Origin of the sequence: Bacillus vallismortis (assembly GCF_004116955.1) — a bacterium.
Taxonomy (GTDB): domain Bacteria; phylum Bacillota; class Bacilli; order Bacillales; family Bacillaceae; genus Bacillus; species Bacillus vallismortis.
In genome coordinates, this window is record NZ_CP026362.1 from 2,783,187 (window position 1) to 2,840,857 (window position 57,671).

Here is a 57,671-nt window from a genome sequence, read left to right on the forward strand (position 1 = left end):
GATAATGATTTTTCTAAGTATTGAACGATATCCGGTTCTGACAGGCTGACACCGAGCATTTTTCCTGCCGGCGACATACTGATTAACTCTCCGCGTTTATATGCGGCTGCGGCCCCTTCTTCAAAGGAAAACATCCCTGCCGCACAGGCCGCCGTAAACTCCCCGAATCCCCGCCCGATAAAGCGGTCTGGTGTTATGCCGATGTGCTGTAAGAAACGGACTGCGGCGTATTCCATGCTGAACGACAACGCATGGATCAATCCCAGATTTCCCTCTTCCCGGTACGTTTCTGGAGCAGAAATACATGCTTTAAAGAAGCTGAGTACATCCTGCTGAAAAGCATTTTGCACCTTTTCAAGGCAAGCATCGACTTCTTTTTTGAACATGTTTTCCGTGCGGTACAGCTGCGCATATCTGCTAAAGCCCTCTTGAACGTCTCCCGCAAATACAAACATGGTGCTGCTTGGAACAACCGCCGATTCGGTGATTTGTTTTTTATGGCCATGATCAGCAAGCTGATCTAGCAGATCCTTTTGATGTGAAGCAACAAAGGAGATTCTGTACTGGAATTGCTTTCTGCCAAGCTGTAACGTACGAGCTATGGCTGACAGCGGCGCTTCCGGGTTCCGGCGAAGAAAATCAGCCAATTGATCCATTGAACGGGTAAGCTCCTGTCTTGTTCTCGCAGAAAGAACAACGAGCTCAGGACCGCCGGCTGGCATTTCGTCAGGAAGAGATGGAGTTTCTTCAAGGACAACGTGCGCATTAGCGCCGCCGATTCCAAAGGCGCTCACACCCGCTCTTCTCGGCCCTTGCAGAGATTCCCATTCAGTCAGCTCTGTATTGACAAAAAACGGCGTGTTCTTAAACTTGATGCGCGGGTTCGATTTTTGATAGTGAAAAGCGGGCGGCAGCATTTTATGATGGAGCATCATAACGGTTTTTATTAATCCCGCTACCCCGGAGGCAGCGTCCAGATGCCCAATGTTCGCTTTGACAGAACCAATTCGGCAATATGCTTTTTTATCTGTATTGAAAGCACGGGTCAGCGCCTCAATTTCAATCGGATCTCCGACAGGCGTTCCTGTCCCATGGGCCTCAACATAACCAATGCTTTCCGGTTCCGTTTCCGCCATCTCCATAGCTGTGGCAATGACATTCGCCTGGCCTTCAGCACTAGGAGCCGTATACCCTGCCTTATTGTTTCCATCATTATTAATTGCAGAGCCCTTGATGACCGCATAAATCACATCACCGTCAGCTTGTGCGTCTTTCAATCGCTTTAACGCCACCACTCCGGCTCCTTCACCAAAAATGGTTCCATTCGCCTTTTCATCAAACGGACGGCAATGACCATCTGCTGAATAGATCATTCCTTCCTGATAAACGTACCCAGATATATGCGGCAGGCTCAGGGTAACACCTCCCGCTAATGCTAGGTCACATTCTCCTCCAATCAAGCCCTGGCACGCCATATGTATCGCGACAAGAGAAGTCGAGCAAGCGGTTTGAACTGATACACTCGGCCCTTTCAAATTAAGTTTATAAGCGATTCGTGACGCAAACGACGAATCATTTAAATGCATGATTTGAAAAGCGTCTTCGTTCTTATGAAGAGAAGACATATGACGGCCCATCCAGGACAAATTGCTGGAAGCACCAGCATACAGCCCGATCAGCCCGTTAAACCGTTCAGCGTCACAGCCCGCATGCTCTAAGGCTTCCCAGGTACATTCATGCATGAGTCTGATTTGCGGATCCATCAAGGCAGCTTCTCTCGGTGAATAGCCGAAAAACTCCGCGTCGAAGTCAGAAACCTCATCAATGATCGGTTTCGCTTTTACATATGCCTCTTGACGAAGCAGCGTCTCATCCACTCCTGCTTCTTTTAGTTCTTCATCGGTAAATCGAGTGACCGATTCTATTCCTTTTGAAATGTTGTTCCAATACTCATCAATGTTTGCCGCGCCTGGAAACTTGCCCGCCATACCGACTACCGCTATTTCCAGTCCTGTTTCTGTCCATTGTTTCTCAGCCATGGAAATCAGCCTCCCATCTATTTTCGTCTCATTCGCTGTTTTCGGCGGTTTTTCCCTTCATTTATGGCTTTTTGGCGATCTGGCTCTATTCCTTTTATGTGTAAGTCATCGCCGCTTTGCTGTGCTTTGACGGCTTGGGTTAACGCTGCAACCGTCGAATGGGCATACATCATCACAACCGGGATATCCACGCCGAGCTCGTTTTTGATTCTCCCGCTCACCTGAAGCAGATCAAGTGAAGAGGCTCCTAATTCAAAGAAATTCATATTTACATCTGTCTCAGAATGAAAATAATCCTTAAAAATATTCATTAACCTTTCCTCAAGTGTGTCCAAGTGGTCTTTGGTCAGCACATGCGCTGCGGTTTGTCTGTCCTTTTTCACATAGCTGTCTTTTATTCGTTTGTTTACGTTCTCCAGCGAAATCAGGACTTGCGGGTAGCGCAGCTGCAAAGCTCTCATAAACGCTTTCGCACCTTGAGCTGGCAGGATTCCTTGGTATTGCTCTGGCTTGTCCGCTATCTTCGAAAGAATGGCTGCCGTTTCTGATTCATATGCCATCCCTACTTGTTCCCAACGGTCCCAGTTCACCGTCACCATGTTTTCGCCTTCTTTTCGGCATGCGTGAGCATAGCTGTCCAAGAATGCGTTTGATGCAGCGTAGCCGACTTGGCCCCCCGCTCCTAAAAATGAAACAAGAGAGGAACAAATGAAGAAGAAGTCCAGCTGTTTGTTTCTAAGCGCTTTTCTTAACAGAGCGGTTCCTGTTATTTTGGCTTTCGCCATCTGCCTCTCATCGTCTGGTGTCCTTGCGTGAATTACTTTGCCATCAGGAATTCCTGCTGCATGAATAACGCCATGAATGGCTTGTCCGAAACGAGATTCTGCCGTTTGCAAGGCTTTTTGAAGCTCTGCCTCGTCTGAAATATCCGCCTGTAATACCAGCACCTCGGCTCCAACCTTCTCGAGCTCTTCCACAGCTTTGAGTTTTTTTGCTGTATCGTCATTTGCTCTCAGTTTATCAGGCAGTCCAGTCCGGCTTAGCAGCACAAGCTTTGCTTGAACTGTTTCAGCTAAATGAGATGCAAGAGATAATCCGATCCCGCCAAGGCCTCCTGTAATGATATAAACTCCTTTATGCCTGAGATTGCCGGCCATATTCTCATCTTGCTTGCCCGGCTGCTTCGCCTGCCGAATCCATCTGCTGTTTCCGCGATAAGCCACAATAGGCTGATCATCCTCTTTTTTAAGTTCATAAGAAATCATTTCAGGCCAGCTTGATTGACCGAGTCGCGGGTCCGGACAAAGATCAACAGCTTTACAGCTGATCTGCTTATACTCTTGCGGAATGGTCAAACAGACTCCGGTCAGCGCAGCCTGATGAGGCTGAAGATCTTCCATTCCCGTCACATCGTGAGCTTGATTGGTCACCACGGTCATGCTGAATCTATTGTTACTCTCTGTTCCAAGTAAACGGATAAGATCAAGGAGAGGAAGATAACCGGCTATTGTGTGCTCTGCAATATCTCCATCACGACAATCACAGTCTCTCCGCCACATCCAGATGATTTCATCAGGGATAAACCCCCTTGCATTCAGTTCATCCAGCAGCTTCCGAAAGTGGGCCGTATCACGATGGTTTGCCGTAAACGTGTTTCTGTCTATTTCCGCAAAGTCATCACCCGGCAGGACAGACACGGCTTCCGCCTGCTGTTTTAGGAGATATTGGCTGACATCATTGTTTTCTTCAAAGACAAGTATCCTCTCTCCTTGATGAGTGAATGTCTCATTGACTGGTTCCATCCGTTCCCAGAACGGAACGGAAAACCACTTATCAAAAGGAAGCTGTTTTTCACTTGAAGCAACGTTTAATTTCAATTCGTTTTTGATCTTTTCTTCCATGCCGCCCTGAGATGTTTGCGGATCGGGAAATACTTGATGTTCAAAAGGATAAGTCGGAAGCGGGACCCTTTCGTATGAGCCCCCCTGGCGAAAGTGCTCCCAGCTAATGTTTACACCATGCGTCCAAAGCCTGCCGATGCGGTTTAACAGATAGACACGATCAGATGATACTTCCTTTGGATGCCTGATCATGTTTACCGCAGCATGTTGCTCCGTCATAAAACCCTCATGTTTTCTCACAAACTGCGTCAACGTGTTTCCTGGCCCGATCTCAACAAATACAACATTGCCCATTTGTAAAAGTGTATTCAAACCTGAATGAAAATCAACCTTTTCCATGATTTGCGAAGCCCAGTATTTCGGATCTGCGGCCTGCTCTGCTTGTATCCAATCGCCTGTCACATTTGAAATAAACGGAAGGCCAGGTGCTTGGAATTCAATATTTTGCAAAATATCAGAAAAACGAGATGCCGCCGGCTTCATCATGCTTGAATGAAACGCATGGGACGTTTTCAGGTGCTGAATTGCCACACCTTTCGCCTGAAGGCGCGCGGCAAAAGCATTGATTGGATCCATAAGACCTGATACAACCGATAAATCAGAGCTGTTTGAAGCCGACAGCTCAACCCCCTCTGTCAATTCCATTTCTGTCTCTCTGCTAGACAGTCTGACGCTCAACATTTCTCCCTCCGGCATCTCCTGCATCAATCGGCCTCTCATCGCAACCATATGAAGCGCGTCTTCCAATGAACAAATGCCTGACAGACAGGCTGCCGTTAATTCCCCTATGCTGTGGCCAATCATGTATTGCGGTTTTAAACCTTTCTTGATCAAGAAGGACGCCAGCGCATATTCAAAAGAAAATAAAATAGGCTGCGTATATGAGGTTTCATGGATAAGCTGTTCAGCTTCTTTGCTTTCTGCTTCATTAGCCGGAAACATGATGCTTCTAATATTGAGTCCTTCCTCAGCTTGCAGAATGGTAAAACAGCGCTCCAGCTCCTCTTGGAATACGGGCTCCATCTCATACAGTTGCTTCCCCATATTGACGTATTGAGAGCCTTGCCCGGAAAACATAAAGACAACTGCCGGCTTCTCCAGCGCTATTGAAGAATTTGCCATATTGCTTGTTATCCCTAAAGGACCAGCCGTAAATGCCTGACGATACTGAAAATGCCTGCGGCCCTCTTGCAGTGTATATGAAACGTCTTGGAGCAGTACCTCTTCATTCTCTTTTATAAATTGCTTTACCTGATCCGCGGCCTTCATTGCAGCTTTTTCAGATTGGGCAGAAATAATCATAAGGCAGTCTTCATGATCCTCTTGATGACGTCTTTCCTTCATCGGAGGCTCCTCCATGACAACATGAACATTCGTGCCGCCGATCCCAAAGGAACTGACACCCGCTCGAAACACCCGGTCAGATGCTGCCCATTGTTTGGCTGATGTGCTGACATAAAAAGGGCTGTTTTCAAAATCAATTTTAGGATTGGGCTTTTTGTAATGAAGGCTTGGCGGCAAGGTTCTCGCTTTGAGACTCAGCGCCGTTTTAATAAACCCCGCAATTCCCGCGGCGGAATCCAAGTGACCGATATTTGTTTTAACAGAGCCTATCGCGCAGAATTGCTTCTTTTCTGTTTGAAACGCTTGTTTAAGCGCCTCTATTTCAACTGGATCACCTAACGAGGTGCCCGTGCCATGCGCTTCGACATAAGAAATACTTTCGGACTCTACACGGCTGATGTTCAGTGCTTTTCTAATGACATCTGCCTGCCCTTCGATACTAGGCGCGGTGTAACCGACTTTGCGGCTGCCGTCATTGTTATATGCTGATCCTTTAATGACAGCGTAAATATGATCTTGATCCTTCAGCGCCTGCTTTAAAGTTTTCAGCACTACAACACCGCAGCCTTCACCCCCGACTGTCCCTTTTGCTTCCGCATCAAATGCGCGGCAGTGGCCGTCCGGCGACATAATCATCCCTTCTTGATACATATAGCCCTTTTTATGGGGACAAGTCACCGTTACTCCTCCGGCCAGCGCCATTTTGCAGTCGCCGGTAAGCAAAGCTCTGGATGCGAGATGCACAGCGGTCAGAGAAGATGAACAGGCTGTATCCACTGCGATACTCGGCCCTTTCAAATTTAATTTGTAAGAAATTTGTGTATTCATAAAATCTTTGTCCGTCAACTGAACAGCAGCAAACTGCTCAGAAGAACTGCTGCTTCTCAGCAGCATTGAACTTGCCTGCCAGTACAAATTCGCAGAAGCAGCGCCGAATAAGCCGATAGGCTGTGAATAAGTTTCGGGACTGTAGCCGGCGTTTTCAAGAGATTCCCACGCGACTTCATGAAACATGCGCACTTGCGGGTCCATTACCTCAGCTTCGCGCTGTGAGTAGCCGAAAAACGCTGCGTCAAAGTGGTCATGCCGGTCTACTTTCCCTTTAGCCCTGACATAATTCTTATGATCGAGCTGTTCTTTAGGCACACCGGCTTCCATAAGCTCTTCTTTTGAGAAAAATGTAATGGATTCCGTGCCCGTTTTGATATTCTCCCAAAACTCTTCAATATTTTTCGCACCGGGGAAACGGCAAGCCATTCCGATAACCGCTATTTCTAAGCCTGTTGTTTTACTCATCAGAAATCCCGCCTAACAGTTGTGCGACATTTTCTAAATCTTCCGCTGCCTCTTCCCCACTCTTGGCATTTGCGTGAGAACTCTCAGACTCCGTTTGCCGGCTGAGCTGGGCAGCTATTGCCGATACGGATGTATATTGAAACAGCTGAACAACAGACAGCTCTTGCCCAAACTGCTCTTTCAATTTGTTCGATAATTCTACGATGTGAAATGAGTTTCCTCCGATATCAAAAAAGTTATCCTCCATGCTAATATCAGATTCAGATATATTCAAAATGCCAGCAAAAATGGAAACCAGCTTTTTCTCAGTTTCATTATGCGGTTTTATGACCTGCTCGTCAGATTCAGGCTCTTCCATAGGATCTGGGAGCGCTTTTAGATCAAGCTTCCCTGACAGGTTCATTGGAAATGAGGTTACACGGATGAATCGTCTCGGAATCATATAACCCGGCAGCTTTTCTCCTATAAACCCTCTCATTTTTCGGGTTTTCAGTTTTTGATCGGATATGAGATACGCCACAAGAAACTGATCATCTGATTCCTTTTGAACTGGAATAATCACCGCGTCATGAATGATTTGTCCCGACTCCCGGTATTCAAGCAAGGCTTTTCTAATCTCATCAAGCTCTACTCTGAACCCTCTTATTTTTACTTGATCATCATACCTGCCAAAAAATTCGATTAAGCCGTCAGAACGCCATCTCGCCAAGTCGCCGGTATGATAAAGCTTCCCGGCAGGAATATGCTGTGGTTCTGTAAATTTTTCTGCCGTCAGCTCTGGCTGACAGATATATCCTCTTGCCACCCCGTCTCCGGCAATGCACAGTTCTCCGTATACGCCAACGGGCACAGGCTGTCCGCAATGATCCAAAATATAAATCTGTTCATTCGGCATCGGCCTGCCGACCGGTACGACAGGTTCATTCCAAGAATCAGGTATGGTAAAAGCCGCTGACTGTACAGTACATTCCGTCGGACCGTAATTATTTGTCATCACCGGCTTATCAGCACGAAACGTTTGTAAATATTGCTGAACCAATTGGGGCGGCAATATTTCGCCGCCAGCCATTATTAACTTCAATTCGTCAACGTGATGCGGTTCTTTCTCAGCGGCTTTTATCATTAGGCGCAAATGAGAAGGTGTCGCATCTGAAATATGAATGCGGTTCTCCTCATAAAAAGTCCACAGCTGCTTTCCATCCATCCTTGCATGATCCGGTGCAATATATAAGGTGTGTCCAAGAAGCACTGCAGGAAATATCGTTTGCACGGATGCGTCAAAAATATGTGAAGCAAGCATGCCGATGCGGAGATGCTCTTGTGAAAATGGCTGAAAATGAAGGCTGTCTATGCCATATACTAAATTGATGACTTGACGATGCTCCACCATCACGCCTTTCGGTTTTCCTGTTGTCCCTGATGTATACAGCACATAAGCGAGATTTTCAGGAGACGGCAGACACCCATGCTCCACCGCTCCTTCAAATTTCGTCATTTCCTCTATCAATAAGCTTTTTTGATCCTCAGCAGAAATGTCATGATCCTTGTTCGTGATCACAAACCGCGAACCGCTGTTTTTCAGCATATAATCCATCCGCTCGGACGGCATATTTACATCTATCGGCAAATAAGGACATCCTGCTTTTAATATGCCTAATATGCCAATAACCATTTCTGCTGAGCGATGAACCATCAGCCCCACAGGCTCCTCATGACGAACACCTTCTTTTATCAAAAAAGCAGCAACCCGGTCTGACAATTCATCAGCCTCACCGTATGTGAAGCTGACATCTCCGTACACAATTGCAGGCTGATTAGGTTTGAGAGCTGCCTGTTCTTTGAAGAGATCGACAATCGATTTTTCTTTCGGATAGGGCTGATTTGTGTGATTAAATGTCGTGATGATTCTCTCTCTCTCCTCATGAGAAAGTAACTGCAGCTCGGAGACCAGAGTCTCAGGCGCCGACAAAGCCCGGTCCGCCAGCATGCAAAAATGGCCGGCTATCCGTTTAGCAGTATCGAATGTGTAATGCTTCAAATTCCAGCTCAACTTTCCAGTCAATGTCCCTTCATCACGCTGAATGGAAATAAGTATATTCGTGTCCAGCGCTTTCAAAGAGGACGGCTGCTGAAGATCATTCATAGCAAGGGAAATGCCGAAGCGGGGCTCCCCTTTTTTATGCAAAGGATGAAGCTCGTCCAATAGTATTTTCACAGGATAATTTTGATGGGCATACACTTCTTGAAAAGCTTGTTTCACATGCTCTAGACAGTCTCTGAAACTCATAGAAGGATTGATTTTCACCAGCAGCGGAAGAAGATCATTGATCACCGGCTGTGTTTCCCGCTGTCTCAACACAGGGGCCGACGCCATGATATCCGTTCTTCCGCTGTACCTGTGCAGCAATGTGACTGCCGCAGTCATAAAAATGATAAACATACGCAAATCTGAAGCTCCGGATGCCTTTAAGATGGCGTTTTCCAGCTGAGCCGGGAATGAAAAAGTCAATGAAGCTTCTTCATCGTTTTGATCAAGAAGCTGTGAATCATAAGGAAACCGGCAGTCCGACGGGATTTGAGATAATAGAGAAGTCCAATATTGCCGCTCCTTCACTTTTTCAAGAGCTGCGGTTTTCAATTGAAAGACATCGGTTTGGTTCATTGTTATTCACCTATTTCTGCTAGATTTTCAGATCGTCTAGTTCCAGCAACGATACCTTTTCTAAATCATTGATGCCTGAAGTCAGGTCAATATCCTTGAGAGCGGTTTGCTTACAATCAATCACGGCTGACAGCACCTTTTTAATCCCTTTCGCAACGCTTTCAATGGTTTCTCTTGTAAACAGCTCAGTACTGTATTCAATGACAGAAGATAAACCGTTTTCGTCTTCAGAAGCGATCCAAAGCAAATCAAACCTGGAAACCGCTGTTTCATATTCATAGTCGGTTAGTGTGATCCCGTCTACCTCTAAAGCAGGCTGGCTTAGATTCTGCAGAGCAAAAACGGTATCAAAAATATGATTCCTATTTAACGTCCTATCTAACTTCAGATCTTGAACCATATGTTCATACTGATAATCTTGATGATCAAAGTCATCAATCACCAGCTGCTTGACATGGTGCAGAAATTGAGTGAACGTCATTTCTTTTTTCGGATAAAACCGAAGCGGAAGCATATTAACGAATATACCGATGATCCGCTGCAGTTCCTCCTGTCTTCTCCCCGCGACCGGAACGCCGACTACAATGTCGGACTGTCCAGTGAGCTTGTGCAGCAGGATTTGATAGATTGATAAAAGTCCCATAAACAGCGTGGCATCTTCATCGGCCATAATGGATTTAAACGCCTCAAGCTCTTTTTTGCTTATATCAAAACGATAATGGGCGCCGGCAAAGCTTTTGACATCAGGTCTCTGGTAATCAGCCGGCAGCTGAAGCTCACGGAAGCCGTCAAGCCGTTTCAGCCAATAAGTTTTCACCTCATTCAGATCTTCAGACAGAAGCATCTGATTCTGCCATTCTGAGAAATCTTTATATTGCAGTTCAAGCGGCGCAAGCTCTTTGCCGTCATACAGATCCATAAATTCGCTGACCAAGATATCCTGAGATAAACCGTCAGAAATAATATGGTGCATATCCAGCATCAGAATATACTCGTTTTCAGAGTTCTTAATAACACCGGCTCTCATCAGGGGAGCCTGATCAAGCTGGAACGGCTTTAAAAAGCTGCTGATGACTTCTTGTTCTTTTTGGTTTTGCCCTTCCTGGCCTGCCACATTTGATAGGTCAAAAAAGTCTGCATGAAATTCCGCATGCTCAGCTATGCACTGCATAGGAACACCGTCTATTGCTTTAAAGGATGTTCTTAAACTCTCATGACGATTCATCAATTGCCGGAACACATTCTCAAGCCTTTGCATATCAAGCTTTCCTGCAATCCGGCCGGCGGTGAACTCATTGTAGCCAGTGCTTGTTTGATCTAACTGCTGAACAAGATAAAGCCGTTTTTGCGCTGAGGATAACGGATAATAATCCCGTTTTTCAGCTTTTTCTATCTTTCTGTACATCTTCTTGTCGGCTTGGCTGATAAATTCGGCCATCTGCCTGATCGTCGGAATGTTAAAGAAATCCGGCAGCGCAATTTCCACATTGAATGCTTGATGAATAATGGAAATGAAAGTAATCGCCTTTAACGAATCCCCGCCCATCTCAAAGAAATCATCGTCTATGCCGATTTGATCAATCTTGAAAAATGACTGCCAATGAACAAGGAGTTCTTTCTCCATATCAGTTACTGGTTCAACATATTCAGCGGTAAGTTCTGGCCGCCCGTACAGCGAAATGTCCTCTTGCTCCTCACCGTTAGGCTGCTGCAGACGATTCACATATTTTTGTATCCTCTCCTGCAGATTCGTGGCAGACACTGCAATCTGATCCATATGATCAAATGTGAAAATTTTCTCGAAAACCTCTCTGCCCTCATGCGCACGAATCAGGGTATTTTCTAAATCGCCTCCGACTGGAATATCCGGTTTTTTGCCGTCTTCAAATTCCCAGCCGTCTAAATTTAGGGCTGTCCACTGAACAGGATGCTGCGCATTATGTTTATATACAAAGGCATCAACAAACTGGTTAACCGCAGTATAGGCGGTAAATCCAAGTCCTCCCAATATCGGAGACAAGGACGAAATCAAAAAGCAGAAATCAAGCGGTCGATCGGCCAACACTTTTTCTAATACCGCAACGCCCGTCATTTTTGCTTGAAAGTGAGCATTCGAAAAACTTTTATCCGTTTGTTCCATCATCCTGAATGATTGTTCGCCTGTTATTCCAGCTGCATAAATTACACCATGAATGGAGCCGTACTTACGTTCAGCCACATGAACCAGTTCAGACATATCCGCTTCACAGCTTGCATCCGCAGCAACAGCAGTGACTTCTGCGCCTGTTGTTTCTATCTCATATATTGACTTAATTTTTTTAACGGTTGGATCATCCTCAGCATGCGTGCTGATTAATGACTCCCATTCACTCCGCGGCGGTAGGCCGGAACGGCTTGTCAGAATCAGTTTTCCTTTTGTTTTCTCAGCAATGGTTTTTGCAGCATGTAAACCGATGAAGCCCAGCCCGCCAATCAGAATATATACGCCTCCGGGACGAAGGTGCCCTTGCGATGATTCTGCAGGCACTGCTTTGTGAATAAAACTCCTGATGTACCTTTTATTATCTCTGTAAACCGTTAAGAGATTGCCTGATTCGGTCATCAGCTCTGATCTGATGAGTCCCAGCAGCTTGTCTTCTTTCCAGGAATCTTCTTTCTGCCTGTCTATATCAATCACTCGATAGCGAAGGAACGGTGTTTCCTGAGATATGACCATACTTGGCCCCAGATGTACGGCTTTCTCTGGATACAGCATGTCTTCTCCGCCAAGCTGATACGTAAGGGACGATAACACAAAGATCGAAATGTCCTGCTTTGTTTCTTTCTTTTTCAATGCTTGGCCTAAGTAAAGCAAAGAGTAATAGGATTCGTTTTGCATCTGCTCAATCCACTCGGCAGCAGCGGTTTCATTCTTCTCTGCCAGCCCCCAGAGGTGCAAAATCCGGCTGTACTGAATCTTTTCCTTCTCCAACACTTCAAAAAGACGGCAGTAATCTTCCGCAGAGTCTGGGCGGAGTGTGTACACTCCTTTTTCAACCTGCTGAAAGTTATGCCCTTTTTTAACGATGACACAAGAACCGCAGGTGGATTGCATCCCCTGAATAAGCTTATGGGAAAAATCTCCACCCTCCATGAAGACAAGCAAATGTTGTTCCGTCGCTTCAATCTCGCGGGCAATCGGCAGGATTTCTTTTTCCCATTGCGGCAGGTAAAACCACTCCTGAAGCGGAAGCTTTCCTCCTGAATGTTTATTGCCTTTTCCGTTGGCAGTATGCTTCCGTTTGTGCCAGAAGGATTCCTTTTCAAAAGGATATTGAGGCATAGTAATCTTTTCAGGGTGTCTGCCCTCGTGCAGCCCGCGCCAATCAATGTCCGCGCCATACATCCACAGCGCGCCAATTCTACCGAGTAAAAATTGGACATCTGACATACTCTGTCTGCTGTGTTTTAACACATTGAAAGCATGCTGGCGCAGCTCATCGTTAATCGATCTCTTCACCAGCACACTTAAATCTTGTCCCGGGCCGATCTCGATAAAAATAGCATCTTCCTGCTTCGTTAACACGGCAATACCTTCGGCAAAGCGAACAGTCTCAGTCATGTGCCGCTTCCAATAGTTATAGTCTGCAGCTTCTTCATGCGCTATCCAGTCTCCCGTTAAATTCGAAAAGAAAGGAACACCCGGTTTTTGATAAGAAATGCGCTTAGCCGTATTTCCAAATCGTTCAGCGGCGGAAGCCATGACGTGCGAGTGAGCAGCAATTGAACCTTTTACTCTCATACAGAGCACTTTTTTGGCTTTTAACTGTTCTTCAAATGCGGAAATGTCAGACTCAAGCCCCGACACAATACAAGAAGCGTCATTAACAACAGCCAATGAAATGCAATCAGGGAGAATCGCTTTCAATTCTTCCTCTGGCATTGGCACGCTTAGCATGACGCCTGACGGCGCTTCGTGCATCGCTTGTCCTCGTAAGCTGATTAGCTTGATGGCATCACTTAGTGTAAACACTCCCGATACCGCGGCAGCCGTTAATTCACCGAAGCTGTAGCCGATCATAGCCCATGGCCGCAGCCCCCACTTCATCAGCAAAAGTGACAGCGCATATTCCAGCATAAAAATAGCCGGCTGGGCATATTTCGTCTCTTGAAGTTTTATCGCGGCAGAGTCTTCATCCTGCTGGTTAGGGTATAGAATATCCTCAAGCCTCTCACCGGTTGCTTCATAGAATTCTTGAAAACAGTGATCCATCTTCTCTTTGAAAAACGGCTCCTCCGTGTACAAATCCCTGCCCATGTTCACATATTGACTGCCTTGGCCCGAGAACATGAAGATCAATTTTTTCTCTTTTTTTTCCTGAATCCGCGACATTCGGCTGAGTCCTCTGTCCTTCTTCTCGGAAAGCAGGCGTATGACATCCTGTCTGTCCTTTGCCACAAACATTTGCCTATAATCAAAGTGCTGTCTTCCGGCCTGCAGCGTATAAGCGGCGTCTGCTGCATGAAGCTCAGAGTTCCTTTCCATGTGTTCGAGCAAAAGGTCTTTCGTTTTTTCTAAAGCATTCATCGTTTTTGCTGAAAGAGGAAACAGCTGATACGAACGCGTATGTTTTTCACGTTCATTGACAGGCGCTTCCTCCAGAACCACATGAGCATTGGTGCCGCCCATACCGAATGAGCTCACGCCTGCTCGTCTTGGGGTATTTGTTCTCTTCCACACTCGGAGCTTGTCATTCACTAGGAAAGGACTGTTTTCAAAATCAATATTCGGATTCGCTTCTTTAAAATGAAGACTAGGCACAAGTTGTTGATGCTGCAGAGAAAGAACTGTTTTAATGAGACCCGCCGCTCCGGCAGCAGCATCAAGGTGTCCGATATTCGTTTTTACGGAACCAATCCGGCAAAACGCGGTCTTATTTGTTTGAAACGCTTTCGTTAAGGCTTCAATTTCAATTGGATCTCCGAGAGCTGTGCCTGTCCCGTGGGTTTCCACATAGCTGATGGTTTCCGGTTCAATCCCCGCATCGGCAATCGCATCTCTTATAACCTCTGTCTGGCCTTCCACACTCGGCGCATTGAAGCCTACCTTTTGGTCACCATCATTGTTGACCGCAGATCCTTTTACAACCGCATAGATTCTATCGCCGTCAGCCAAAGCGCGGCTCAACGATTTCACTGCGACAAATCCGACACCATCGCCTCCAACAGTGCCTTTCGCGTCTTTATCAAAGGCCCGGCAATGGCCGTCTGGCGATTTCACCATATTCTCTTGATAGATGTAGCCTGACTTAACCGGATGGAGAATGGACACGCCGCCTGCGAGAGCCATATCAGATTCTCCATTCAGCACTGATTTGCAAGCCAAATGCAGCGCGACTAAGGAGGTTGAACAAGCTGTCTGCAGGGTAATGGCTGGACCTTTTAAATTAAGTTTATGAGCAACCCTCGTGCTGATCGTATAGGTATCATTTAAAGAGCCGATTTCAAACAGCTCTGACATCCTGCCGTCTAATGAGTCGGCGAAATGCTGGAGCCATTGAAAATTTGAGGTTGTCCCTGTAAACAAACCGATTTTCCCTTCATATTCAGCTGAAACACACCCCGCATCCTCCAGTGTTTTCCATACATACTCATGAAGAAGACGGATTTGCGGGTCCATGACCTCTGCCTGTCCCGGTGAATAGCCGAAGAAGGAGGCATCAAATAAATCGGGGCCGTCGATGATACCTTTCGCCCTTACATAATCAGTTCTCGTAAATGTTTGTTCATCAATGCCTGCCGCAAACAGCTCTTCATCAGTGAAAAAAGAGATGGATTCCTTGCCATTTTGCAGGTTATGCCAAAATTCATCTATGTTTTTAGCTCCGGGGAAACGCCCGGCCATCCCGATGATGGCGATGCTGTCATCTGAAGGATCCTTCCGCTTTGATATGAATGGTGTTTTCTTTTTTGATTGCTCTTCATCATGACCTGATAAGAATTCAGCGAGCATCTGAACTGTTGGACGGCGGAACATCTCAACCATCGGAATACTTTTTCCCGTTTCCTTAGAAAGCTGCTGATTGACTTGGATCAAGTGCAGAGAAGTGCCGCCGATTTCAAAAAATTTATCCTGAACATCGATGCTGTCTTGACCAAGTACACGTTTCCAAATCTCCAGCACCATCTTTTCTGTTTCAGAAGCTGGTGCTGCCTCAAGTGCCTTTCGTTTTGTCTCTCCAGCAAGCTCCGGCAATGCTTTTTTATCCAGTTTTCCATTGGCCGTCAGCGGCATCTCATCCATCACGATAAATCGGGATGGAATCATATATTCCGGCAAATGACGACGTAAGTATTCACGCAGCTGCTTTTCATCAATCGTCTCATCAGTGAAAAGATAAGCAGCCAGGCACGGTGTCTGGGACGCGTCCTTCTTCACGACAGCCGCCGCCCCTTTTATACGTCCGTAACGGCAGAGCCAGTGTTCAATCTCCCCGCTCTCAATCCGATAGCCCCTAAGTTTGATTTGGTCATCGTTTCTGCCCAAAAACTGAATGGTTCCATCCGGTAAAAAGCGGGCTGCGTCTCCTGTTTTATACATTTTTTCTCCGGGTTTAAAAGGATGAGCCACAAAGCGCTCTGCCGTCAGTTCCTTCCGGTCTAAGTAGCCTTCTGCCACTCCTTTTCCGGCAATATATAGTTCTCCCGCTGCTCCCTGGGGCAGAAGGTTCATATGTGAATCAAGAATGTATATATCAGTATGTGCTGCAGGCCGGCCGATCGGCACATACAGATCTTTATCCCTTTCAGATGAGTAGCGGTGAATCATGCAGCCGACTACCGTTTCCGTCGGGCCATATTCATTAAAAATTTCAATTTTCCCATCGAAGTTCTCTTCAACTTTCGCCGCCAAGGAGGTTTCTAATTGCTCTCCCCCCAGTATCAGGCACTTCATCACACTGTCCTGAAACGGCATCCCGGAAATGAAATGCAGATGGGACGGCGTTAACTTCATAACGTGGGCTCGATTATCTTTCAGAATTTGTTCCACAAGAAGCTGCTTGTTTTTATCCTGGTACACAATAATTGCGTTTCCGGTTATAAGCGGGGTAAAGATAGAAGTTACTGTTAAATCAAAAGATAAAGACGTATAAAGGGCAAAATCTCTATTATCACCTCTTACATATTGCTCGGCAGCCCAGGAAATATAATTTTCAAGACCAAGATGCTTAACAAGCACCCCTTTTGGCCTGCCTGTTGTTCCAGAGGTATATATGCAATACGCAATATCCTGCGGACCGTAATGTTTCACCAGATTGCTGTCGTTTCCTTGATAAAGGCTCTGATCGGTAATATCTATTTTCACACCATCGTACGAGTAAAGCAGCCCCTCAATATCCTCTGTCAGCAGCAGATTTACCCCGCTGTCCTGAAGAAGATATTCAATTCTTTCCGGAGGATAATCGGGGTCAACCGGAACATAAGCTCCGCCCGCTTTTAATACAGCGAGACAAGCGATCACCATTTCAATTGAATGTTCTGTTAAAATACCGACTCTTTGTGCAGGTTTGACTCCCTGACTTTCTAAAAAACGGGCGAGCTGATTCACTTTTTTATTTAATTGATCATAGGTCAGGGATTCTGAGCGAAACTCCACAGCAAGAGCGTCCGGCGTCTTTTCTGTCTGCCGTTCAAACAAATCAATAACAGTTTGATGTTCGTTGCCGGTCAGACCTTTATAATTGCAAAACTCTTCAAGCTGATAATGCACCTCATCTTCGGAAAGCATATTCAAGCGATGCACAGATCTGTCTGCCGGATACTCAATCACTTCCGATAACAGATTGAGAAAATGATCCCCCAGCTGCTTCACTTGAAGATCAGACATGACACCAGGATTGTATATAAATGAAAAATGGATATGTTCATCAAAAGCTTGTACACTCAATGTCAAATCAAACTCAGTTTGCTCAAACATGTCATATTGTTCAATTGAAAGAGGAAGACTGTTTGACTTAAGCATCTGATCAAGCGGATAATTTTCAATCACGACAATCGTGTCAAATAATGACTGCTCAGCCGTCAGCCCCGCATAAGTTTTTAAATCAGACAGCGGTGTATGCTCATATTCACTTCTTTTGGCAATCTGCTCATGCGCAAGCTGAATCACATCTAAAGGCGTGGACTGAGGCGCAAAACGAAGACGAAGCGGAATGGTATTAATAAACAGCCCCGTCATTTGTTCTATTCCGGGTACATCGGCGCTTCTTCCTGACACGGTTGTTCCGAACACCACTTCTTCTTGATCAGAATATTTCTTTAGCAGCAGACCCCAGACACTATATAGAATTGAAGAAAGCGTAACTCGCCGTTCAGCAGCGAGTGAGCGCAGAGCTTTTCCTGCTGAAACCGGAAGTTGTATTTCATGTTTAGAAAAAATAGCATTTCGCTTCCCTGGTCTTTCTGTATTTGGGAGCAATTGTACAGGTTCCCAGTCTTTCAATAACCCTTTCCAAAATGACGCCTGGCTGTCTTTTGTTTCACGCTGCTGTTCCTGCTGCCATTTCACAAATGCTTGATATGACGGTTTTTGAGAAATAACAGGTGTTTGACCCATGGATAATGCTTGATATGACTCCATCCACTCTTTGAGGACAATCCCCATGCTCCAGCCGTCCATCAAGATATGATGAAAGCTGATCATCATCCAGACCCCGTTTTCATCTATTTGATAAAGCGTGACACGAAAAGGTACTTCTTGAAGCTGAAACGGCTCTTTCCGATCATGCGCCGCAAGCTTCTCCTTCAGCTTTTCCTGGGAAATGCCTTTCTCGAACGAGATACTCTGATAACGGATATCTATTTTATGTTGCTTTAATATAACTTGAATGGGCTTAGCTGTTTCCTTCCACCTAAACACCGTCCGCAGCATTTCATTTTGCTGAACCGTTTGCTGCCATGCTTTTTCAAAAAGATCGCGGGCGGCAGGTTCGCTCTCTAGTTTTATCAGCATTTGTTCAAAATAAGCATTACCTTCCGGCTCCATTAAATGATGAAAAAGCAGGCCTTCCTGAATGGTTGTCAGTCCGAGAATGTTGGCTATGTTATTTTTATCTATTTTTTTCATTTGCTCACTCACTGAATCCTCTCCATCCTCTGCCTATATATGTTTGACGAAATATCGTCTCAATCCATAATTCGCTATAACTTGCTGCTGAATTTGAGATGTCCCTTCAATGATCTCCAATACTTTGGCTTCTCTGTACAGGCGGGCAGCTGAATGATCTCTGCTGAAGCCGCTTCCTCCATGGATCTGCACATTTGAATTGGTAATCTCAACAGCAACCTTTGAAGTGAAATATTTCGCGATAGACGTTTCCGTCACGGCCTCTGGATCTTGTTTCATCCGCATTTCGCCGGCTTTCATACATAACGAGCGGGCTGCATGCAGCTGTGTTACGGCATCACCGATCATTCCTTTAATCATTTGATGTTTGTAGAGCTTCTCTCCGAATTGGCTTCTCTTCCGTGAGTATGTTACTAAAGAATCGACGGCTTCCTGTGCAATCGCCAATCCGGCCCATGCCACACTGTATCTGCCATGATCCAAAGCCAAATTAACGATGTAACTAAAACCGCCCCCGATTGGCCCTAATATCTGGTCTTCAGAAACCTCTACGCTGTCAAACTCTATTTCCGCAAGATAAGAAGCTCTATTGGCCATCATGCCTTCCATTTTTTTTACCGTTACGCCGCTCTGGCGGCTGTCTACAATAAAGGCTGTAACCACTTCTCCATCACGGGCTATAACCAGAAAAAAGTCAGCAATGGCGCCAAAGGAAATCCATTTTTTTCTGCCGCTGATGACATAGCAGCTTCCGTTTTTTGTATACGATGTTTCAATGTGGTTTGCGTCTGAACCAATGTTTGGTTCAGACAATGCAAACGCTCCGATTTTCTCTCCTTTTCCGATGGGGACAAGCCATTCTTCTTTTTGGCGCTCAGTACCGTACCGCAGCAGAGATTCACCGACTAACGAATTCACAGTCAAAAGGGTTCGAATATTACAGCACGCTTTACCTGCTTGTTCAGTAAACAAACCGTACTCGACAGGGTTCAATCCCAGTCCGTGATAGACCTCCGGAATACCCGCAGCAAAATAAGATTTGCTCCCTAACTCTTTTATTAATTCTGCCGGGATGCATTCCTTCTCATCAAACTCGCCTGCAAAAGGTCTGATTTTTTCGTCACAATACCCCCGGAAATCTTGAATGATGTCGGCTTTCACCTCAGCTGTTTTCATTAGCAAGCGCTCCGTTCTGTTTCTTTTCAATTAGGCTGACGATTCGGTTTACTGTGCTAAAGTTAGCAATATCTAAATCTTCGTTATCAAGTTGGAACCCAAAGTTTTGCTCAAGAAATGTGACAAGCTTCATCGCAAATAAAGAATTCACAAATCCCATTTCAAAAATGTGATCATCATTGGTTAATTCGATTTCATCGTCAAAGACCACCAAATTTTGTTCAATATATTCTCTAATTTGTTCATGAAGATTCATCTATTTGCTCTCCCCGCTATTTAGATTAATTTCAGCTTCTTGCAACAGGTGATTGGCTGAATTCCGTTTTGACCTCGACATACGCAGGATACGGCTGAATCCGGCTCAGGTCATTTTCAAATAAAATGAAGCCGTCAGGGCCCTTCGTATGTTCTTTGAAATTGGCAAATTTATATGTGATATACATGACTCTGTTCCGATCTGTTTGTTTAAAATCAGCAAACAGTTTTTTCCCTTTTTGTTTCGCTTCATTTAAAATAGCTGTCAGTAAAATCGTACCGACACCGCGGGACATAACCCGGCATGACATTAAAAGAAGATTAATATGCCATTCATCTCTCTTTTCTTCTATTAAGGAGAGTCCGATCTTTCCATAAGAGCCGTACTTGTCCTCAAGCTCGCAGACCAGCAGCATATGAGAGTCTGACTCTCGGAAATAATTTAATTCCTGATAATCGTATGTTTTTCCGCTTGCATTCAGCTGGTTTGTACGCACCGTAAGCTCTTCTGCCCGCTGTAAGTCGCTTTCTTGCGCATGGCTGATCGTAAACTTCATATTCAGAGTGGCAAGAAATTGTTCGGATGGTCCTTCAAACTGCTCTTCGTCCTCTTTTCTGCGGTCATCCTCCAGATACATCTCCCGGCGCCTTTTGGCATCCTCCGTTATGAATGCAGGCTTCAGCAAAGGATCGACGATTAGATCCTTATACCGAACGGCATCCCAGCACGTGATCTCCGGATGGGCATTTTGCACTTCTTCCCTCTCAAACGCTTGGTCGTCAATAAAGAGAATCGTATCCTTATGGATATTGAGGTTTTTGCTGATTTTTTCCAAAGAAACCGATTTGGCATTCCAGCTGATTTCCGGATATAAAAAGAAATGGTCAATTCCAAATTCCTTTAATTTTTCCATAGCAGCAGCTTCGTCATTTCTGCTTGCGACAGACAGCAATATGCCGCGTTCATCAAGCTCAGCCAAAATTTCCTTGATGTTGTCATTCAGCTTTACATCATCAGATTCAAGCAGAATACCCTCCCATAGCGTATGATCTAAATCCCAGACAACACACTTAACTCCCTTTTTCAATGGTCTGCTCCTCCTTTAACTGTATCGAAAGAATCCTTGTCCTGACTTTCTCCCTAACTTTCCTGCGTCTACCATTTTCACGAGCAGCGGACATGGCCTGAACTTTGAATCTTTGTAGCTTTCATATAGTACCAGCAAGGAGTTAAGGATCGTATCAAGACCAATTAAATCCGCAGTCGCGAGAGGACCCATTTTATGCCCGAACCCGCCGCGGAAGATTTTATCCACATTGGCTGGTGTCGCCACTTGATCTTGAACCGTCCAAATGCTTTCATTAATGGTCAGCATTAACACACGATTTGACACAAAGCCAGGCAAATCATGAACAACGACAGGATTTTTGTCGAAAGATTTCAAAAACTCGACGGTTGCATCGACAGTCTCGTCAGAGGTGGCATCGCCCCGAATCACCTCTACAAGTTCTTTCAGAGGAACAGGATTCATAAAATGGGCTCCAATTACCTTTTCAGGGCGATGCATCAGTGAACCGACCTTCGTAATTGAGATACAGCTTGTATTTACAAGATAGATGGCATCTTCTCGGCAGATATCCTTTAATTGTAAATACACTTGTCTTTTGATCTCCCAATCTTCTGTTACGTTTTCAATGATGATATCAGCCGGCTCCACATTGTGCGGCTCAGTCGTGAATTGAATGTTATCAAGCACATCTTCCAGTGACATGCTGAATTTTTCTTTACGCATCAGTTGAACAAGCCTGAATGTCTTTTTAATATTTTCCTCTGCGGCTTTCAGTTTTTCATCACTGATATCCAGCAAAATCACTTGATACCCATTCGCAGATAAATCAAGAGCCATATCGGCCCCCATGACGCCCCCTCCGATAACACCGGCAGTTCTGAAATCCATTTCACACCACTCCTGTCTGATTCAAAATATGATTGATTTTAGCTGTCACTTCTTCTGTCTTCTGATTAATGAAAAAATGATCTCCTTCAAATTCGTAAAATCTGCATGTCTGACCGGTGTACTGATTCCAATCAGATAAATCAAACAGCACTGACGGCAGATCACGTTTTCCGTAAAAAACCGAAATATCGCAGGATAAAGGAGCAACAGCTGTATTCCTGAATGTTTCCAGCAACTCAAAGTCAGCTCTTAAAATAGGAAGGAAAAAGTCAAGCATATGCTCATTTTTGCTGAATTCTTCGGGTACACCCCCCATCTCAATAATCGCTTGTTTTAAAGCGGAATCTGAAAGCTGATGAAGCACTTTCTTTTCCGGAATATGAGGCGGGAAACGCCCGGAAAAAAACATATGGATCGGCTGTTTATTTTCCATGGTTAATTTCTTTTGCAATTCGTATGCAAGCAGCGATCCCATGCTGTGTCCAAAAATGGCATAATCCGAATCATCCAAATGGGACTTTGCTTGCTCAAAAAGATCTTCCGTCACGGACCCTGCATGACTCAGCAATGGCTCAGACATTCTCGTTCCATGTCCCGGAAGCTCTAAGGCCACCAGTTTAACTGATGCATCAAGATATCTTTTCCACCCGCTGAAGATGGTGCTCGAACCCCCGGCATACGGCAGACAGAATAATTTGATCATTTGACCCTCTCCTCTTTACCAATATCCTTCAGGCATTCAATATGGGCTGCTTCAAGTTCCAGCACTTTTTTCAGTGAATCTTTGATTCGATCTTCATAACCAGAAGAAGATCCTCCCGAAAAATAAAGCTTAGCCGCCAGATGCCGCGCTGCTTCCCACTCATCAATAATGTCAGACGTCACAGCGGCAAGCTGTTCAAACGCCGGAAGAAATGCGAGGCGGTATTGCTCTGTTTTTTTTACATTTAAAATTTCATTAAATGAATGAAGGAGCTTTTCGCTGTCTCTTATGCTATGAAATTGCTCAGTAAACCGGCTGAAGGACGCCAAACCAGATAACATCCGATCTATATGCTCGGTGATGTTATGAACAAAGAAGGCAGCCGCATCCTTGAAAATGATTTGTCTTGAGCGATCCCTATCCGGATCATAGGAAAAGGAGGCATAAGAATGAAAAGCGGCAGGAGGCTGAAAATAACTGTGAAAGCCTTGATAGGCTTTGGCCAAATGATGATATGAAATATTTCTGGCTTCATATGACAAGTTATCGGGATAACGGTTTTCAATGGCAAGGACAGTCTGATCTACGTCATGAAAGCCATAAATCAGTATGCAGTTCCGGCTATGCTTAGACATATATTCCTGTCTATAGGGCTGCGCATATGTATCCAACCAAATGATGACAGGTTTATTTTTAAGAACATCCCGTTTCACATCATCTATGAGACTGCTGCTCACCGATTGCTTATCCGCGCTTATTCCCTGCTGATTCATGACATACTCAGGATCATAAACTTCAGTCCGATCAATCATTGGATAACCGTCTTCATCCAATTGATACGAATATATGTCATTTAAAAGATAAGGATAGATTTCTTGCTGAAACGAGCGAACCACTGAAAAATAACAGTTAAAAAAACAGCTGCGATAAAATAGGTCGTTAAACGGCTGAATACCAGGGATGGATGTTTCACATTTCATGCGTCTCACTCCTTCTTGCGGCACGGTGATTGAAAAAACAAGCGGTTAAACCGAATATACAGGAGGCAAGGAGCAGCATATAATATACCGCCGCCAAATAAAGAAGAGAACCGGGTCCCCAAATAAATATCATGCTCCAAGGCAAGCCATTAAAGGCGAAGATTGAAATGAGCTTAGGCGCCACTATTCCGGCTGCCAGCAAAATCACCCAAAGCAGCGCCTTTATTCCTGTTCCCTGCTGAGCGGGAACATTTTTCGATTTTACACCTTTTAGAAAAATATAAATTCTCCACAGCAGAACAATAAGCAATAAACTGAATAAAACGAGCATGGCAGCCGCAGCTTTATCAATGACCTGAAACGGATCAGTGACAGAACCGTCCTGCTCTTGGCTTTGATCGGTTATTACCTGTATAACAGAACGAGCGATTTTCTCAGGATACGCGCTGTTCATATTAGCCAAAACCCCTACAGCCGCATTATCGTCAGAGCTGACGATAATAAACGAAGAAAAGTTGGGGTTGGAGCCGGCATGGAACACTTCTTTGACTCTGCCCTTTTTTTCAAAAATTGACCATCCCGCACCATAATACACACCCGGCTCTTCGGCTTTTACGCTTTTATCAGGCAGGTGGCTTTGCTCAATCAAGCGGCCTATATCACCGTCGCTGTGATTCAGCTGATATCGAAGCCATTTGGATACATCCTCTGCGTTCGTGATAATATATCCGGCAGGCGTGTTCCCCCTATACTCAGGCGCTTTATAGGCTCTGGCTTTTAAAAATCCAATTTTAAAACCTGATGAGACATCGCCAGCATGTCCAGCGTGCCGCCCAGCATACGTGTTTGACATATCTACCTGCTTAAAAACGTGCTCAGCCATATATTGCTCGTACGGCTGTCCTGATGCCTGTTCAATGATATATCCCAGCACATCATAATTGATTGTGGCATATTCAAATGTGCTTCCCGGCTTATGACTAAGTTCAACTCCCTTTAATCCCTTCGCCGTTTTCTCCAAAGCATCTTCCTTTGAATCAACTTTGATATCCGCTATCGATAAAAAAGGAATTCCGCTTGTATGATGCAGCAACTGTTGAATTGTGATATCTGTTTTCTTTCCGTTGTAAACTGCATAAAATCCGCTGATATACCGGCTGACAGGGTCATTTAGACTGATTGCCCCCGAATGTACAAGCTTAAGTACACCCAGTGCAGTAAACGCTTTAGAGGTTGAGCCCATCTCAAACAATGTCGAGGCGGTTACAGGGCGGCTATGCCTTTCGCCGGCATAACCAAACCCCTTTTCGTATACCACATCATTTCCTTTTACCACTGTCACTGCGATCCCCGGTATTCCGCTTTCCTTCATCTGCTTTTCGATCAGAGCGTCAATGCGCTTATCAGCTGGCGTCTGGGCGCTTGCCTGTCCGCCACCCCAGATTTGAATTGACAGGATACAAAGACATAAAATCAGCCATACGTTTCTCATCATTTGAACAAGGAATCCAATTCTTCTATAGATAATGAGGCGGTTTCGAAATCTGATGGCGTATATTCGACAGACTCTTTTTTACAGCAATGTTCAGTCAGCTCCTTCAGCTGTACAAAAAATTCATCTAAAAGCTGTTCCATATCCTTTGTCTGATAAAGATCGCTGAAGATTAAATCCAACGTTAACTGTCCGTCATAGATTCCCGCAGTCAAATCAAGACTGACTGTCAGATCATTTTCAGGTGATGACTCTGCGCCTGAATTTAAATAAGTCATGCGGTATTCTGATTTGTCTGCTAAAAAAAGGTCAACTTCTCCCAGATAATTAAAGCGCAGCTCAGGATTCCTGTGATCCGGCATTCGTTTACTCAAATAGGTGAGTGCGCCGTAGCCAATACCCTTATTGGGAATATTCCGCAGGTTTTCTTTCACTGAACGGATTTGCGCCGGCAGATCAGCCTCTGCCTGAAACACGGCGGGATACATTGCTGTAAACCAGCCGAACGTCCTTGAAAAATCTAAGTCTTCCTTTAATGGCTCTCTTCCGTGACCTTCCAATTCCACAGAAATAATCTCCTTGCCTGTGCAATGATGGCAAGCCCGGATTAACGCAGTGATAAGCAAATCATTTGTTTGGGTTTGATACGCCTCATTTGCTTCACTGAGCAGTTTTTGAGTCATCTGGCTGCTCAAAGACCGTTTCAGTTTTATGCTATTTTCAACTTTGGAATTTTCCGGACAAATCCCATAGAGCGGCTCAATCTTTTTCACTTTTTCATTCCAATAGCTGCATTCTTCTTCCGCCTCACGCGAATAAGCGTATTCATTGATCGAATTTGAAAATTCCTGATAAGAATGTGTCTTTAAAGGGAGTCTCATCTCTTCCTTCTTATCTATTGAATGTAAGAGAGCAAGAAAATCATCAATCAGGATTTGCCATGATACACCGTCCGCGATCAGGTGATGGGCCGTAAATAACAAATGCGTTTTTTCGTTTGCTTTGATCACACCGGTTTTAAAAAGCACTCCATTGTATAAGCCCGTGCTTTCTCTCATTTCTTGCCCGATCACCGCTATTTGTTTGGTTTGCTCTTCCTCGGAAAGATTAGACAAATCATGGTATTCAATATAAGGTTCGATATTTGTATTGTGATAGACCAAGGTATTCGTTTCTTTTTCTACATTCATTCGCAAGCTGTCGTGATGATTGATTAAAAAAGACAGAACCGCCTTTACATCTTCAAGATGAACCTCTTTTTCAGCAGTTAGCATAACCGATTGATGCCAGAAATGAGCGCACTTTAAATCCAAGGACCAGAACCATTGGGTAATCGGCGTGCCCAACACTCTGCCTTCTGCTTGTTGTTGAGAAATTGCAGGCGATTGTTTGCTAGTCACAGCACTGACAAGTTCTCTAAATACGGGATATGTCATAATATCCTGAGTCTTGATAAAAAGACCTTTTTCTTTCATTTTCGAAACGAATTGAATGGCTTTGATAGAATCTCCGCCAAGCTGATAAAAATGATCCTCTGGGCAAATATCAGTCTGGCCAAGAATCTCCTTAGCGGTTTCCAAAAGAACCGCCTCTATTTCCTTCTGCTCATCATTTAACAATCCATAATCTATCTGTTCTTGATACAGTAAAGGATCAGGAAGCGCTTCCTTGTCTGTTTTTCCATTTTGCGTAAGCGGAATATAATCCATCTTGATAAAGTAGGCCGGAACCATAAAAACGGGCAGTTTGCCAGAAAGCTTTTTCCTAAGCTCCAGCACTGGCGTAGGTGCAGAGCTCACTACATATGCCGCCAATTGCTTTCTGCCCTGTGAATCACCAAAATCAATGACCACTGCTTCTTCTATTTCCTCGAGAGAAAGCAGGGCTAATTCAATTTCTCCCAGTTCTATACGGTAGCCTTTCAATTTGATTTGATGGTCTTTACGCCCTGCATATTCAAGCAATCCATTATTTGTTCTTTTCGCCAGATCGCCTGTCTTATACATTTTTCTGTTATTTATGAAAGGATTATCTAGAAAACGCTCGGTTTGCAAATCCGGACGCTTCCAATATCCTCTGGCGACATTATCGCCTGATATATACATTTCACCTTGAGTTCCCGGCAATACCGGCTGCAGCTGTTCATCTAATAAATAAATTTCTGTATTCTGCAACGGAACCCCAATTGGAACCGAAGCTTGCTGATCCTGTTCTCTGTCATATTTGTGGATCATACACCCAACAGTCGCTTCTGTCGGCCCGTATTCATTAAAGATCTCGATGCGTTGATCTGATGCTTCTGTTATTTGGTGTGCTAAAGAAACAGACAGCTGCTCTCCGCCAACGATCATTCTTTTTATAGAGGAATCTTTTAAGTTTGCATCTTTCAGCAACGCTAAATGTGCTGGTGTCAGCTTGATGACAGCCGTTTTCATTTCTTTTACGATTTGATGAAGTATAAATTCCGGAATATCTTCTTGTCTGTAAATGATAATCTTATTTCCTGTCACTAATGGGGTGTAAATGGATGTAACGGTTAAATCAAAAGCTATGGATGAGTACAGCGCAAAGCTGTCCTCTTGGGAAGAAGTATAATTCTGAGAGGCTGATGTAATGTAGTTCACAAGGCTTTGATGTTCAATCATCACGCCCTTCGGCTGCCCTGTTGATCCAGAAGTGTAAATCATATATGCGATGTCGGAAGGATCGTTCCTGATGTCTAACTGTCCCGTATCTAAATCATTAAACTTGGTGCAGTCAATACTGATTGGTTTTACGTGCCTTGGCAAACGGCAGTCTATTTTAAAAAGAGGGTCTGTAATAAAAAACGCCGCTTCACTATTTTCTAATATATACTTGATTCTTTCCGCGGGATACTCGGGGTCGATCGGCACATAAGCGCCGCCTGCTTTTAAAATGCCCAGTAAAACAGCAATCAACTCCGGTGAGTGTTTCATGCTCACGGCGACAAAATCACCGCGGCTTATTCCTTTATGTATAAGGCAGCGAGCAATTTGGTTCGAGCGTTCATCCAGTTCTTGATAAGAAACATGTCTCTCGCCATCCTCTATCGCTGTGCGAAACGGATGCTGCAAGGCTGTTGCTTGAATTAATTGGTTGATTGTCTGCTCTTTCGGATAGTCGGCCTGCGTCTGATTCCACTTACATATCTCGTCCCTTTTTTCTTGTTCAGTTAAAATAGTCAAATGTCTGAATTGAATGTCTGGATCCTCGATAAGCAATAAAACCAGGCGGAGTAAACGGTCTTTCAATTGCTGAATTTCCGCTTCGCTGTAATCCGCAACCTTGTAGTCGAACTGCAATTCAATTGCTCCGCCTTCGTCCCATTCTTTAACCGCAATTTGAAGGGAATAAGGCTGTGATCCGTTATATAATTCATCATATTCGACATGGCATCCATCTATATCAGAAGCAAGATCGGTGTTGTATGAATTGATATACATTTGGAAGAGCTGGTCGTATCCCTGTTTTGCCAGCTGCAATTCCTTTATCAGTTCGTCATAGGGGTACCGTTGGTGGAGAAAGTATTTTAGGTAGTCTGAATTGACTTCTTGTAAAAAGTCTGAAAAACGTTGGTCTAGGTCTGTTTTCTTTCTGAACGGCATCGTACTGACAGTCATACCCGCCGTGCTTTTTTCCTTCTTTCCAGACCTGTTTAGGACCGGCGTGCCGATAATGAAATCATTCTCTCCCGTTGCTTTGCTCAAATACCAAAACAGCGATGCGGTAAACAATGCGTTTAACGAAGAGCCTTGCTTTTGAATAAATTCATAAACAGCAGCAGAATGTTCTTGGTCAAGTTTAAATCGTTTGCGTTTTCCAGCAATGTTCGCTGAACTTTTTGACAAGAAGCTGTCTGGCAGATGAGAAAATTCCTCTTTCCAAAATGCGGCATCTTTTTTATATCGTGGCGAAGAAAGGTATTTTTTCTCTTTTTCTATGAGAATCGAATAGTCGTCACCGCCTTCTTCTTCAGGCAGTTCTCCATTTGCCAGAAGCATGTACAGATCCTTAATCTTATCAATGATGATTTTCATAGACCAGCCGTCGGCAATAATATGATGGCATTTGATTAAATACCCGCAGGTTGCTTCATCTGTTTGGAAAACATAAAATTGAACAAGTGCGCCATTATATAAAGAGAAAGGTATTTTAAATTCCTGTTCGGCCCAATCTAGCATTCTATCATATGGATGGTCTGTTGAAGTAAAATCGACTGATGGCACACGTGCCTGCGCTATTTCGTCTATGTATTGAAGAACTGAATCTTCCTGCTTCATGAGCCGTATTCTGAGGGACTCTGTCTGTCTGATACAATGCTGAATGGCTTTTTTTAAGGTCTCAAGATGAAGTTTTCCATTGATTTGGATAAGGCCGCCAATATGATTAATAGCTGTTTCTGGGTATAAATTTTCGATATTTAATATCCTTTTTTGATGATGAGAAAGAGGAAATAAATTCAAGTTACCATTCAACATATCCACCTCTTTACAAGTAGTATTTTACATCACCAATTTAAACACACAACAAATAATTTGTAAATATTTATAAAACATTGTCTATATTTGTTCATTTTTTAGTTTTAAAGATAAAAGCGCTGAAACAGTAAATATAATAAAATTCAAGAAAAATACATATTGAACACCCAGCCAATCAGTAAGGCTGCTCATAATTAAGATCGAGGCGCCGTATACAAATGTACTTACTGTATGCTGAGCGGACAGTATTTTCGGAAGCAAAGTTTCGTTTATGCTCTCCTGCACATAAGTTCTGATCGCAATTCCCCGGAGCTGAAATGAAGGTCCTAAAATAAAGACAAAAAGCAGCGATGCCAACGCATACTTGTTAAGCGCAAGGCATAGTGTGCAAGCGCCGATGGCAAGTGATGTCCATAAAATCATCGAGAACAGTTTTCCATTCATTATTTTTGAAAGTTTCCAAACGATTAAACCGCCTGTAATGGTGCCGGCGAAATAGCTTGCGTTAATAAACCCCCACCATGTTTCGTTTTGATGCAGCACTACATCGACATAAACAAGGATAATGGCACCTGTCCAAATACTTCTGCCGAACATGGATAAAAGCTCAAGAACAGTCAGCATTCTGATAACAGGCATTTGATAAATTGCTTTCCACCCGGAGGAAATTTTATCCACAATAGACTCGTTTTCTTCCTTTTCGGCATCTCCTTTTCCCGCATCCTTGACAAAAAATAAAGATACTGTAGAGATGCCATAAAGCGCAAAAGTCAACAATAGAAGCAATTGGGGCCCGAGCCATTTGATCAAAATACCGCCGAGCAGCCATCCGAGTAGGAGCACGATTTGATCAGAGGTCAGCACCAGGCTGTTTGCTTTCAACAACATGGATTTTGGAACAAAACGGGGAATCATTGAATTTCTGACCGGAATAGTTCCTCCATCTAACAGCGACATTAAAAATACGATAAAGAAAAAAATCAAAATAGATTTAATATGGATCATAAATATGAGAAGCAACAAAGATAACAGAATGGTTTGCGTTAACTGTAAAAAAATCAAAATGTGCTTTAATCTGTATTTATGAATAAAAACCGGTATAAATACTGCGCTTAATGACTGACCCACAAACTGCATCATAGCTACCAGCGAAGCCAAAAAGGCCGAGTCTGTGACTTGATATGTAAACAGGGTCAGTACCAGCACGTATAAAGAATCTCCTAAATTGGCAATTGACTGGCCCGCCCATATGAAATAAAAGGATTTATTTTTCATATTTTCAACCCTTTTCTATTTTTAGAACATCATAACACAAATAAACACCCTCTCCAATGCTACTTAACCTTCAAAAAAACGCAAAAAACCCCTGCGCCGCAGCGGCACAAGGGGTGCTCCAATATTAGTCATAAATGTGAACAGTCGGCTCTTTATCTCCTGCATTGCGGATAATGACCGCTTCCTGTCCATCGGAAGACGTGATATTCACTTCGAGATTAAGTGAGCTCTTAGCGTAGTAATCCATCACTTCACCCGTTAAAAACTGGGTAAACGCGACGACTTCACTTTTTCCATAGAATTGCATTGGAATGTCGATCTTCATTTTCGTCATTTCATTATTTTCATACAACGCTGTCCCTACAACGCCTGTGTAGTTCGGGAAATACTCTTCGATTGAATTTTTGAACCGCTTAAAGACCTCGGTGTCATCCGGGTATTTTTCTGCTGTGGTTGTATCCGCCGGATAGAAAACATAAGTTTCATTGATGTCATCCCAATTTGAGATATCCGCGGAGCCTGCTTTGACTTCTGTTTTGGCTAAAAAGTTCCCCGGCACAATCGATGTTTTTGACGCCTGCTTGTAAAGCGCGATGGTGATTGGCACATTCTTCAGGTTATCTTTTTGACGGAGACGCTTAATGACCTCCTGTGCGATTTTTTCTCCCTGTTTGCGGAGCGTGCTGTCCTTAATCTCCACCTCTTTTTGAGGGTCGCCTGTTTTTTCACGATAGTAATACACAGAGTTCAACGCCAGTCCGATCATCACGCCGCCAAGCTGAATGGAGTTTTTGTCTTTTCTGACTAAATAATCGTGCTCCAGCATGGATGCTAAATAAACCGGGCTGCTTTCGTTTTGCTCTTCTGTTGAACCGGAGCTTGGAAGCGCTGGGTTCAAGCCTTCATTTTTGAAGTTTTCATCCTTTTTTTGGGCTTTTTTTAGATCAGAACCTGTTTTTTTCCGTGCAAGCCAGCTTAATACAGTATCTTCATCTAAATATTGCCCTTCTTGGAACAGATAATCTTCAGTCGAGAAAGATTCTTGGGCAAGACGCATCAGCCCTGTTTCAAACTCATCAATATCCAATCTTGTATTCAGCTGTTCCGTCGTCAAGCCGCGCGCTTTTCCCGCCTTAAATGGCAGCACCATTTTGTAATAGGAATCAGAGATGTTATATTTCGGGACAATCGCTTTTTCTGACGATTTCGCCGTCTTTTGCGTGATCTCTTCCTCCTTCTCCCCCCCAAAACCTGACGAGCAGGCAGACAGCATTAACACTGCCGCCGTTGCCGCCATTGCCAACGTCTTTTTCAATAGAAAACACTCCTCTTATTTCTTTAGCTCTCCGATTAACTGTTCTTCATTCCACACTTCGATGTCCAGCTCTTGCGCTTTTGTCAGCTTGCTTCCAGCCGCTTCTCCGGCGATGACCAAGTCTGTGTTTTTGCTGACGCTTCCAGTCAGCTTTCCGCCGAGCGCTTCAATTTGCGCTTTGGCTTCGTTTCTAGACAGTTCTTCCAGTTTTCCTGTCAGGACAATTGTTTTACCGGCAAAGTAAGAATCGCTTTCTTCTGCTTTTACTTTTTTCGGGCCTTTGTAGAGTGTATTGACGCCCAGCTCCTGTAGTTCATTCAAGAGATCGAGCATTTCTTCTTTATGAAAATAAGTGATGACCGCGTCAGCCATTTTTTCACCGATTTCGTCGATCGCAAGAAGCTCCTCTAAAGAGGCTTTTTTCAGATTCTCCAGACTTTCAAAATGCATGGCGAGCGTCTTTGCGGCCTTTGAACCGATAAAGCGGATGCCGAGTCCGAATAGCAAGCGCTCTAACGAGTTTTCCTTTGATTTTTGGATGGAGCTGATCAGGTTTTCAGTGGACTTTTCTCCCATTCGTTCGAGCTGGATGACCTGTTCCTTCGTCAGCTTATACAAATCCGCCACATTGCGGACAAGATTCTCCTCAAACAGCTGTGTGATGACTCGTTCGCCGAGCCCGTCAATGTTCATGGCATTGCGGGAAACAAAATGGATCAACCCTTCCCGGATTTGCGCCGGGCATTCAGGATTAATGCAGCGAAGCGCCACTTCTCCTTCGATGCGGACGAGTTCGCTCCCGCATTCAGGACATTCCGTCGGCATGCTGAATTCCTTTTCCTCTCCCGTGCGCTGTTCAACAAGGACGTTCACGACTTCCGGAATGATATCGCCCGCTTTTTTGACAACGACCTTATCCAAGATTCGAATGTCCTTCTCTTTAATTAAATCTTCGTTATGAAGGGATGCTCTTGAGACCGTTGTGCCGGCAACTTTTACCGGCTCGAGAACCGCGGTCGGCGTAATGACACCGGTTCTGCCAACATTTAATTCGATATCGAGAAGCTTTGTCACGACCTCTTCAGCAGGAAACTTATACGCGATGGCCCAGCGCGGGCTTTTCGCCGTAAAACCGAGCTCCTCCTGCTGGTCAAGAGAATCTACCTTAATCACGATGCCGTCAATTTCATACGGGAGGTCAGCGCGCTTAGCCTGAAACTCATCGATCAGCGCTATGACTTCTTCTATGCTGCCGCACTTTTTTCGTTCCTGATTCGTCTTAAATCCGATTTCATCGAGAAAATCTAGTCCCTGGCTTTGCGTCCCCACTCCAATTTCGTCAAGCTCCGCTATACTGTAGACGAAGATATCGAGGTTTCGTTTCGCCGCAATTTTCGGATCGAGCTGTCTGAGTGATCCCGCGGCGGCATTTCGCGGATTGGCAAACGGTTCTTCTTCGTTTTTGATCCGTTCCTCATTGAGCGCTTCAAACGAAGGCTTTGGCATATACGCCTCGCCGCGCACTTCGATGGACAAATCACGTTTCATTTTGAGCGGAATATTGCGGATCGTCTTTAGATTCTCCGTAATGTCCTCTCCTGTCGTGCCGTCACCTCTTGTGGCTCCTCTGACAAAATAGCCGTCTTCATAACGGAGAGAAACAGCAAGACCGTCTATTTTCAGCTCCACATTATACGCCACATCGTCACCGACAGCCTGGCGCACGCGGCGGTCGAAATCACGGAGATCATCGGCATTAAAGGCGTTGCCCAAACTGAGCATCGGCGTGCCGTGAGTGACTTTCTGAAACGCTTCAAGCACGGCTCCGCCGACACGCTGCGTAGGAGAGTCAGGCGTTCTGAGAGCTGGATGCTCCTCCTCGATCGCAATCAGCTCCTGCATCAATCTGTCATATTCGGCATCAGGGACGCTCGGTTCATCTAAGGTGTAATATTCATAGCTATACTTGTTGATGGTGCGGCGCAGTTCTTCTGCACGCTGCTTCGCTGTTTCTTTGTCCATCTGCTTCTTCCTTTCCTCTTCAATTACTGCTTTTCAATAGGAGCGAATGCCGCTAACAGGCGTTTTACACCGACAGGGCTCGGGAAGGCAATATCCAGCTCCGTCCCTTCTCCTTCGCCTTTCACACTAACGACAGTTCCTGTTCCCCATTTTTTATGGCCGGCCTTATCTCCAACAGCCCAGTTTAAAGTGTCTCCGCCTGTTTTGCTGGCGTAGGATACCGGACGTGAAACAGGGCCGCGTCTCGGCTGCATTTTTCTCGCAGACGGCGCTCTCGTTTCTTTTTTCTCATTTAGGTTTTCCAATAAATCATCCGGTATTTCAGCAATAAAGCGAGATTCCGGATTCATATTTGTTCGGCCAAACAAGGTGCGCATTTTGGCGTTGGTCAGATAAAGCTCCTGCTCCGCCCTTGTAATCCCAACGTAAGCAAGACGGCGCTCTTCCTCCATTTCCGCTTCTTCCATGAGAGAACGGCTGTGCGGGAAGACGCCTTCTTCAAGCCCCATCAAGAAAACAACCGGAAACTCCAGTCCTTTTGCGGCGTGGAGTGTCATCAGCGTGATCGCATCCTTGCCGCCCGACTCTTCCTCCTTCTGGTCAAGCTGATCGATATCTGCTATCAGGGCCAAGTCTGTCAGAAACGCAACGAGTGTCTTGTCTTCGCTCTTCTGTTCAAAGTTTTTCGTGACAGACAGGAACTCGTCGATGTTTTCTAAACGGCTTTGGGCTTCGATTGATTTCTCAGCCTTCAGCATTTCTCTGTATTCCGTCTTATCAAGAATTTCTTCTGTCAGCTCTGTAATGGACAAGTAGTCCTGCATATTGGTCAGGTTCTCAATCATCTGCCTGAAGCTGTCGAGCGCGTTGGCCGCCTTGGCGCTAACGCCGATAAAATCAACCTGCTGAATCGCTTGGAAAAAGGACAAGCCGTTCATCGCCGCATACGAAGCGATTTTTTCAAGTGATGTCGCGCCGACTCCGCGCTTTGGCACATTGACAATACGCGTGAAACTGATATCGTCATCCGGATTGGATACGAGGCGCAGGTACGCGAGAATGTCTTTAATTTCTTTTCTGTCATAGAACTTTGTGCCGCCGACAATGTTATAGTTCAAGCCCGCTTTAAGAAGCGTTTCCTCAATTACACGGGACTGAGCGTTTGTCCGGTACAAAATGGCGATATCCGACAGCTTCCGCTTGCCTGAGCTGTGAAGCTGATAAATTTTACCGGCTACAAACTGTCCTTCGCCGAACTCGTTATCTCCGCGGTAGTAAGAAATTTTGACGCCATCATCGTTTTCCGTCCACAGATTTTTCGGTTTTCGGTTCGAGTTGTTTTTGATGACCTCATTAGCCGCGCTCAGAATCCGTTTTGTTGACCGGTAGTTTTGTTCAAGCAAAATCACGCTTGCGTTCGGATAATCTTTTTCAAACGAAAGGATGTTGGTGATATCCGCGCCGCGCCATCTGTAAATCGACTGGTCAGAGTCCCCGACCACACAAAGGTTCTGAAAACGCTCCGCAAGCTGCTTTACGAGCATGTATTGGGCTCTGTTCGTATCCTGATACTCATCAACGTGGATGTATTGGAATTTTCGCTGATAAAATTCAAGCACTTCCGGCACACGGTCAAACAGTTTAATCGTCGTCATAATTAAATCATCGAAATCGAGTGACTGGTTTTTCAAAAGCTTTTTCTGATAGTCAGCATATACGTCGCTGACCACCTGATCGTAATAACCGCCGGCAACTTTTGAGAATTCCTCCGGTTCGGTCAATTCGTTTTTCGCACCGCTGATCGTGCCAAGGATGCTTCTTGGGTCAAACTTCTTCGGATCAAGATTGCGCTCCTTCAAAATCCCCTTGATGACCGAAAGCTGGTCCGCCGTATCAAGGATGGAGAAATTGCGGTTGATCCCGATCCGGTCGATGTCTCTGCGCAAAATCCGCACGCACATGCTGTGGAAAGTGGAAATCCAGATATCGTCCGCGCCCGGTCCGAGAATGCTTTCCACACGTTCCTTCATTTCTCGTGCCGCTTTATTTGTAAATGTGATTGCCAAAATATTCCACGGCGCCACATGCTTTTCCGCCATTAAATAAGCGATTCTATGTGTCAGGACACGCGTCTTTCCGCTTCCCGCTCCCGCCATCAGCAAGAGGGGCCCGTCCGTTGTTTTGACAGCTTCCTGCTGAACAGGGTTTAGTCCGCTTAATAATTGATTGCTAATGTAATTCAAAATTCGTTCACCCGCCTATACAAAACATATGTTCTATCATAAACCAAATCCGTACAATTTACTACTCGCCTTTCACAGCCGCTACTGTTTTCAACGCCCGGTCAAAATCTTCATAAACTGCATTGCCAACAACAACCACGTCCGCGTGCTCTGCATACTGCTTTGCCGTTTCCGCGTCCTTGATGCCGCCGCCGTAAAACAAGGTGGACGTTTCCAATACAGCCTTCGTTTTCTTCACGGCTTCTATGTCTCCAAGCACGCCGCTGTATTCCAAATAAAATATGGGAAGCTGCAGCAGCTCAGACACACGCGCATAAGCGACAATATCGTCAACACCCAGATCGGCATCCGCTTCAGTCAAAGCGGCCGCTTTGCAATCCGGATTTGCGATGCAATACCCCTCCGCCACTATTTCTTCCATAGACATCAGTTCTCCGTATTCCTTCATGGCCTTCTGGTGCATTCCGACAATCCAGTCCGCGTTTTTGCTGTTTAATACACTCGGAATAAAATATAAGTCAAAGCCGGGAACGATCGCTTCAATCGCTGACACCTCAAGGACACAGGGCACCAAAAACCGTCTCACCTTGGACATCATCCGAAGGACATTATCTTCAGTCACACCATCGCTTCCTCCGATAATGACCGCATCCGTTCCTGACTCACAAAGAATCTCCAGCTGTTCATCAGGCAAATCTTTATTTGGATCGAGTTTAAAGACATGCTTCCACTCCGTTACATCGTACACGTCATATGTTCCTCCATTCGTTTGTTACCATTTAAACATTATAACAAATTCACATAGCGCGGAAAAACGGAAAAAGCCGTTAATCTCGTTATTCACTGAAAAAGGTGTTTTGATTCTTTTTTCGTCAAAAAAGAGAGCCCCAGAAAGCCTTTTATGGCTTCAAATCTAGGCTTGCGATCCCCTTCTGTTATTGTTTGGAAAGTGTTCAACTGTGGAAAAGATTACATAAAAAAAGGGAGGCTTATGCAGGTGGAATCCATCATGATCGCACTCATCGCATTTATTATCGGGATTATGGCGATCCCCATCGTTTTGTTTATATGGATTTATATAAGAGATGAAAGACAGGAGGAGCATTCAATTCTCCGCAACTATCCCGTCATTGGAAGGTTTCGATATATCCTTGAAAAAATCGGGCCGGAGCTCAGGCAGTATTTATACAGCAACGACAATGAGGAGCAGCCTTTTTCACGAAAGGAATATGAGCAAACCGTCATCTCGGGCAAATACAAAAGCAGAATGATGGGCTTTGGATCTGTAAGAGATTTTGATAAACCGGGTTTTTATATCCGTAACGCTCTGTTTCCAACATTAAAAGAAGAAATGCATGTAAACCAAACGCCTAAAATTGAAACCCATATCTATAAACTGGATGCTGACAATCTGTTCAAACGCAAGGAACACCCCGAACAAATCAAGGCCGATCCATATTATCTCCACCCTGATGATGTGCAGGTGATCGGCGCGCATACATGCGAGAAGCCTTTTTATGTGAAGGGATTAGTCGGGCAGTCCGCCATGAGCTACGGTTCTCTTGGAGAACGGGCGATAACGGCGCTCTCAAAAGGGCTTCATCAAGCAGGCGGCACATGGATGAATACCGGTGAAGGGGGATTATCGGAGTATCACTTAAAGGGCGGCCCCGATATCATTTGCCAAATCGGGCCGGGCCTTTTTGGCGTGCGCAAAAGAAACGGTCAATTTTCATGGGAGGAGTTTAAAAGAAAAAGCAGGCTTGACCAAATTAAAGCGTTTGAGCTAAAGCTGGCGCAAGGAGCGAAAACCCGCGGCGGCCATGTGGATGGTGCCAAGGTATCAGAGGAAGTGGCAGACATCCGGAATGTCGAACCGGGAAAATCGATTGATAGCCCGAACCGCTTTTATGAATTTTCAAGCACTCCCGAAATGCTCAACTTTATTGAGAAACTTAGAGATGTTGGCCAAAAGCCAGTCGGAATCAAAATTGTCGCAGGCCATCCTGGCGAATTGCACGAGCTTTTCTCCTATATGCAGAAAAGCGGACAGCATCCGGATTTTATCACGATAGACGGGAGTGAAGGCGGTACTGGCGCTTCCTTTTATGAGCTTGCTGACACAGTCGGCCTTCCGATTATGACAGCACTCCCTATCGTTGATACGCTGCTTAGACAGTACGGCTTGCGCAGCCAGTTGAAAATCTTTGCTTCCGGAAAGCTCCTGACTCCTGACAAAATAGCGGTCGCTTTAGCCCTCGGCGCTGATTTTGTCAACATTGCCCGTGGCATGATGTTTTCCGTGGGCTGCATCCGCGCCCTCGTCTGCCACACCAACACATGTCCGGCAGGTGTGGCGACAACAGATCCAAAACTGCAAAAAGCACTGAGCGTTGAGGAAAAACAGCATCGTGTCTGCAACTACGTCATTTCATTGCGCGAGGGGCTGTTTAACCTCGCAGCCGCAGCGGGCATCAATTCGCCGGTCCGCTTTTCCAAGGAGCATGTTGTTTACCGAAAAGAGGATGGCAGCGCCGTCGAGATCGACAAACTGATCTACCAATTTGTTTCATAAAGAAACCGCCCATGCCAAACGGCAGGGCGGTTTTTTGTTATTTTGACGGAGACTCTGTTTCCGTCTCCTTCACACGGTCAAGCGCCAATTCATAGGCGTCATTGCCGTAATTTAAGCAGCGTTTCACACGGGATATCGTAGCCGTCGAAGCGCCTGTTTCTGTTTCAATTTTATGGTACGTGTTTCCTTCGCGAAGCATGCGCGCCACTTCAAGGCGCTGAGCCAGCGATTGAATTTCGTTAATTGTGCAAAGATCATCGAAGAACCGGTAACATTCCTCCAGGTCTTTCAGTGATAAGATCGAGTTGAATAACTGGTCCAGCTCTTTGCCGCGTAATTTATCGATTTGCATCGTTACACACCTTCTCCTTTACTAATGGAAGCCGCATCGAGATCGGGCACGATATTGATCCAAGTCTTTCCGGGGACAAGAGGCAGCCATTTGCCGTCTTTTACCGGCACAATTCTGCCGTTTACTTGTTTCCAGTCTGTTTCAATGACGTTTCCGTGCTGAAACAATAGACCTTTTCCCCCTGATTCTAGATCGATGTCCCGCCTTCCATCTTGATCAATAATATGATGGCTGGCTTCAACAATGAAAATATTCTGCATTGCAACCGGCTTTCCGGTTTCCCGGTCTGTCGTCATGACTCCATCAGAGCTTCTTTTATAAGCTTTAGCTTTTTTATCATAGTTATATTCGACAAGATTCGTAACGTTCTTTGTTCCATAATCTACCCGAACATTGTAAGATTCATTTGCAGGTTTTGCTTCTGATGTTTGAAACAGCAGCGGATCTGTTTTCTGCTTCAGCTCATATCCCATTTGTTCCGCCGCCTTTTTTATGTAATCATAAGACGTGTAGGAATTATGTGGCGGTTTGCTGAAATCAGCTCTCCAAAATAAGCTTCCGTCAAAATCCAATCCGTTCATATAATCGGCAGCTCCGGATTCCAGCTGCTCTTTGGCGCCAGGACTCCAGCCGTGATGGACAAATATGCTGTCAAAACCATTGTTGAGAGTGACGAAATATTCCCTCGCGCTCCGCACAGGTCCGACAGTTTCGGGCATCTGGCTTTGGAAAATGGCCAGAAATCTCGTGATTTGCCCTTCAGCAAGCGCTTCTATCACAATGTCGGCTTTAGACAGTCCTGACTGCGGCCTCGCCTTCGGATGGTTGTTTACCACAACAGCAACAGGCCGGCGTTCAGTCACCTTCTGTTCAGTTGCAAGTCCAGTTAAAGGAGCTTTCAGCTTCTTTTCAGCATCCGGGACTGCATCCTTCTGCTGGCAGGACACCAGCAGAAAAAATACGAAACACAGCATGCAAACTGTCATCCATTTTTTCATATGTCGGCTCCCCGCTCTTTTATATTTTAACGCATTATCGATGGAAAGAGTACAGTTTTTTTCATGACGTCGAAGATTCCTCTCGGCGTAATGCGTATATACGGAAGGTGCGTACTTTGCAAAAAGAGCAGCGTATAGACGGGATCACAAAACTCATAGCCTCTTTCAGTCAAAAGATCTCTCAGCTTTTGTTCCTTCTCCAGCACGTCTTCATACGCTTCCGAAGAGGCACAGCCGCACAGCGCAAGCGGAATTTCATGGAGAATGTTCCCGTTTTCCGCAAGCACGATGCCTCCCCCGATCTCTTTCATGCGGGCGAAAGCGAGCAGCATATCCGCTTTATTTTTTCCGATCGCAACAATATCACCCGTCGTCGTAAAGGAGCTCACAAATCCTTGGACGCTTGAGGCAAACCCTTTAATCATCGTATTGACGCGCCATTTCCCGTGTTTGTCGATCATCGTTAAATAACTTTCATCATGGTCAAACGAGAGCTGTTCCATCGAATTATCAATCTCAATCATATACGGCTCCATAATGACCGCATTCCGCATTTTCACGCCCATCGGCATGGAAAACTGCAAATCATCCATCGTCATATCATATGAAAGCTCAAGCGGGACAAGACCGCCTTTACTCCAGTACGTCTTTGTAAACGCCTTCAAATCACAGCCGTCTTCTCGAAGGATGGTCCCTTTTGACAGAACTGTCACGGGATTCGGGTTGAACGGATCTTCAAGTATATTGAGCGATGCCAGCCTTCCCGGTCCAACCACTCCTAAATAATCATCCATTTGATAATACTTTGCGATATTAAATGATGCCATATTGTAGGCATCGATTGCCGGGACTCCTTCTTCTAACGCGATGCGGATCAGCTCGTTTGTCATGCCGCCTTTATAGAAATTCGGAGTCGCACCATCTGTCGTGTAAAAGAAATGGTCATAATAGCGGAAGTCCTTATCATGCAGATCCTGCAAGATTTTTCTTATATCAGGGCGAATGGAGGAATTCCGAAGGGAAACATAGTAACCCAGTTCCAGCCTTCTCATCACTTCATCACCCGTCATCGCTTCATGATCACAATCCGCTCCGAACAGCTTCATTTTTGTAAGTGTTTTATCTGAAGCGCCTAGAAAATGCCCTTCAATGCGTTTTCTCTGCTTCTTTGTAGCTTGCATGCAGTGAAGCATTAAATCATCACCATCTACCAAACGAGGCCACCCGGTCATTTCTCCGCCTTGAATCACATCCGGATGTTCAATCCACTGCTTTCTGACGTCAAACGGAAGAACATGGTCCTCGTTCAGCACTTCGGTTTGAAGGTCATAACGAGACCACCAAAAATATTGAACAGGCTGCTTTTTCAGTTCATTCAAAATCGTAAGCGCTTTCTTTTTTCCGCTTTGGAAAAGCAAAAACAAGTTATCATTCACAAATGTCGTTGTCCCGTATTGAGACACATATTCAGCCAGCGTTTGGGGATTATATATTTGAAAAGGATGTGCGTGCGGTTCGATATACCCTGGCACAATGTAATTTCCTTCACAATCTATCGTATGAATTTCTTCGGCTCTATTCGGAAGTTCATGACCCACATAAACGATGCGGTCCTGATAAATCCAAATGTTTTTTTTCAGCCATTGTTTTACATATGGATTTAAGACGAGAGCATTCCGTAAAAGGAGCGTTGGAAGCAGCTTTGAGTCTACAACATCAACCTGTGCCCTGATGTCTTTGTTTTTCCAGTTAAAGGTGCGTTCGGACATTCACATACTCTCCTTTACATGTATTAGAATCATGTTATCACATCCTTCCTGATCACGCACGATAAAAACGTTACAAATTTTTGAAGGTTCAATTAAAAAACTTTTTTAAGTAAAAGGAGCGGATTTCCATGAAACCAAACATCAGTCTCATCAATGCCGTCTTCAGAATCGCCTGCGGGCTGACGATTATGTCAGTCGCCAGCGCCAAGTTTACGAAAAAGCCTTGGTGCAGAATGCATCTCTTTTACATCTTTATGGGGGCCTTAAAAGCAGGTTCGGGAATCTTGCGCTTCTGCCCTGTGGCCTACCTGTTTCAAAACAACGATTCCGACAATAACGAACAGGAGCAGCAAGACAGATAAACGAGAAAGCTTGGTCACGAAACGTGATCAAGTTTTCAGATTGTTGACAAAGTCATAAAACGGTTTTCGTTTTATGACTTTGTCATCTTTTCAGCGTGATTGAAAACCCTTGAAGTCTAGGAAGGACGAGCATTGGAGCACAGCGAATGTAGCAATTCGTGAGCACCAACGCGCAGGACTGACAACGAATGCGAGGGTTTGTCGACACGCTGAAAGCTTGGTCACGAAACGTGATCAAGCTTTTTTTATGGCATTCCTTTGTCTTCATGTAAACATATTCTATGGCTGCAAGCGCCGCAGGATAAAGAAGTGTGCATTACAGGCATGTACAGCTATGTGATAAATCCGGTACATACGCTCGAGGATTTATAGACGCTTCGATGGCCCACGGAATACCAGCCACGCTCGTTGTCTCTCTTCTTCCGCACAACACCCCGCTTTTGTATAACAAAAACCCCGCAGCTCACCTGCGGGGTTCTGCGCTTCATTTTTGGGCAGCCTTTAAAGCGCGCGCCCCAATGTCTTTTCTGAAAAAGAGTCCCGGCATAATGATCTCATCAACGGCTTTGTACACTCGGTCTCTCGCCGCTTCAAACGTGTCATCAAAAGCCGTCACATTGGCGACGCGGCCCCCGTTTGTGACGAACTCTCCGCCTTCTGCTTTCGTTCCGGCATGGAAGACCACAACCTGCTCAGTTTCCGCTGCAAGGCTGCCGATCGGCGTGCCCTTTGCGTAGCTTTCCGGGTACCCTTCTGAAGCAAGCACCACACTCACTGCCGCGGTATCCTTCCATCTTAAGTCAACTTCCTTATCATCCAATAGATCAAGAAGCACCTGTACCAGATCAGATTCCATGCGCGGAAGCACGACCTGTGTTTCCGGATCACCAAAACGGGCGTTAAATTCGATGACCTTCGCGCCATTTTCAGTGAGCATCAATCCCGCGTACAAAACGCCCGTGAAGGAACGGCCTTCTTGTACCATTGCTTTTGCAGTCGGCTTGACGATCGTTTCCACCGCATGGCGGACGGTTTCTTCCGAAATGTGCGGAACTGGCGAGTAGGCGCCCATCCCGCCCGTATTAGGGCCTTTGTCTCCGTCAAACGCCCGCTTGTGATCTTGGGCGATCACCATTGGATAGACCTTTTCTCCTTTGACGAATGCCATCAGAGAAAATTCTTCGCCGGACAGAAATTCTTCAATGACAACAGACGCGCTCGCATCACCGAATTTTTCATCCTCAAGGAAATCATGCAGGCATGCCATCGCTTCTTCCTCTGTCATGGCAACTGTAACGCCTTTTCCGGCCGCAAGTCCATCTGCTTTTATGACAATCGGAGCGCCTTTTTCCTGCACATATGCTTTTGCCTCTTCAAAAGATGTAAATGTGTCGTATTCTGCGGTCGGAATGTCGTATTTCTTCATTAAATCTTTAGCGAACTGTTTGCTGCCTTCGATGATCGCAGCGGCTTTTGACGGGCCGAATACAGGAAGACCCGCTTTTTCGAATTCATCCACCAGACCTTCTATTAAAGGAACCTCAGGCCCGACAATGGTCAAGCCGACCTGATGTTCTTTTGCAAACGAGACAAGCCCGGCGTGATCGTTTTCTTCAATGTTTATTAGCTGTGCGGAAGCTGCCATGCCATCATTTCCAGGGGCGGCAAATACGTTCTCTACGAGGCTGCTTTGCGCCGCCTTCCATGCCAGCGTATGTTCTCTTCCGCCTTTACCGATAATGAGTACATTCACGTCGTTTTCATCCCCTTAATGTTTGAAGTGTCTAATGCCGGTGAATACCATGGCAATGCCGTACTCATCCGCTTTTTTGATGGAATCCTCATCACGTACAGATCCCCCTGGCTGAATGATAGCCGTAACGCCCGCTTTGACCGCTTCTTCGACAGTATCCGGCATTGGGAAAAATGCATCTGATCCAAGTGCGCTGCCTTTCGCTTTTTCTCCCGCTTGCTTGATGGCAATTTTCGCTGATCCGACGCGATTCATTTGGCCTGCTCCCACGCCGACTGTCATGTTGTCTTTCGCAAGAACGATCGCATTTGATTTCACATGCTTTACGACTTTCCACGCAAGCTTCAAGTCTTCCCACTCTTGCTCGTTCGGCTCTCTTTTTGTTGGGATGCTGATCTCAGCATCATCAAATCCGTGCATATCTAAATCTTGAATCAGCAGCCCGCCTTGAACAGATGTCAGTTGTTTTTCTTTTTGAACGGCAGCTGTCACATCAAGCGTCAGCAGACGAAGATTTTTCTTCGCAGTCAAGATGTCAAGTGCTTCTTGGCTGAATGAAGGCGCAATGATGATTTCTAAGAAAATGTTGTGAAGCGCCTCTGCGGTTGCTTTGTCCACTTCACGGTTCAGCGCGATAATGCCGCCGAAGATCGATGTTTGATCGGCTTCAAACGCTCTGTCAAACGCTTCTACGATCGTTTTTCCTGTTCCGACGCCGCACGGATTCATATGCTTCACAGCAACCGCAGCCGGCTCAGTGAATTCACGGACGATTTGAACAGCTGCATCAGCGTCTTTAATGTTGTTGTAAGAAAGCTCTTTGCCGTGAAGCTGTTCTGCTTGCGCAATGGAGCCTTTGACAGGAAGAGCTGTTTGATAGAATGTCGCTTCCTGATGCGGGTTTTCTCCGTAGCGAAGTGATTGTTTTTTCTCAAATGTCACAGTGAATTGCTCTGGTTCTTTTTCACCGACAACATCTGTCAGATAGTCAGCAATCAGTGCATCATACGCCGCCGTATGACGGAATACTTTTGCCGCCAGCTCGCGTTTTTTCTGAAGAGATACGCCGCCCTCTTCTTTGATTTGGTTGAGTACTGGGCTGTAATCGGCCGGATCGACGATAACCGTTACATCCTGATGGTTTTTCGATGCCGCACGCAGCATGCCCGGTCCGCCGATGTCGATGTTTTCAATCGCTTCTTCATATGTGACATCTACTTTAGAAATCGTTTCTTTAAATGGATAAAGGTTGACGACAACGAGGTCAATCGGCTGAATCCCGTGTTCATTGATCTGCGCCATATGCTCTTCATTGCCGCGAACCGCCAGAAGACCGCCGTGAATATTCGGATGAAGTGTTTTGAGCCGTCCGTCCATAATTTCAGGAAAGCCTGTCACTTCAGAAATTCCGATGACGTTCACACCGTTTTCTTGAAGAAGCCTTTTCGTTCCGCCTGTTGAAATCACTTCAACGCCAAGCTCTGTCAGTTCTTTTACGAAAGGAACGAGATTTGTTTTATCTGAAACGCTGATTAATGCACGTTTAATAGTCATGCCTTTTCACCTCTGTTATTTAATCCTAATAGCTCTTTAATCACACGCGGATACCATTTATGCTCAAGCTTGTGAATCCGCTGTTCGATTGTTTGCAATGTATCATATTCGTCAATTTCGATTGCCTTTTGAGCGATGATCGGGCCTGTATCCATTCCTTCATCAACATAATGCACAGTGATTCCGGCCACCTTCACACCCGCGCGGTACGCCTGTCCGACTGCGTCGATTCCGGGAAACGCCGGAAGAAGTGACGGGTGAACGTTAATGATTTTTCCTCCGTATGCTTGAAGCAGCGTGTCACCGATCAGCCTCATATAGCCGGCAAGAACAATCAATTCAACGTCATGAAGATGAAGCTGTTCAATAATGGCCCGTTCAAAGGCGTCCTTGTTTTCATAAGACTTCGGCTCAAATGCAAAGGATGGAATGTGAAATGTTTCCGCCCGTTCGATGACTTTCGCCTGCGGTTTATCGCAAACGAGAAGCGATACGGACGCATCCCAGTTCTCCTCTTTTAGACGCGTCACAATGGCTTCGAAGTTTGAACCGTTTCCGGATGCAAATACCGCAAATTTTTTCATGAAAGCGCCGCACCGCCGAATATGACGCCTTCGCCTTGCCTCACACGCCCGATCAAATAGGCGTTTTCACCATGCCTTTCAAGCGTTCCGATCACATCTGTCAGATGCTCTTCTTTAACTGCCAACACAAAGCCGATGCCCATATTAAAGACGTTGAACATGTCTTCTTCCTTCAGCTTGCCGTACTTTTGCAGGAAAGAGAAAATCGGGGGGATCGGCCATGAGCCGTGATCGATTTCCGCACTTAAGCCTTCCGGAAGCATACGCGGGATATTTTCGATAAATCCTCCGCCTGTTACGTGAGCCATGCCGTCGACTTTTCCGCTTTTCACCGCGGCAAGCACAGGCTTCACATAAATTCTTGTCGGTTCAAGCAGCTCCTCGCCGAGCGGACGGTCAAACGGTTCATATGTTGTATCAAGATCCAGCTCCGCATCGTCCAGAAGCACTTTTCTCACAAGGGAAAATCCGTTGCTGTGAAGGCCGCTGGAGCTCAGGCCGATCAAAAGATGGCCTTCCTCGATGTTTTCTCCGGTGACGATTTCGTCTTTTTCCGCCACCCCGACTGAGAAACCGGCAATATCGTATTCATCAGCTGTATAAAGTCCCGGCATTTCAGCCGTCTCGCCGCCGACCAAGGCAGAACCTGACTGCTCACAGCCGTTCGCCACACCTTGCACGATTTGCTCAATTTTCACAGGATCCGCTTTGCCGACCGCTAAATAATCGAGGAAAAACAGCGGCTCTGCACCTTGTGCCAGCACATCATTGACACACATCGCAACAGCGTCAACGCCAATCGTGTCATGCTTATCGATGGAAAAAGCGAGCTTTAATTTTGTGCCGACTCCGTCCGTTCCCGAAATTAAAACTGGTTTTTGATAAGAAAGCTCAGACAGGTCAAACATGCCGCCAAAACCCCCAAGGCTGCCCATAACGCCAAGCCGTTTTGTGCGCTCCACATGTTTTTTCATTCGTTTTACAGCTTCATATCCGGCTTCGATGTCAACTCCTGCGTTTTTATATGCTTCAGACATCCTATTCACTCCTTTTAGGCGCTTTTCAAAATATCTCTCCGAACGAGGGCAGAAAGAGAAAGGCAGCCAAAACGCGCTGCCTTTATGTCATTTTCAAGTTTTTATTTGGTTAATACCGCTTCTTTCACATGAGGAAGCACTGTATCCTGGTAAATTTCAGTCGGATATTTTCCTGTAAAGCACGCGAGACACTGTCCGCAATTCGCGTCATCGTATTTTCTGCCGATGCCTTTTAAGAGCCCATCCACACTCAAAAATGAGAGGGTGTCGGCCCCGATTTCCTGACGGATTTCTTCTACAGAATGGGAAGACGCGATCAACTCTTCATGTGTGGACGTATCAATGCCGTAAAAGCACGGATGTGCGATCGGCGGTGAACTGATTTTCACATGCACCTCTGTCGCACCCGCTTCTCTGAGCATCGTGACAATCCGGCGGCTTGTTGTTCCGCGCACGATCGAGTCATCCACCATAACGACGCGTTTGCCTTCCACAACCCCGCGCACCGCTGATAGCTTCATTCTGACGCCTTGCTCACGCAGAGCCTGGGACGGCTGTATAAACGTTCTGCCGACATAGCGGTTTTTGATTAAGCCGAGCTCGTACGGGATGCCTGTTGCTTCAGCATATCCGATCGCCGCAGAAATACTGGAATCCGGAACCCCTGTTACAACATCAGCCTCAACTGCGGATTCCTGAGCCAGCATTTTCCCAAGGTTTTTACGCGCGCTGTGCACATTAATGCCGTCGATATTACTGTCAGGTCTGGAGAAATAAATATACTCCATGCTGCAAATGGAACGGTTGATATTCATCGAAAAACGCTCTGATTTCATGCCTTCATCATTGATGATCAGCATTTCGCCCGGTTCTACCTCACGAAGGTACGTGGCGCCGACAACATCAAATGCGCACGTTTCTGATGCGACCACATAAGCGTCGCCCAGCATGCCGATTGACAGCGGCCTCAGCCCGTTTGGATCAAGCGCGACAATCATTTCTGTTTCGGTCATAATCAAAAATGCGTATGCGCCTTTCAGCATGGAAAGGGAATTTTTCATTTGGTCCTTCAGCGTGAAGTGGCCGCTTCTTTTGATTAGGTGAGCCAATACCTCTGTGTCCGAAGACGTCTGAAAAATGCTTCCTTGATTTTCGAGCTGCTGCTTCAGCTGAGTGGCATTGACAAGATTTCCGTTATGGGCAAGCGCCAGGCTGCCGTTGTTTTGGGAATGGAAGAGGAGCGGCTGAACATTTTCATAGCCGCCGCCTCCAGCCGTCGCGTACCGAACGTGCCCGATTGCGCCTTTTCCTTTCACTTTGCTGAGCTCGCCATTTTGAAACACTTCGGTGATCAGCCCTTGGCCTTTGTGCGCCGTCAGTTTTTCACCGTCAGTCGCCACAATGCCAGCGCCCTCCTGTCCTCGGTGTTGGAGGCTGTGGAGGCCGTAATACGTGATTTGCGGAGCTTCTTCATGTCCCCAAATCCCAAATACGCCGCACTCTTCATTTAAGCCCTTGATTTCAGCAAGCATGGGATAGCTCCTTTCCATGCGCGTTCAAGCTCTTTCGTTTGCGCATGAATCAATTGTTGTCCGTCTTGGTTTTGAATCGCCAGAAGTCCGTCAGCTGTTACTTCACCGATATGAACGGCATCTTTTACAGCCGCTTCAAACGCTGTTTGATGTTCTGTTTTCACAGAAACGACGAAGCGAGATTGAGATTCAGAGAATAATAATGCTGCTTCCCCTTTTACAGTTACGCTCACACCAAGGTTTTCCGTTGTCATGACACTTTCCGCAATCGCTACGCCCAGACCGCCTTCAGACACATCGTGCGCAGATTGAACAAAGCCTTTTTTAATCGCGTCAAGCAATGCTTTTTGGCGTGACAACTCTACATCAAGGTCAATTTGCGGCGCTTTTCCGTAAATGCTGCCTTCTGTCATTTTTTGCAGCTCGCTACCAGCAAACTCAGGTTTTGTTTCCCCGATCACGTAAACGAGATCTCCCGCTTGTTTAACATACTGTGTTGTAATGTGTGCTGTATCTTCAATTAAGCCGACCATGCCGATTACAGGTGTCGGGTAGATCGCCGTGCCGTTTGATTCGTTGTAAAGCGATACGTTTCCGCCGATCACCGGTGTGCTAAGGACATTGCACGCCTCGCTGATGCCGTCAGCCGATTTTTCGATCTGCCAGAAAATTTCCGGTTTCTCCGGGTTTCCGAAGTTAAGGTTATCTGTAACCGCAAGCGGTTCTGCACCTGAGCAAACGATGTTGCGCGCCGCTTCAGCGACAGCGATTTTCCCGCCGACTTCAGGATCAAGATAGAGATAACGCGCGTTACAGTCTGTCGTCATCGCCAGCGCCTTTTTCGTTCCGCGTATTCTGAGAACACCCGCATCAGACCCGGGAGCGACAACTGTGTTCGTCCGCACCATGTAGTCATACTGATCGTAAACCCACTCTTTGCTTGCGATCGTCGGCTGCTGGAGGAGCGCCTTCAATGTTTCATTCGCATCGTCAATTTGAGGAGCCGGAACGTCAGTTTCTAAAAACTCGCGGTAGTATGCTGGTTCTTGTGAAGGCTTATGGTAAACCGGCGCTTCTTCTGCCAAGGCATCAACAGGCAGCTCGCATACAACCTCTCCTTTGTGTGTCAGGCGAAGTATTTTATCATCTGTTACACGCCCGACAGAAACCGCTTCAAGATCGTACTTGTCAAAAATATCGATGATTTCCTGCTCACGTCCGCGCTCGATGACCAAAAGCATCCGTTCCTGTGATTCAGAAAGCATCATTTCATATGCAGTCATGCCTGTTTCACGCTGGGGAATCAGGTCAAGGTTCATTTCAATACCAGAGCCGGCTTTACTTGCCATCTCCGCACTTGAGCTTGTTAAACCGGCAGCTCCCATATCCTGAATGCCGACTAACGCATCGCATTGGATGACTTCCAGGCATGCTTCAAGCAAGAGCTTCTCCATAAACGGATCGCCGACTTGAACGGCAGAACGCTTTTCTTCAGACGAATCAGACATTTCTTCAGAAGCAAACGTAGCGCCGTGGATTCCGTCACGCCCTGTTTTTGCTCCTACGTACATGACTGTGTTGCCGACACCCTTCGCCTGGCCTTTTTTGATATCTTCATGGTTGATTAGACCGACACACATTGCGTTGACGAGCGGATTTCCTTCATAACTGCTGTCAAACTGCACTTCTCCGCCGACTGTCGGGATGCCGATACAGTTGCCGTATCCGGCGATACCCGCTACTACTTCTTCAAACAAGTACTTCACGCGCGGTGAAGTCAGTTCGCCAAATCGAAGAGAGTTCAATACAGCGATCGGACGGGCACCCATTGAGAAAACGTCACGGATAATGCCGCCTACGCCAGTCGCAGCGCCTTGGTAAGGTTCGAGAGCTGATGGGTGGTTATGCGATTCAATTTTGAACACAACCGCTTGGTTGTCACCGATATCAACGATTCCGGCGCCTTCCCCCGGACCTTGCAGCACACGCTCGCCGCTTGTCGGGAATTTACGCAGAATCGGCTTTGAGTTTTTGTAGCTGCAATGCTCTGACCACATGACAGAAAAGATTCCGATTTCTGTGTAGTTCGGCAATCTGCCAAGAATGGATTCAATCAATGCAAACTCATCATCACTGACACCCATTTGCTGATACAGTTTCTCTTCTTTTATTTGTTCTTTACTTGGTTCAAGCAGTAGTGACATGAGTTTCCCTCCAATTTTTCACGATAGACTGAAACAATGTAAGACCGTCGGCGCTTCCAAGCAGTTCATCAACCGCGCGCTCAGGATGAGGCATCATGCCTAATACGTTGCCTTTCTCATTCACGACACCGGCAATGTCGCTGACACTTCCGTTCATATTGGAGCCGTATGTGAACGCGATTTGATTGTTAGCTTTCAATGAAGCAAGCGTTTCGTCATCACAATAAAAATTCCCTTCACCGTGGGCAACCGGGATGGTAATCGATTGGTCCTTTTCGTAGGAAGAAGTGAATAAGGTTTCGTCGTTCTGAACAATCAATTCAGCCGGACGGCAAATGAACTTCAAATCTTTGTTGCGTCTCATTGCGCCTGGCAGAAGGCCGAGCTCCTGTAAAATCTGGAATCCGTTGCAGACGCCAAGAACAGGTTTTCCTTCAGCCGCCGCCTGTTTGACAGCTGGCATAATATTCGCAAATCGGGCGATAGCGCCGCATCTTAAATAATCGCCGTAAGAAAATCCTCCCGGGATTAACACGCCGTCGAAGCCGTCAAGGCTTGTTTCCTCATGCCAGACGTATTCCACTTCATGGCCAAGCTCATCCTTTACAGCATGATACATATCGATATCACAGTTGGAGCCGGGTAACACAATCACCGCAAATTTCACTGTGCGACTACCTCCTCAACCTCGTATCTGTAATCTTCAATTACTGTATTCGCAAGAAGTTTTTCGCACATTTCTTTCACCAGTACGTCAAGATCGCGGTCAGATTTTTCAATGGTAAGCTCCATGTATTTTCCGATCCGCACATCTTGAACTTCGTTGTAAGTCATACTGTGCAAGGCATGCTGGACAGCGCTCCCTTGTGGATCTAGCACACTTTCTTTTAAGCTGACATAAACTTTCACTTTATACATGATGAATGCCTCCCAGTCTTTTGAAAATCTCTTCGTATGCGTCGGTTAAGCTTCCCAGATTGCGCCTGAATAAATCTTTGTCCAGCTTTTCGTTCGTGTCTTTATCCCACAAGCGGCATGTGTCAGGAGAAATTTCATCCGCCAATAGCACTTGCCCGTCTGCATCTAAACCGAATTCAAGCTTGAAATCTATTAATCTGACATGACAATCGTCAAAAATGGCCTGAAGCTCTTCATTTACTGTTTTTGTAATGGACTTGATCGTTTCTACCTGCTTAGAGTTTGCCGCTTTTAAAAGCCAAATATGATCTTCTGTGATGAGCGGATCACCCAGCGCGTCATCCTTGTAGTAAAACTCGATAATCGGCTGTTCAAGCTCCGTGCCTTCTGGAATGCCGAGACGTTTGGACATGCTTCCTGCCACAACATTTCTGACGACGACTTCAAGCGGCACAATCGTCACTTTTTTAATAAGCTGCTCTGTTTCAGATATGCGCTCGATGAAGTGGTTGTTAATCCCCTTAGTATGAAGGTGTTTGAAAATCAGGCTTGAAATCTCGTTATTTAAGCGTCCTTTGCCGCTGATTTCTGCTTTTTTCTCGCCGTTAAAAGCAGTGGCGGAGTCTTTATACACGACATACAGCGTGTTTTCGTCATCGGTTTTGTAGATCTTTTTTGCTTTTCCTTCGTATAAAAGTTCATTCTTCACAATATTCACGGAAGGCCTCCTAACCCGAATGTTGGGAATTTTCAAACTGCGACGACTTAGAAGAAGCCGCCTAAAAGCTTCTTCTATGCCAAACCTAAACGTTCAAAGATCAGATCAACATTTTTCAGATGGTAGTTGTAATCAAAGCAGTCAGCGATTTTTTCCGGAGAAAGACGGGACGTGATTTTCTCTTCCGCTTCCACAAGCTCACGGAACGGCACTTGTTTTTCCCACGCCTCCATTGCTTTTGGCTGCACTGTATCATAGGCTTCTTCACGAGTCAGGCCTGTGTCAATCAAGGCAAGCAGTACGCGCTGAGAATAAATAAGGCCGAGCGTGCGGTCCATGTTGCGCTTCATGTTTTCCGGGAAGACCGTTAAATTTTTCACGATGTTGGAGAAACGGTTCAGCATGTAGTTCAACGCAATTGTCGCATCCGGTAGAATAATCCGTTCTGCTGAAGAATGAGAAATATCGCGTTCGTGCCATAATGGAACATTTTCGTAAGCCGTCATCATGTAGCCGCGGATGACGCGCGCCATGCCTGTCATGTTCTCAGAGCCAATCGGATTGCGTTTGTGCGGCATAGCGGATGAACCCTTTTGCCCTTTCGCGAAGAATTCCTCAACTTCACGTGTTTCACTCTTTTGCAGACCGCGGATTTCCACTGCGAATTTCTCAACACTTGTCGCGATCAAAGCGAGTGTCGCCATATAATCAGCATGGCGGTCACGCTGAAGCGTTTGTGTTGAAATCGGCGCAGCTTTCAATCCGAGTTTCTCACAGACATATTGCTCTACAAAGGGATCGATGTTCGCGTATGTGCCGACCGCGCCGGAAATCTTCCCAACCTCGATGCCTGCTTTCGCTTGTTTAAAACGCTCAAGATTCCGTTTCATTTCTTCATGCCAAAGCGCAAGTTTTAAACCGAATGTTGTCGGCTCAGCGTGTACGCCGTGTGTGCGCCCCATCATGACTGTGTATTTATGCTCTTTCGCTTTTTCTTTTATGATGTCAACAAATCTCTCAAGGTCCTTGAGCAGAATATCGTTTGCCTGTTTTAATAAGTAAGAAAGCGCAGTGTCCACAACGTCAGTTGACGTTAATCCGTAGTGCACCCATTTTCTTTCTTCGCCCAGTGATTCGGAAACGGCGCGTGTAAAAGCGACAACGTCATGGCGCGTGTCCTGTTCGATTTCTAAAATGCGGTTGATGTCAAATGACGCGTTCTCGCGCATAACCTTTACGTCTTCTTTTGGAATGACGCCAAGCTCCGCCCACGCTTCACAGGCAAGAATCTCAACTTCCAGCCATGCTTGAAATCTGTTTTCATCCGTCCAAATCGCGGACATTTCAGGTCTTGAATAACGTTCGATCATTCTGCTTGTCCTCCGTCTCTATTCATCCATTTATTTGTAATCTCCTGAATCCAGTGGTCTTCAGGCTGCTTCATAAATGTAATATGCCCCATTTTGCGGCCTTTTTTGATTTCATGTTTTCCGTATATATAGAGCTTTGCTTCTTTTATAAGCTCCGGCTCTTCCTCCACAAGCTTCACTTCATCGCCGAGTAGATTTACCATCATGCCCGGCTTCAGCAAATCTGTTTTCCCGAGCGGAAGGCCGCACACCGCTCTAATATGCTGTTCAAACTGGCTCGTTTCGCAAAGATCCAGCGTATAATGCCCTGAATTGTGCGGTCTCGGCGCCAGTTCATTGACCAAAAGCTCTCCGTCTTCGGTCAGGAACATTTCAACAGCGAGCGGCCCGACAAGGTTAAGGTCGCCTGCAAGCTTAACGGCCAGCTCAGCAGCCTTCTTCTGAATTCCTTCCCCCACCCGCGCAGGCACGATGCTTTGGAATAGAATATTGTTGTAATGTATGTTTTCAGCTGCCGGAAATGCAGAAACTTCGCCGTTTACCGATCTGACGACAATGACCGACAGTTCCATTTTAAAAGAAACCCAGCTTTCGAGAATGCAAGTTCCGTGTTCTAAAAGAGCGGCAGCCTGCTCCATTTGCGCCTCTTCCTTGATCACAAATTGGCCTTTGCCATCATATCCGCCGCGGCATGTTTTCAGTACTGCGGGAAGCCCCAGATCCTGTACCGCCTGTTTCAGTTCATCCTTTGACTTGACGATTTTGTACGGCGCGACTTCACAGCCCGCGTCTTGAATGGCTTTTTTCTCTGTTTCACGGTTTTGGGTAATGAGCAGCAGCTCACTTCCTTGCGGGAGATACGCATGATCTTTTAGCCAATGCAGCGCATCATAGTCGATGTTTTCAAATTCATACGTGATGATGTCGCTGATTTCAGCCAATTTCCGAATCGCTTCACGGTCATTGTAATGAGCGGTAATCTCAACATCCGCAACCTGGCCGCACGGCGAATCTTTCACTGGATCAACGACCGCGACTTTATACCCCATTTGTTTAGCGGACACAGCCATCATTTTCCCAAGCTGGCCGCCGCCGATGATGCCGATGACAGCTCCCGGATAGATCGTTTGTTTAGACAAGCTGATCACTGCTTTCTAACACCGCCTGTTTTGTTTTTTCTCTTCTATCATCCAGCTTACGGGCAAGATCCGCGTCAAAAGCTGACAACATCTGCGCCGCTAACAGGCCTGCGTTCACAGCGCCCGCTTTGCCGATGGATGTTGTCGCAACAGGCACGCCTCCAGGCATCTGGACGATGGAAAGAAGTGAATCGAGTCCGTTCAGCGCCTTAGACTGAACCGGAACTCCGATGACCGGCAGCGTCGTTTTTGCAGCCGTCATCCCCGGCAAGTGCGCCGCCCCTCCGGCTCCAGCGATGATCACCTTGATGCCTCTTTCTCTCGCAGTCTCAGCGTATTCAAACATGAAATCAGGCGTCCGGTGAGCGGAAACGACCTTTTTTTCGTACGGAACATTAAGTTCGTCAAGTATGTCGCATGCGTTTTTCATTGTCTCCCAATCGGAAGTGCTTCCCATGATGATTCCTACTAGCGGCTGCATTCTGTTCCCACCTTCTCATGCTTTTGTTTTCAGAAAATAAAAAATACCCGCTCTGCATTGCACTTATGAGGAAGCAATACAAACCGGGCATGGTACATGTATCGTCAGTCGTTCGCTTCTGCGATATATCCATGTCAGTTTTATCGATCACTTTCCTGCATAGTCCGGCAATTTACGGTTGCCGGGTAGAAACTTATGGGCCATATTCCCAAGATTATATGAGGTCGTGTTTTGATTTCATGTTTATCTTAACAACGGACATGGATAATGTCAACGATATTATCGAACGATACAAAAATTGATTCTGTTAATGTTCGTGTTTTAGATCAGTTTCCCTTCAAAAATGATTTTTCTCCCGCATGGAACGATCTGAATTGACCCATTTTCCTTTTTCTCCATAAAAATAGGCTCCTCCATTCGCCGTACAGGCAAATATCCTTCCTCTTTCATTTGCTGAATCACAGCGTCAATCGTTTGCTGCTCTGTCACTTCAAACTTTTTCTTCTTCGGCTTTGCCATTATTCTTTAATTCTCCTCTTCTTCACCGCTTTGACCCAGAAGCCGCCGTGGATTGTTTTTGGTTCATACGCAATAATAAAGGCTTTTGAATCAATTGTCTTAATCGTATCATACAGCTGGAGTTCATACTTTCTCGGTGTCAGAATCTGAAGGGCTGTACGGTCGCCTTCAAGTCCGCCGGCCACCCAGTTTGTCACGCCGTAGCCTTTTTCACGGAGCTGCCTTGGAAGATCAACATCCAGCTCCTTCGTAATCACATTGACCATAATATAGCCAAGCGCCAACTTTTCTTCTATTTTCATGCCGACAATGACGCCAAGACCGTATCCAAGCGCGTACGCAATTACGTTTTGAATCTGGTCTAAGTTATCAAGCACCAGACTCAGCCCTGTCACATAAACCAGTATCTCAATCGTACTAATACCGCCAGCTAAATACCTCTGGCCTTTCAGCGTTAAAATCATTCTTATCGTGAAAAATGACACGTAGACAATATTAATAATGAGAATTATGAGTGCCATAGCTATCCCATTTGATAAGATGGTTTGCATCATTTCATTTCATCTCCCTACTCTTCAGCATGCATAAAGCATTCATATTCTACTAGAGAAACACGCCGTTTTCAATCAACCGATGCCCTAAACCGCTTGAAAAAATGTCAACACGCTTTATCAGATTAAACAGTAGTAGCTTACCCTTTTTCTAACCTTTTCAACATCAAAACAAAAAAGCCCGCTTTTCAGCAGACTCATCTCTTCTCATATCTATTGTCAGATCTCTTTTTTCATTTTCAGAAGGGACTTGTATTCTTTTTCAAGCTCACTCAGTGTATAGTCAGCAAGCTGTTCCCCTCTTCCCTGATAAAATTCCGAGAGCAGTAATTTGTTTTTTAAAAATTGCTTCTTTTGATTAATCGCTCGGCGAAGTACTTCAGCCATGTCCATCATCCTCCTTACACATAAAGGTTTGTACGCTGGACGTTTACAGCATTTTCACCATCATACACGGATTAATCCTACAAATCAACTATGTTTTTTAGATATATTTGTAAAAAGTGTGACATAAAAAAACCGGCTATGAACACCGGTTTTTTTCATTAAAGCGGAATCAGCGACGCCGTGAAATATTCAGAGATAAACGGCCAGGTCACTGCCGTAAACAGCAGCCCTACAGCAACTACCGCAAACACACAATAGATATAGTCAATCGGTGCGTCCTGTGCGGCCTGATACAGACGCTGGACATACAGCGCCATCATGAAAAAGATCGAAAACAAGATCAGCACTGTAAACAGAACTGTTAGCATCGGGATATTTACGATCGCAAAGATCAGCCAAAGGAGTGAAACAGCAATTACCGGCACTAACAATGAGCCTACACCGGCAGCAATTTCTCTGAACGTCACCTTCTGCTTCATCATATAGCGGGAAACGGCCCATATGGCAAAGACCATTACCGCGAAAAAGAGAAGCAAATACACAAGAACGACTAAAAATCCGTCATAGAAAGCGTGATGGCGTTCTCCAAACCCGAGCGGCCG

The 57,671-nt window shown here is 45.6% G+C and carries 38 protein-coding genes and 1 riboswitch (2 of these 39 cut by a window edge); of the genes, 2 read left to right on the forward strand and 36 right to left on the reverse strand.

Going from position 1 to position 57,671, the window contains the following annotated elements:
* From BV11031_RS14835 to pcrB, 17 genes are all read right to left on the reverse strand, one after another.
* Nucleotides 1-2,039, reverse strand: partial view of a type I polyketide synthase gene (locus BV11031_RS14835; RefSeq protein WP_129550783.1) — the 5' portion only. 5,512 nt of this gene lie to the left of the window's left edge; the window shows 2,039 of its 7,551 coding nt (coding positions 1-2,039); it begins with the start codon at nucleotides 2,037-2,039; its stop codon lies beyond the left edge, outside the window.
* A 17-nt stretch (nucleotides 2,040-2,056) separates the two neighbouring features.
* Nucleotides 2,057-6,580, reverse strand: a complete 4,524-nt coding sequence (locus BV11031_RS14840) for a type I polyketide synthase (protein WP_010329101.1) — start codon at nucleotides 6,578-6,580, stop codon at nucleotides 2,057-2,059.
* Nucleotides 6,573-9,242: a non-ribosomal peptide synthetase gene (locus BV11031_RS14845; RefSeq protein ID WP_010329100.1), complete on the reverse strand. Its 2,670-nt coding sequence runs from the start codon at nucleotides 9,240-9,242 to the stop codon at nucleotides 6,573-6,575. The genes BV11031_RS14840 and BV11031_RS14845 overlap by 8 nt, the downstream gene beginning before the upstream one ends.
* A gap of 19 nt (nucleotides 9,243-9,261) precedes the next feature.
* Nucleotides 9,262-18,360, reverse strand: a complete 9,099-nt coding sequence (locus tag BV11031_RS14850; protein WP_010329099.1) for a hybrid non-ribosomal peptide synthetase/type I polyketide synthase — start codon at nucleotides 18,358-18,360, stop codon at nucleotides 9,262-9,264.
* A gap of 21 nt (nucleotides 18,361-18,381) precedes the next feature.
* Nucleotides 18,382-19,524 carry an acyl-CoA dehydrogenase family protein gene (locus BV11031_RS14855; protein ID WP_010329098.1) on the reverse strand — a complete coding sequence of 381 codons (1,143 nt, stop codon included), beginning with the start codon at nucleotides 19,522-19,524 and terminating at the stop codon, nucleotides 18,382-18,384.
* On the reverse strand, nucleotides 19,511-19,780 hold the full coding sequence (locus BV11031_RS14860; RefSeq protein ID WP_003240117.1) for an acyl carrier protein: 270 nt from the start codon (nucleotides 19,778-19,780) through the stop codon (nucleotides 19,511-19,513). The genes BV11031_RS14855 and BV11031_RS14860 overlap by 14 nt, the downstream gene beginning before the upstream one ends.
* Before the next feature lie 31 nt (nucleotides 19,781-19,811).
* A complete protein-coding gene (locus tag BV11031_RS14865; protein ID WP_129550784.1) occupies nucleotides 19,812-20,867 on the reverse strand; it encodes an HAD-IIIC family phosphatase in 1,056 nt (351 codons plus the stop codon).
* A 15-nt stretch (nucleotides 20,868-20,882) separates the two neighbouring features.
* The gene (locus BV11031_RS14870; RefSeq protein ID WP_010329097.1) at nucleotides 20,883-21,737 is read right to left on the reverse strand and encodes a 3-hydroxyacyl-CoA dehydrogenase family protein; all 855 of its coding nucleotides are present in this window, start codon (nucleotides 21,735-21,737) and stop codon (nucleotides 20,883-20,885) included.
* A gap of 1 nt (nucleotide 21,738) precedes the next feature.
* Nucleotides 21,739-22,440 (reverse strand): thioesterase II family protein, encoded by a 702-nt coding sequence (locus BV11031_RS14875; RefSeq protein ID WP_010329096.1) that lies wholly within the window; start codon nucleotides 22,438-22,440, stop codon nucleotides 21,739-21,741.
* Entirely contained in the window at nucleotides 22,437-23,420 is a 984-nt protein-coding gene (locus tag BV11031_RS14880; RefSeq protein WP_010329095.1) for a cysteine peptidase family C39 domain-containing protein, read from the reverse strand. The genes BV11031_RS14875 and BV11031_RS14880 overlap by 4 nt, the downstream gene beginning before the upstream one ends.
* Nucleotides 23,410-24,915, reverse strand: a complete 1,506-nt coding sequence (locus tag BV11031_RS14885; protein ID WP_026014467.1) for a serine hydrolase domain-containing protein — start codon at nucleotides 24,913-24,915, stop codon at nucleotides 23,410-23,412. The genes BV11031_RS14880 and BV11031_RS14885 overlap by 11 nt, the downstream gene beginning before the upstream one ends.
* Nucleotides 24,912-29,411 (reverse strand): non-ribosomal peptide synthetase, encoded by a 4,500-nt coding sequence (locus BV11031_RS14890; RefSeq protein WP_041952550.1) that lies wholly within the window; start codon nucleotides 29,409-29,411, stop codon nucleotides 24,912-24,914. Before BV11031_RS14890 ends, BV11031_RS14885 begins: the two co-directional genes overlap by 4 nt.
* An 81-nt stretch (nucleotides 29,412-29,492) precedes the next feature.
* Nucleotides 29,493-30,686 carry an MFS transporter gene (locus BV11031_RS14895; RefSeq protein ID WP_010329092.1) on the reverse strand — a complete coding sequence of 398 codons (1,194 nt, stop codon included), beginning with the start codon at nucleotides 30,684-30,686 and terminating at the stop codon, nucleotides 29,493-29,495.
* Between the two features lie 124 nt (nucleotides 30,687-30,810).
* Nucleotides 30,811-32,001: a CamS family sex pheromone protein gene (locus tag BV11031_RS14900; protein WP_010329091.1), complete on the reverse strand. Its 1,191-nt coding sequence runs from the start codon at nucleotides 31,999-32,001 to the stop codon at nucleotides 30,811-30,813.
* 15 nt (nucleotides 32,002-32,016) lie between these two features.
* A complete protein-coding gene (gene ligA, locus BV11031_RS14905) occupies nucleotides 32,017-34,023 on the reverse strand; it encodes an NAD-dependent DNA ligase LigA (protein ID WP_010329090.1) in 2,007 nt (668 codons plus the stop codon).
* A 23-nt stretch (nucleotides 34,024-34,046) separates the two neighbouring features.
* A complete protein-coding gene (gene pcrA / locus BV11031_RS14910; RefSeq protein ID WP_010329089.1) occupies nucleotides 34,047-36,266 on the reverse strand; it encodes a DNA helicase PcrA in 2,220 nt (739 codons plus the stop codon).
* A 61-nt stretch (nucleotides 36,267-36,327) separates the two neighbouring features.
* Nucleotides 36,328-37,014, reverse strand: coding sequence for a heptaprenylglyceryl phosphate synthase (pcrB, locus tag BV11031_RS14915; RefSeq protein ID WP_010329088.1), 687 nt, complete (start codon nucleotides 37,012-37,014; stop codon nucleotides 36,328-36,330).
* Nucleotides 37,015-37,263: 249 nt separating this feature from the next.
* Here pcrB and BV11031_RS14920 point away from each other — a divergent pair, with 249 nt between their 5' ends.
* On the forward strand, nucleotides 37,264-38,841 hold the full coding sequence (locus tag BV11031_RS14920; protein ID WP_010329087.1) for an FMN-binding glutamate synthase family protein: 1,578 nt from the start codon (nucleotides 37,264-37,266) through the stop codon (nucleotides 38,839-38,841).
* Between the two features lie 37 nt (nucleotides 38,842-38,878).
* Here BV11031_RS14920 and BV11031_RS14925 read toward each other — a convergent pair whose 3' ends face one another.
* The 3 genes from BV11031_RS14925 to BV11031_RS14935 are packed head-to-tail and all read right to left on the reverse strand — an operon-like array spanning nucleotide 38,879 to nucleotide 41,960.
* Nucleotides 38,879-39,193, reverse strand: a complete 315-nt coding sequence (locus BV11031_RS14925; protein ID WP_010329086.1) for a YerC/YecD family TrpR-related protein — start codon at nucleotides 39,191-39,193, stop codon at nucleotides 38,879-38,881.
* 2 nt (nucleotides 39,194-39,195) lie between these two features.
* Nucleotides 39,196-40,191: a DUF3048 domain-containing protein gene (locus tag BV11031_RS14930; protein WP_010329085.1), complete on the reverse strand. Its 996-nt coding sequence runs from the start codon at nucleotides 40,189-40,191 to the stop codon at nucleotides 39,196-39,198.
* A 26-nt stretch (nucleotides 40,192-40,217) separates the two neighbouring features.
* Entirely contained in the window at nucleotides 40,218-41,960 is a 1,743-nt protein-coding gene (locus BV11031_RS14935; protein WP_010329084.1) for an adenine deaminase, read from the reverse strand.
* A gap of 128 nt (nucleotides 41,961-42,088) precedes the next feature.
* Here BV11031_RS14935 and BV11031_RS14940 point away from each other — a divergent pair, with 128 nt between their 5' ends.
* Complete coding sequence (locus tag BV11031_RS14940; RefSeq protein ID WP_010329083.1) at nucleotides 42,089-42,322, forward strand: YgaP family membrane protein; 234 nt, start codon at nucleotides 42,089-42,091, stop codon at nucleotides 42,320-42,322.
* 484 nt (nucleotides 42,323-42,806) lie between these two features.
* On the opposite strand, the gene purD is transcribed toward BV11031_RS14940, so the two are convergent.
* The 16 genes from purD to BV11031_RS15020 all read right to left on the reverse strand — a co-directional run.
* Nucleotides 42,807-44,075 carry a phosphoribosylamine--glycine ligase gene (purD, locus tag BV11031_RS14945; protein ID WP_010329082.1) on the reverse strand — a complete coding sequence of 423 codons (1,269 nt, stop codon included), beginning with the start codon at nucleotides 44,073-44,075 and terminating at the stop codon, nucleotides 42,807-42,809.
* Nucleotides 44,076-44,090: 15 nt separating this feature from the next.
* Complete coding sequence (purH, locus tag BV11031_RS14950) at nucleotides 44,091-45,629, reverse strand: bifunctional phosphoribosylaminoimidazolecarboxamide formyltransferase/IMP cyclohydrolase (RefSeq protein WP_010329081.1); 1,539 nt, start codon at nucleotides 45,627-45,629, stop codon at nucleotides 44,091-44,093.
* Nucleotides 45,626-46,213 carry a phosphoribosylglycinamide formyltransferase gene (gene purN, locus BV11031_RS14955; RefSeq protein ID WP_010329080.1) on the reverse strand — a complete coding sequence of 196 codons (588 nt, stop codon included), beginning with the start codon at nucleotides 46,211-46,213 and terminating at the stop codon, nucleotides 45,626-45,628. Before purN ends, purH begins: the two co-directional genes overlap by 4 nt.
* Nucleotides 46,210-47,250: a phosphoribosylformylglycinamidine cyclo-ligase gene (gene purM / locus BV11031_RS14960; protein WP_010329079.1), complete on the reverse strand. Its 1,041-nt coding sequence runs from the start codon at nucleotides 47,248-47,250 to the stop codon at nucleotides 46,210-46,212. Before purM ends, purN begins: the two co-directional genes overlap by 4 nt.
* A 101-nt stretch (nucleotides 47,251-47,351) precedes the next feature.
* Nucleotides 47,352-48,782 carry an amidophosphoribosyltransferase gene (gene purF / locus BV11031_RS14965; RefSeq protein WP_010329078.1) on the reverse strand — a complete coding sequence of 477 codons (1,431 nt, stop codon included), beginning with the start codon at nucleotides 48,780-48,782 and terminating at the stop codon, nucleotides 47,352-47,354.
* On the reverse strand, nucleotides 48,758-50,986 hold the full coding sequence (gene purL, locus BV11031_RS14970) for a phosphoribosylformylglycinamidine synthase subunit PurL (RefSeq protein ID WP_010329077.1): 2,229 nt from the start codon (nucleotides 50,984-50,986) through the stop codon (nucleotides 48,758-48,760). Before purL ends, purF begins: the two co-directional genes overlap by 25 nt.
* Nucleotides 50,970-51,653 carry a phosphoribosylformylglycinamidine synthase subunit PurQ gene (gene purQ, locus BV11031_RS14975; RefSeq protein ID WP_010329076.1) on the reverse strand — a complete coding sequence of 228 codons (684 nt, stop codon included), beginning with the start codon at nucleotides 51,651-51,653 and terminating at the stop codon, nucleotides 50,970-50,972. Before purQ ends, purL begins: the two co-directional genes overlap by 17 nt.
* Entirely contained in the window at nucleotides 51,650-51,904 is a 255-nt protein-coding gene (gene purS / locus BV11031_RS14980; RefSeq protein WP_003219409.1) for a phosphoribosylformylglycinamidine synthase subunit PurS, read from the reverse strand. Before purS ends, purQ begins: the two co-directional genes overlap by 4 nt.
* On the reverse strand, nucleotides 51,897-52,622 hold the full coding sequence (gene purC, locus BV11031_RS14985) for a phosphoribosylaminoimidazolesuccinocarboxamide synthase (protein WP_026014466.1): 726 nt from the start codon (nucleotides 52,620-52,622) through the stop codon (nucleotides 51,897-51,899). The genes purS and purC overlap by 8 nt, the downstream gene beginning before the upstream one ends.
* 74 nt (nucleotides 52,623-52,696) lie before the next feature.
* Complete coding sequence (gene purB, locus BV11031_RS14990; RefSeq protein WP_010329073.1) at nucleotides 52,697-53,992, reverse strand: adenylosuccinate lyase; 1,296 nt, start codon at nucleotides 53,990-53,992, stop codon at nucleotides 52,697-52,699.
* Nucleotides 53,989-55,131 (reverse strand): 5-(carboxyamino)imidazole ribonucleotide synthase, encoded by a 1,143-nt coding sequence (gene purK, locus BV11031_RS14995; protein WP_010329072.1) that lies wholly within the window; start codon nucleotides 55,129-55,131, stop codon nucleotides 53,989-53,991. Before purK ends, purB begins: the two co-directional genes overlap by 4 nt.
* Entirely contained in the window at nucleotides 55,124-55,612 is a 489-nt protein-coding gene (gene purE, locus BV11031_RS15000; protein ID WP_010329071.1) for a 5-(carboxyamino)imidazole ribonucleotide mutase, read from the reverse strand. The genes purK and purE overlap by 8 nt, the downstream gene beginning before the upstream one ends.
* Before the next feature lie 140 nt (nucleotides 55,613-55,752).
* Nucleotides 55,753-55,854: riboswitch (purine riboswitch) on the reverse strand.
* 79 nt (nucleotides 55,855-55,933) lie between these two features.
* Nucleotides 55,934-56,131 (reverse strand): NETI motif-containing protein, encoded by a 198-nt coding sequence (locus BV11031_RS15005; RefSeq protein WP_010329070.1) that lies wholly within the window; start codon nucleotides 56,129-56,131, stop codon nucleotides 55,934-55,936.
* Complete coding sequence (locus BV11031_RS15010; RefSeq protein WP_010329069.1) at nucleotides 56,131-56,685, reverse strand: DUF2179 domain-containing protein; 555 nt, start codon at nucleotides 56,683-56,685, stop codon at nucleotides 56,131-56,133. Before BV11031_RS15010 ends, BV11031_RS15005 begins: the two co-directional genes overlap by 1 nt.
* A 216-nt stretch (nucleotides 56,686-56,901) precedes the next feature.
* Entirely contained in the window at nucleotides 56,902-57,069 is a 168-nt protein-coding gene (locus BV11031_RS15015; protein WP_010329068.1) for a Fur-regulated basic protein FbpA, read from the reverse strand.
* 158 nt (nucleotides 57,070-57,227) lie between these two features.
* A protein-coding gene (locus tag BV11031_RS15020; protein WP_010329067.1) for a DUF6574 domain-containing protein crosses the window boundary here: on the reverse strand, nucleotides 57,228-57,671 show its 3' portion. It continues 360 nt past the right edge of the window; the window shows 444 of its 804 coding nt (coding positions 361-804); the start codon falls outside the window, past its right edge — the gene reads right to left on this strand; its stop codon occupies nucleotides 57,228-57,230.

Coding starts and splice junctions, on each gene's coding strand:
- BV11031_RS14840 (WP_010329101.1), bottom strand. CDS start 6,580: ATGAGTAAAACAACAGGCTTAGAAATAGCGGTTATCGGAATGGCTTGC.
- BV11031_RS14845 (WP_010329100.1), bottom strand. CDS start 9,242: ATGAACCAAACCGATGTCTTTCAATTGAAAACCGCAGCTCTTGAAAAA.
- BV11031_RS14855 (WP_010329098.1), bottom strand. CDS start 19,524: ATGAAAACAGCTGAGGTGAAAGCCGACATCATTCAAGATTTCCGGGGG.
- BV11031_RS14860 (WP_003240117.1), bottom strand. CDS start 19,780: ATGAATCTTCATGAACAAATTAGAGAATATATTGAACAAAATTTGGTG.
- BV11031_RS14870 (WP_010329097.1), bottom strand. CDS start 21,737: ATGGATTTCAGAACTGCCGGTGTTATCGGAGGGGGCGTCATGGGGGCC.
- BV11031_RS14875 (WP_010329096.1), bottom strand. CDS start 22,440: ATGATCAAATTATTCTGTCTGCCGTATGCCGGGGGTTCGAGCACCATC.
- BV11031_RS14880 (WP_010329095.1), bottom strand. CDS start 23,420: ATGAAATGTGAAACATCCATCCCTGGTATTCAGCCGTTTAACGACCTA.
- BV11031_RS14885 (WP_026014467.1), bottom strand. CDS start 24,915: ATGATGAGAAACGTATGGCTGATTTTATGTCTTTGTATCCTGTCAATT.
- BV11031_RS14890 (WP_041952550.1), bottom strand. CDS start 29,411: ATGTTGAATGGTAACTTGAATTTATTTCCTCTTTCTCATCATCAAAAA.
- BV11031_RS14895 (WP_010329092.1), bottom strand. CDS start 30,686: ATGAAAAATAAATCCTTTTATTTCATATGGGCGGGCCAGTCAATTGCC.
- ligA (WP_010329090.1), bottom strand. CDS start 34,023: ATGGACAAAGAAACAGCGAAGCAGCGTGCAGAAGAACTGCGCCGCACC.
- BV11031_RS14925 (WP_010329086.1), bottom strand. CDS start 39,193: ATGCAAATCGATAAATTACGCGGCAAAGAGCTGGACCAGTTATTCAAC.
- BV11031_RS14930 (WP_010329085.1), bottom strand. CDS start 40,191: ATGAAAAAATGGATGACAGTTTGCATGCTGTGTTTCGTATTTTTTCTG.
- BV11031_RS14935 (WP_010329084.1), bottom strand. CDS start 41,960: ATGTCCGAACGCACCTTTAACTGGAAAAACAAAGACATCAGGGCACAG.
- BV11031_RS14940 (WP_010329083.1), top strand. CDS start 42,089: ATGAAACCAAACATCAGTCTCATCAATGCCGTCTTCAGAATCGCCTGC.
- purH (WP_010329081.1), bottom strand. CDS start 45,629: ATGACTATTAAACGTGCATTAATCAGCGTTTCAGATAAAACAAATCTC.
- purN (WP_010329080.1), bottom strand. CDS start 46,213: ATGAAAAAATTTGCGGTATTTGCATCCGGAAACGGTTCAAACTTCGAA.
- purM (WP_010329079.1), bottom strand. CDS start 47,250: ATGTCTGAAGCATATAAAAACGCAGGAGTTGACATCGAAGCCGGATAT.
- purF (WP_010329078.1), bottom strand. CDS start 48,782: ATGCTTGCTGAAATCAAGGGCTTAAATGAAGAGTGCGGCGTATTTGGG.
- purL (WP_010329077.1), bottom strand. CDS start 50,986: ATGTCACTACTGCTTGAACCAAGTAAAGAACAAATAAAAGAAGAGAAA.
- purS (WP_003219409.1), bottom strand. CDS start 51,904: ATGTATAAAGTGAAAGTTTATGTCAGCTTAAAAGAAAGTGTGCTAGAT.
- purB (WP_010329073.1), bottom strand. CDS start 53,992: ATGATCGAACGTTATTCAAGACCTGAAATGTCCGCGATTTGGACGGAT.
- purE (WP_010329071.1), bottom strand. CDS start 55,612: ATGCAGCCGCTAGTAGGAATCATCATGGGAAGCACTTCCGATTGGGAG.
- BV11031_RS15005 (WP_010329070.1), bottom strand. CDS start 56,131: ATGGCAAAGCCGAAGAAGAAAAAGTTTGAAGTGACAGAGCAGCAAACG.
- BV11031_RS15010 (WP_010329069.1), bottom strand. CDS start 56,685: ATGATGCAAACCATCTTATCAAATGGGATAGCTATGGCACTCATAATT.
- BV11031_RS15015 (WP_010329068.1), bottom strand. CDS start 57,069: ATGGCTGAAGTACTTCGCCGAGCGATTAATCAAAAGAAGCAATTTTTA.